This window comes from Streptomyces sp. NPDC048270 (genome assembly GCF_040652335.1).
Taxonomy (GTDB): domain Bacteria; phylum Actinomycetota; class Actinomycetes; order Streptomycetales; family Streptomycetaceae; genus Streptomyces.
Map to the genome: position 1 here is coordinate 1 of NZ_JBEZLV010000036.1, position 44,319 is coordinate 44,319.

The 44,319-nt window shown below is 69.4% G+C and carries 43 protein-coding genes and 5 pseudogenes; 26 read left to right on the forward strand and 22 right to left on the reverse strand.

Annotation, left to right across the window (positions count from 1 at the left end; translation table 11 throughout):
- Positions 1–727: 727 nt before the first annotated feature.
- Positions 728–1,072: a hypothetical protein gene (locus AB0D66_RS26545; RefSeq protein WP_362308432.1), complete on the forward strand. Its 345-nt coding sequence runs from the start codon at positions 728–730 to the stop codon at positions 1,070–1,072.
- Positions 1,073–1,526: 454 nt separating this feature from the next.
- On the opposite strand, the gene AB0D66_RS26550 is transcribed toward AB0D66_RS26545, so the two are convergent.
- Positions 1,527–1,754 (reverse strand): hypothetical protein, encoded by a 228-nt coding sequence (locus tag AB0D66_RS26550; protein WP_362308435.1) that lies wholly within the window; start codon positions 1,752–1,754, stop codon positions 1,527–1,529.
- Between the two features lie 663 nt (positions 1,755–2,417).
- On the opposite strand from AB0D66_RS26550, the gene AB0D66_RS26555 reads away from it, so the two are divergent.
- Positions 2,418–2,579: a hypothetical protein gene (locus tag AB0D66_RS26555; protein WP_037792689.1), complete on the forward strand. Its 162-nt coding sequence runs from the start codon at positions 2,418–2,420 to the stop codon at positions 2,577–2,579.
- A 324-nt stretch (positions 2,580–2,903) separates the two neighbouring features.
- Here AB0D66_RS26555 and AB0D66_RS26560 read toward each other — a convergent pair whose 3' ends face one another.
- The gene (locus AB0D66_RS26560) at positions 2,904–4,091 is read right to left on the reverse strand and encodes a right-handed parallel beta-helix repeat-containing protein (RefSeq protein ID WP_362308437.1); all 1,188 of its coding nucleotides are present in this window, start codon (positions 4,089–4,091) and stop codon (positions 2,904–2,906) included.
- A gap of 274 nt (positions 4,092–4,365) precedes the next feature.
- Positions 4,366–5,178, reverse strand: coding sequence for a DUF4253 domain-containing protein (locus AB0D66_RS26565; protein ID WP_362308440.1), 813 nt, complete (start codon positions 5,176–5,178; stop codon positions 4,366–4,368).
- A gap of 323 nt (positions 5,179–5,501) precedes the next feature.
- Here AB0D66_RS26565 and AB0D66_RS26570 point away from each other — a divergent pair, with 323 nt between their 5' ends.
- From AB0D66_RS26570 to AB0D66_RS26600, 7 genes are all read left to right on the forward strand, one after another.
- Positions 5,502–8,276: a BTAD domain-containing putative transcriptional regulator gene (locus AB0D66_RS26570; RefSeq protein WP_362308442.1), complete on the forward strand. Its 2,775-nt coding sequence runs from the start codon at positions 5,502–5,504 to the stop codon at positions 8,274–8,276.
- A 421-nt stretch (positions 8,277–8,697) separates the two neighbouring features.
- Positions 8,698–10,011, forward strand: a complete 1,314-nt coding sequence (locus AB0D66_RS26575) for a trypsin-like serine protease (RefSeq protein ID WP_362308445.1) — start codon at positions 8,698–8,700, stop codon at positions 10,009–10,011.
- A gap of 110 nt (positions 10,012–10,121) precedes the next feature.
- The gene (locus AB0D66_RS26580; protein WP_362308448.1) at positions 10,122–10,538 is read left to right on the forward strand and encodes a hypothetical protein; all 417 of its coding nucleotides are present in this window, start codon (positions 10,122–10,124) and stop codon (positions 10,536–10,538) included.
- 172 nt (positions 10,539–10,710) lie between these two features.
- A complete protein-coding gene (locus AB0D66_RS26585) occupies positions 10,711–10,959 on the forward strand; it encodes a hypothetical protein (RefSeq protein WP_362308451.1) in 249 nt (82 codons plus the stop codon).
- Between the two features lie 242 nt (positions 10,960–11,201).
- On the forward strand, positions 11,202–11,705 hold the full coding sequence (locus tag AB0D66_RS26590) for an N-acetyltransferase (RefSeq protein ID WP_362308454.1): 504 nt from the start codon (positions 11,202–11,204) through the stop codon (positions 11,703–11,705).
- 931 nt (positions 11,706–12,636) lie between these two features.
- The gene (locus AB0D66_RS26595; RefSeq protein WP_362308457.1) at positions 12,637–13,506 is read left to right on the forward strand and encodes an AraC family transcriptional regulator; all 870 of its coding nucleotides are present in this window, start codon (positions 12,637–12,639) and stop codon (positions 13,504–13,506) included.
- 348 nt (positions 13,507–13,854) lie between these two features.
- Entirely contained in the window at positions 13,855–14,289 is a 435-nt protein-coding gene (locus AB0D66_RS26600; protein WP_362308460.1) for a hypothetical protein, read from the forward strand.
- Between the two features lie 101 nt (positions 14,290–14,390).
- Here AB0D66_RS26600 and glpK read toward each other — a convergent pair whose 3' ends face one another.
- Entirely contained in the window at positions 14,391–15,908 is a 1,518-nt protein-coding gene (gene glpK, locus AB0D66_RS26605) for a glycerol kinase GlpK (RefSeq protein ID WP_362308463.1), read from the reverse strand.
- Positions 15,909–16,012: 104 nt separating this feature from the next.
- Positions 16,013–16,861, reverse strand: a complete 849-nt coding sequence (locus tag AB0D66_RS26610; RefSeq protein WP_362308466.1) for an MIP/aquaporin family protein — start codon at positions 16,859–16,861, stop codon at positions 16,013–16,015.
- A 252-nt stretch (positions 16,862–17,113) separates the two neighbouring features.
- Between AB0D66_RS26610 and dhaK the strand changes: the two genes are divergently transcribed.
- The 6 genes and pseudogenes from dhaK to AB0D66_RS26640 all read left to right on the forward strand — a co-directional run.
- A complete protein-coding gene (dhaK, locus tag AB0D66_RS26615; protein WP_362308469.1) occupies positions 17,114–18,118 on the forward strand; it encodes a dihydroxyacetone kinase subunit DhaK in 1,005 nt (334 codons plus the stop codon).
- Between the two features lie 335 nt (positions 18,119–18,453).
- Positions 18,454–19,254 carry an MEDS domain-containing protein gene (locus tag AB0D66_RS26620; RefSeq protein WP_362308472.1) on the forward strand — a complete coding sequence of 267 codons (801 nt, stop codon included), beginning with the start codon at positions 18,454–18,456 and terminating at the stop codon, positions 19,252–19,254.
- Positions 19,251–20,222: a sensor histidine kinase gene (locus AB0D66_RS26625; RefSeq protein WP_362308474.1), complete on the forward strand. Its 972-nt coding sequence runs from the start codon at positions 19,251–19,253 to the stop codon at positions 20,220–20,222. Before AB0D66_RS26620 ends, AB0D66_RS26625 begins: the two co-directional genes overlap by 4 nt.
- 177 nt (positions 20,223–20,399) lie before the next feature.
- Positions 20,400–20,618 carry a GlsB/YeaQ/YmgE family stress response membrane protein gene (locus AB0D66_RS26630; protein WP_362308620.1) on the forward strand — a complete coding sequence of 73 codons (219 nt, stop codon included), beginning with the start codon at positions 20,400–20,402 and terminating at the stop codon, positions 20,616–20,618.
- Between the two features lie 220 nt (positions 20,619–20,838).
- Positions 20,839–22,155 (forward strand): protein kinase, encoded by a 1,317-nt coding sequence (locus tag AB0D66_RS26635; RefSeq protein WP_362308477.1) that lies wholly within the window; start codon positions 20,839–20,841, stop codon positions 22,153–22,155.
- A gap of 232 nt (positions 22,156–22,387) precedes the next feature.
- A pseudogene (locus tag AB0D66_RS26640) lies at positions 22,388–22,694 on the forward strand (DUF721 domain-containing protein); the annotation flags it as partial.
- Between the two features lie 115 nt (positions 22,695–22,809).
- Here the strand turns inward: AB0D66_RS26640 and AB0D66_RS26645 are convergent.
- A complete protein-coding gene (locus AB0D66_RS26645) occupies positions 22,810–23,469 on the reverse strand; it encodes an HSP18 transcriptional regulator (protein WP_362308479.1) in 660 nt (219 codons plus the stop codon).
- A gap of 129 nt (positions 23,470–23,598) precedes the next feature.
- Between AB0D66_RS26645 and AB0D66_RS26650 the strand changes: the two genes are divergently transcribed.
- The 4 genes from AB0D66_RS26650 (at position 23,599) to AB0D66_RS26665 (ending at position 26,164) form a co-directional block, all read left to right on the forward strand.
- Positions 23,599–24,033, forward strand: coding sequence for an Hsp20/alpha crystallin family protein (locus AB0D66_RS26650; RefSeq protein ID WP_362308482.1), 435 nt, complete (start codon positions 23,599–23,601; stop codon positions 24,031–24,033).
- A gap of 110 nt (positions 24,034–24,143) precedes the next feature.
- Positions 24,144–24,539 carry a DUF2267 domain-containing protein gene (locus AB0D66_RS26655; protein WP_362308485.1) on the forward strand — a complete coding sequence of 132 codons (396 nt, stop codon included), beginning with the start codon at positions 24,144–24,146 and terminating at the stop codon, positions 24,537–24,539.
- A 73-nt stretch (positions 24,540–24,612) separates the two neighbouring features.
- A complete protein-coding gene (locus AB0D66_RS26660) occupies positions 24,613–25,065 on the forward strand; it encodes a DUF2267 domain-containing protein (protein WP_362308488.1) in 453 nt (150 codons plus the stop codon).
- A gap of 178 nt (positions 25,066–25,243) precedes the next feature.
- Positions 25,244–26,164 carry a SigB/SigF/SigG family RNA polymerase sigma factor gene (locus AB0D66_RS26665; RefSeq protein WP_362308491.1) on the forward strand — a complete coding sequence of 307 codons (921 nt, stop codon included), beginning with the start codon at positions 25,244–25,246 and terminating at the stop codon, positions 26,162–26,164.
- 237 nt (positions 26,165–26,401) lie between these two features.
- Here AB0D66_RS26665 and AB0D66_RS26670 read toward each other — a convergent pair whose 3' ends face one another.
- Together AB0D66_RS26670 and AB0D66_RS26675 are read right to left on the reverse strand one after the other, a co-directional pair.
- Positions 26,402–26,575 (reverse strand): CsbD family protein, encoded by a 174-nt coding sequence (locus AB0D66_RS26670; RefSeq protein WP_362308494.1) that lies wholly within the window; start codon positions 26,573–26,575, stop codon positions 26,402–26,404.
- A gap of 122 nt (positions 26,576–26,697) precedes the next feature.
- A complete protein-coding gene (locus tag AB0D66_RS26675) occupies positions 26,698–27,087 on the reverse strand; it encodes an ATP-binding protein (RefSeq protein WP_362308497.1) in 390 nt (129 codons plus the stop codon).
- A gap of 900 nt (positions 27,088–27,987) precedes the next feature.
- Here AB0D66_RS26675 and AB0D66_RS26680 point away from each other — a divergent pair.
- Both AB0D66_RS26680 and AB0D66_RS26685 read left to right on the forward strand, forming a co-directional pair.
- Positions 27,988–28,326 (forward strand): MerR family transcriptional regulator, encoded by a 339-nt coding sequence (locus AB0D66_RS26680; protein WP_362308500.1) that lies wholly within the window; start codon positions 27,988–27,990, stop codon positions 28,324–28,326.
- A 249-nt stretch (positions 28,327–28,575) separates the two neighbouring features.
- Positions 28,576–28,779 (forward strand): cold-shock protein, encoded by a 204-nt coding sequence (locus AB0D66_RS26685; protein WP_362308503.1) that lies wholly within the window; start codon positions 28,576–28,578, stop codon positions 28,777–28,779.
- 266 nt (positions 28,780–29,045) lie between these two features.
- Here the strand turns inward: AB0D66_RS26685 and AB0D66_RS26690 are convergent, their stop codons facing one another.
- The 6 genes and pseudogenes from AB0D66_RS26690 to AB0D66_RS26715 all read right to left on the reverse strand — a co-directional run.
- Positions 29,046–29,396, reverse strand: a complete 351-nt coding sequence (locus AB0D66_RS26690) for a PRC-barrel domain-containing protein (protein ID WP_362308506.1) — start codon at positions 29,394–29,396, stop codon at positions 29,046–29,048.
- Positions 29,397–29,439: 43 nt separating this feature from the next.
- Positions 29,440–29,715 carry an isoamylase early set domain-containing protein gene (locus AB0D66_RS26695; protein WP_362308509.1) on the reverse strand — a complete coding sequence of 92 codons (276 nt, stop codon included), beginning with the start codon at positions 29,713–29,715 and terminating at the stop codon, positions 29,440–29,442.
- Positions 29,716–30,032: 317 nt separating this feature from the next.
- Positions 30,033–31,082 carry a hypothetical protein gene (locus AB0D66_RS26700; protein ID WP_362308512.1) on the reverse strand — a complete coding sequence of 350 codons (1,050 nt, stop codon included), beginning with the start codon at positions 31,080–31,082 and terminating at the stop codon, positions 30,033–30,035.
- Between the two features lie 81 nt (positions 31,083–31,163).
- The gene (locus AB0D66_RS26705; protein WP_362308623.1) at positions 31,164–31,760 is read right to left on the reverse strand and encodes a hypothetical protein; all 597 of its coding nucleotides are present in this window, start codon (positions 31,758–31,760) and stop codon (positions 31,164–31,166) included.
- A 72-nt stretch (positions 31,761–31,832) separates the two neighbouring features.
- Positions 31,833–32,189 (reverse strand): annotated as a pseudogene (locus AB0D66_RS26710) (ATP-binding protein); the annotation flags it as partial.
- A gap of 201 nt (positions 32,190–32,390) precedes the next feature.
- Positions 32,391–32,533 (reverse strand): annotated as a pseudogene (locus AB0D66_RS26715) (ABC transporter substrate-binding protein); the annotation flags it as partial.
- Between the two features lie 302 nt (positions 32,534–32,835).
- Between AB0D66_RS26715 and AB0D66_RS26720 the strand changes: the two are divergent.
- Together AB0D66_RS26720 and AB0D66_RS26725 are read left to right on the forward strand one after the other, a co-directional pair.
- Positions 32,836–34,527, forward strand: a complete 1,692-nt coding sequence (locus AB0D66_RS26720; protein ID WP_362308515.1) for a hypothetical protein — start codon at positions 32,836–32,838, stop codon at positions 34,525–34,527.
- Positions 34,528–34,652: 125 nt separating this feature from the next.
- A complete protein-coding gene (locus tag AB0D66_RS26725; RefSeq protein ID WP_362308518.1) occupies positions 34,653–34,928 on the forward strand; it encodes a hypothetical protein in 276 nt (91 codons plus the stop codon).
- 35 nt (positions 34,929–34,963) lie between these two features.
- Here the strand turns inward: AB0D66_RS26725 and AB0D66_RS26730 are convergent, their stop codons facing one another.
- The 3 genes from AB0D66_RS26730 to AB0D66_RS26740 all read right to left on the reverse strand — a co-directional run bounded on the left by AB0D66_RS26730 (position 34,964) and on the right by AB0D66_RS26740 (position 37,202).
- On the reverse strand, positions 34,964–35,284 hold the full coding sequence (locus tag AB0D66_RS26730; protein ID WP_362308521.1) for a DUF3052 family protein: 321 nt from the start codon (positions 35,282–35,284) through the stop codon (positions 34,964–34,966).
- A 27-nt stretch (positions 35,285–35,311) separates the two neighbouring features.
- Complete coding sequence (locus tag AB0D66_RS26735) at positions 35,312–36,082, reverse strand: VOC family protein (protein WP_362308524.1); 771 nt, start codon at positions 36,080–36,082, stop codon at positions 35,312–35,314.
- 709 nt (positions 36,083–36,791) lie between these two features.
- Positions 36,792–37,202: a hypothetical protein gene (locus AB0D66_RS26740; RefSeq protein ID WP_362308527.1), complete on the reverse strand. Its 411-nt coding sequence runs from the start codon at positions 37,200–37,202 to the stop codon at positions 36,792–36,794.
- 893 nt (positions 37,203–38,095) lie between these two features.
- Between AB0D66_RS26740 and AB0D66_RS26745 the strand changes: the two genes are divergently transcribed.
- Positions 38,096–39,640, forward strand: a complete 1,545-nt coding sequence (locus AB0D66_RS26745; RefSeq protein ID WP_362308530.1) for an FAD-dependent oxidoreductase — start codon at positions 38,096–38,098, stop codon at positions 39,638–39,640.
- Positions 39,641–39,704: 64 nt separating this feature from the next.
- Here AB0D66_RS26745 and AB0D66_RS26750 read toward each other — a convergent pair.
- A pseudogene (locus AB0D66_RS26750) lies at positions 39,705–40,349 on the reverse strand (prolyl oligopeptidase family serine peptidase); the annotation flags it as partial.
- A gap of 57 nt (positions 40,350–40,406) precedes the next feature.
- Here AB0D66_RS26750 and AB0D66_RS26755 point away from each other — a divergent pair.
- Positions 40,407–40,763: a hypothetical protein gene (locus tag AB0D66_RS26755; RefSeq protein ID WP_362308533.1), complete on the forward strand. Its 357-nt coding sequence runs from the start codon at positions 40,407–40,409 to the stop codon at positions 40,761–40,763.
- A 766-nt stretch (positions 40,764–41,529) separates the two neighbouring features.
- Here AB0D66_RS26755 and AB0D66_RS26760 read toward each other — a convergent pair.
- From AB0D66_RS26760 to AB0D66_RS26775, 4 genes and pseudogenes are all read right to left on the reverse strand, one after another.
- Positions 41,530–41,715, reverse strand: coding sequence for a hypothetical protein (locus AB0D66_RS26760; RefSeq protein ID WP_362308536.1), 186 nt, complete (start codon positions 41,713–41,715; stop codon positions 41,530–41,532).
- A 34-nt stretch (positions 41,716–41,749) separates the two neighbouring features.
- On the reverse strand, positions 41,750–42,064 hold the full coding sequence (locus tag AB0D66_RS26765; RefSeq protein ID WP_362308632.1) for a hypothetical protein: 315 nt from the start codon (positions 42,062–42,064) through the stop codon (positions 41,750–41,752).
- On the reverse strand, positions 41,988–42,314 hold the full coding sequence (locus tag AB0D66_RS26770) for a GNAT family N-acetyltransferase (protein ID WP_362308539.1): 327 nt from the start codon (positions 42,312–42,314) through the stop codon (positions 41,988–41,990). The genes AB0D66_RS26765 and AB0D66_RS26770 overlap by 77 nt, the downstream gene beginning before the upstream one ends.
- A gap of 69 nt (positions 42,315–42,383) precedes the next feature.
- Positions 42,384–42,597: pseudogene (locus AB0D66_RS26775) on the reverse strand (IS5/IS1182 family transposase); the annotation flags it as partial.
- A gap of 630 nt (positions 42,598–43,227) precedes the next feature.
- Here AB0D66_RS26775 and AB0D66_RS26780 point away from each other — a divergent pair.
- Positions 43,228–44,319 (forward strand): CAP domain-containing protein (locus AB0D66_RS26780; RefSeq protein WP_362308542.1); only part of this gene is annotated, 1,092 nt, incomplete at its 3' end.

Genomic DNA, 44,319 nt, shown 5'->3' on the forward strand with positions numbered 1-44,319 from the left:
GCACCCACTCCGCATTCGTCAGATCACCCCGCCCCATGCCGGACCTAACGACCGGACAAGCAGACAGTCACAAGATCCGCCGGACAGGACCTAGCCCTTCGGGCTTCGCCCGCTCTGCAGGCACCCACCTGTCCAAGGCTTGCAACGCGCCCTTGTGCACCTGCGCACCCGTCTGCACATCACGCTGCTCGCAATGACGGGCGTGTGATGAGCCGGTCGTCCTAGTGGTGGCGCGCCTGCCGCAAACCGCCTTATGCCACGAGTTCCCTCGCGGTTCCGGCCGGCTGGGACGGGGAGATCGACCCTCAGCAGCCCGGCGACTGCGCCAGCGCAGACCTGATGCCCCTGACCGGCGCTGTCACCGTCCCTGAAGACCTGCCCAACTCAGCCCGTGTGCTGCGTGTCTTCGGATCCTGAGATCGGCCGAGTCCGTGCAGAAGGAAGCTCGGTTGCCGTGGGCGGGTCGGGTGCCGCCCGCCTCGTGCCCTGCAGGCTGCGCACCACTCGGGACCGATGTCGGCCGACGCCGGGGGCTCCCGCATCTGCGCCCGGCGCGCTGCGCAGCGCACCAGGCCGACTCCGGCCTGGGGGTGTGCGCGTGCGCCGGACTGTGCTTCCGACCGGACGTAATGTCATAGGGGCAATGGGGGTTCGGGGGAGAGCGATGAACACACCGGGCGAGGGATCCGATTTACTCGACGTCTATTTGGAGTAGGCCCGCGAGCGGTTGGGGCCGGATGCCTGCGAGGCCGTCATCCGCGCCGCGGACGCCACCTGCGTCCTGCTGGCCGGCGACCAGCAGGCGATACTGGCCGGCCCCGAGGGTGCCGCTTTCGGCCCGCACCTACAATGGGAGTACCTGAGCCTACGGGCCGTCCTCATCACCGGCCGCACCAACCACCAGGTCGTTCCCCTGCCCACATCCGACGGCACGCCCGGCCGGGCAGTCGTCGAAGGCCACATCCACCGCGACCCGGACACCCGGCAGGACCTGCGCACTCGCATCGTCGCCCACGCCCACAACAACGCCGGGACCGCAGCAGCTCTGGAACACCTGAGGCGCCACAGCTGAGCTCTCCCCCGGACGGCTGGCCGGCCCCACGGCAAGCCGCGTCGGTGCTCCTTGTGCACGGGTGCGTGGTCGTCGGGTGTGGACCGTCCTTGCATCCGGTCTTCCGGTCTTCCCTGGCTTGCACCTCCAGCCACCACGCGCGCGAAAGGCCAAGACCCGGTGCCGGACCCAGAACGCCGGCCACCACCACAGAGACGATCAGGCAACGCCCTGGTCACCCCTGCCTGCCGCCCCTTTTGCCGCTCTGCCTCCGGGTGCCCCGAGCGCCGGAGGCAGCGGCTCAGACGGGCATCCAGCGGGTCGTCCTCGTCCGCGGGCTCGATACCCAGAATCTGCCCGCACGGCCGCTGCTGCACCCCGGTGAGCCGTACCACCTCTGCTGGACGGGTGGAGAGGGCGATGAAGGTGAGGCAAGTCCGTGGGCGGTCCGCGAGGTCCTGCTGTGCGGACGTGCCTACTGGAAGGCGCTGTTGTTCTTGTGCCCGTCGGCGCGGGTGTTGGCGTTCCTGACTTCGCTGGTGGTCGGGTCGCTGTTGATGTTCGTGGTCAGCGCCGAGATGTGGTCGAGGACGTTGAGGTTGTTGTCGCTGCCATCGGTGATGTCCGCATGTGCGGGAACGGCGGCGAGGATGGCCGCGCCGATGGTGAGGACGGTGGTCGTGAGGATGTGTCGCTTCTTCATGGGCTGATCAACGGGTGCCGTGGTCGAAGGTCACCTAGGCCAGCCGATCCGTCCACCCTAATGCCGCGCCTCAGCACCGGATAACGGGCGGGTAGGACAGTCGGAGTTCGGCGGTGCGCTTCTCCTCCGCGATCCGCTGCCGGTCCCGGATGAGCGCGCCCTCGAGGGCCCTGGGGATACGGGCTCGTAAGGCCTTGCCGGAGAAGTTCCGGAAGGTCTCCAGGCGTTCGCCACACGGTTCGCGTCGGGCCCCGCGCCCTCACGGGCCACCGCAGCCGACATCGCCCCTGAGGAGAGGTCCTATCTGGCGGGCTTGAAGCAGATCGCGGACCCCGAGTGCGACGAGGCCGTGACCGAGGCCACCGCGGACGGCATGCCCCGACCCTGGCAGTGGCGCGCAAGCGCGCGGCGGCCGTAGACGCCCTCCACGCGCGGGTGACGCCGCAGTCCGCCGTTCCCCTGCCCTGTCCGTGGATGCCACCCGCAGTCTCCTGGCCCGCCGCGGAGGCCCGCCCCTTGACATTGCCTGACCCCATCACCAGGCCAGCCTCTTGGCAGGATGTGGCTTGTACTGCTGCCCGCCTGCGCGAATAAGAAACCCGTAAATATCGCGCGCATGATCGAGAAGGGTCGGGGCAACCGCTGTTTCGGAGGTTGATAACTATGGTTCCCCTGCTTCTCGTTCTTCTGCTCGCTCTGATCCTTTTCGGCGCCGGCTTCGCGGTGAAGATCCTTTGGTGGGTCGCGATCGCGGTGCTGGTGCTGTGGCTGATCGGGTTCGTCGCCCGCCCGAAGGGCGGCAGCGGACGCTGGTACCGCTGGTAGCGGCACGCGAAAAGTGACACGACACAGGCGCTGCGGCGCTGGACAGCCCGTGGGGGCAGTCCAGCGCCGCAGACGTGTGCGGAGTCAGCCCGACGCGATGAGCTGACGCACATGAGGTGAAGGCGCACGCCGGGGGTATGCGGGACACAACCGGGTCGGCCGTCGTGATGCAGCAGGGGACCTGCTCACCTCCAAGGATCGACGGCCGTCCCGGCCCGATGACCAGGTCGACTCCTGCCCGTACCGGCCCACGATTGCCGACGGCGGCGGAGCTCTCCGCCGGCGGTTGAGCCGCCCCTGGGGACCGGCCCAGACGGTCGGGTCTCACTTCATCGCCGCGCCGATGGCTTCGGTCCCGGTGGTGAGGAAGGTGGTCGCCGGAAGGGATCCGTCGGCCTTGCGCGGGCCGTACGCCGTCGTCGCGTCGATGCTGCGCAGGAAGGAGCGCCCGTCCGGGGAGGGGCCGCCCTCGCCCTTGGCGTCCCAGCTGTTCGCGGCGCTCACGGCGCGGTGCCCCAGCTTGGCCGTGCCCCCGGTGTTCTGCGCGGCGAGGTTCCGGGACAGGCGCGAGGGCGAGGAGACGAAGAAGAACCCGTCCGCGTGGTTGGCGTACGCCGTGTTGCGGTGCAGGATCAGGGCCCCCGGGTTGCTGTTCTCGGTGAAGCCGTGGAGCCGGTTGTTCCAGGCGGCGTTGCCGGTGACGACGTGCGCGGCGCTCGCGCCGCCCCCGCCCAGCTTGAAGCCGTTGCCGTTGCCTTCGAAGGCGGGGTCGTTCCAGCGGTTCTCCCCGTTGCCGTACGCCCAGCTGCCTTCGATCCGTACCGGGCTGGCCCACTCCCACAGGTCGACGCCGTCGTCGGCGTTGTTCCACAGCCGGGCGCCGACGACCTTGTTGTTCGTGCCCGACCCGAACTTGATGGCCAGGCCGTCCGCGTTCTGACCGTGGGTCCTGGGGTCGTAGTTGTCGTAGGAGTCCAGGTTCTGGATGAGGTTGTCGTTGGTGCCGTCACCGCGCAGGGTGAATCCTGAGTCGCCGTTGCCGTGGGTCCTCAGGTTCCTGAAGACCCCGCCGACGGAGGAGGTCAGTACCACCCCGTGCGAGGGTGAGTTCCGGAACGTCAGGTTCGACACCGTCCAGTAGTCGCCGCCTATCGCCGCCAGCCACTCTCCCGCGGGGAGCTTGGAGCCGTCGACCGTCGCCTTCTCCGTGCCGTGGGAGGTGACGGTGATCCGCCGCGTCGGGGTCCCGTCGGCCTGGCTCTTGAGCGTGCGCGTGGGGAGGTACGTGCCTCCGCGCAGCTGGATCGTGGTCCCGGGGCCCGCCTCGGCGAAGGCCCGTTCCAGGGCTGCGGTCGTGGAGACGACCACCGGCCGCGCGCTCCCGGCCGCGGCGGCCTCTGCCCCACCGGGCGCGACGGCGAGGTACGCCCCGCCGGCACCGGCCGTCAGGGCGAGAACTGCCGCGACCGGGAGGGGACGCGTCCTGCGGTGGCGTCCTGCACTGGTAGTCATCGTGAGGGATCCTCTGCACGTGTCGGAAAGGTCGGCGCCCCTCAAAGGGGCCGCTTGCCCGTGCAGTTGCCGCTGGGGACCGAAAGGTTGCCGTCCCGGCGGACTTCTTTGCGTCGCTTCCCCGTCCTGCAGGCAGTGGCTCGGGAGTGGCGGGAGTCGTGGACCGACGTGTCAGTCCCGGCCGCCGAGCTTGGAGCAGTGGCTCACCGACGGCTTCGGCGCGTCTGTCCGCCGCCCGGGGCCCTTGTCATCGTTTCCGAGGTGTGGGACGGGGTCAGTCCCACCAGAAGTCCCAGCAGTGGGCGCCGGTGATCTGCTCGGCGTACGCGGCCAGTGTGTACGGTCGGCTGCCCTGCCAGATGTTGTCCGGGCACAGGGCGAAGTGCTCGGCCGCGACCAGGAGGGCGTCCCGCTCACTCACCGGCGGCGCTGCGACGCTGAGGTGCAGCGTGTCGAACCCCGCTGCGACGACACGGGCACCGAAGCGATGCTCCCAGTCTCGGAGGACCGCACAGATCTTCGCGGTGTCGTTGTCGTGGTTGCAGGGCCCGGACCAGCCCACCACCGTCAAAGCCTCGGCACCCGACGCCGCGGCGATCAGCCCCATACGTGTCCGGGGGCGGTCGACGAGGAACGCCTGGACGAACTCGGAGGCGAGTTCATCCGCGTCGGCAACCGCTCCCGGGCCGGGTGCGAGGCCGGGCCAGGTCTGTCCGAAGGGGGCGGTGACGGCGCGGCGCCTTTTGATGTCGAGCATGTCGTCGTCTTCATCGTCGGCGGTGCAGGACGCCCACCAATGCGCGAGGACGTCGGCGGGGTCGTGGTCCGCCGGGGAGGACATCCGCTTTGGGAACATCTCCCTGGATGCCCAGGGGCGGAACTCGCCGTCGTTCGGATCCAGGGCGTCGAGCAGCAGCGGCCACAACCCTGAGCGGGTGTGCTCGGCGTGCGCCTGCGCCCACAGCTCGGCCGTGGCCGGCCCGTCGCTGAGCCACAAGCGCTGCGAGTCTGCGTCACCTTCGTCGGACATGGCCATCCGGCCTGGCGGGAGCAGGTTCTCGAGGCTCGATCGGGCTTCAGGGTGCATGGGGAGGATGCTAGTGCTGCGGTCTGGGGGCTTCGCTGGGAGGGTCCGACCACGCAGTTGACGCGTGCACCTGGTTCGAAGAACCGGCGTCCAGCCACCCGCCATGACGTGGGACGCGTCCTCGCGACCGGCCAGGCACGCCGCCGCCCCGCCCATCACAAGGTGTGAGCAGCTGACCTCAGGCGACTCACCGGCCAGGAGCCGCAGCAGTTCCGCCCCTGCGCTCCGAAGCCGCAGGAGCGGGCGCCCTTGCGAGGCTGGCAGGTACGCAAGGGCAGGAACCGTGCAGTTATCCTGAGTTCTTTGCTGGGAGGCATGGGCAGATGGAGTTCCGGTTGCTCGGAGCGGTGTCAGTCGTCACCGAGACCGGCGGACTGCCAGTTGGTCCCGTGAAACGTCGCAGCCTGCTGGCCGCCTTGCTGTTGCGCCCCAACTGTCCAGTGCCGGTCGACCAGCTCCTGGCTGCCTTGTGGGAAGAGGAACCGCCGGCGCGCGCCCGCGGTGTCATCCAGGGGCATGTGTCGCAGCTGCGGGCCTCGTTGACGGGTGCCGACGCCGAGGCACACGGCGTTGAGCTGGTCACCCGGGGCGGGGCGTATCTCCTTCGGACCCCGAAGGCCCTGTTGGACGTGCACCGCTTCGAGGATCTGGTGGCTCTGGCCCGTGAGCAGTGTGACCCTGCTCGGGCGGTGACGATGTATCGGGAAGCCTTGTCGCTGTGGCAGGGGCCCGCACTGGCGGACGTCTGCCCGAGCCCGTCGCTGCAGGCCGCCGCGCAGTCCTTGGAGGAGCTGCGGCTGGCCGCGGTGGAGCAGCTGGCGGCGGGTTATGCGCGGTTGGGCGAGCATGCCGAGGCCGTCACGGTCCTGCGCGCAGAGGCGGTTGCCCGTCCGCTGCGAGAATCGCTGTCGGCCGCGCTCATGCGGGCGCTGGGGAGGGCGGGCCGACGCTCGGAGGCACTCGACTGGTTCCATCGCACCCGGCGGTTGCTTGCCGACGAGCTGGGCGTGGACCCGGGCCAGGAACTGGCGGACGCCTACGCCTCGGCCTTGCGCGGCGCGGAAGGCGGCGTGGCGCAGACCGCCGCTGGAGACATGGCCAAGGCCGCGGTTGCGGTTCCTGGCCCGGGAACCCCGACGGACATTCGGCTCCCTGTCGCGGTACCGGATGCCGTCGTGCAGCCCGGTGCGCCCGATCTGCTACCGCGTGCGCCGCGCGGCTTTCATGGACGGGCGGCGGAGCTCCGTGGCCTGTCCCGGGCCGCCGTGGGCGAGGCGCCGGTCTGTCTGGTCATCGGACCCGCCGGGGTGGGGAAGACGGCTCTGGTGCTGCACTGGGCACATCAGATCCGTGCCGGTTTCCCCGACGGGCGGCTCTACGCCGACCTGCGAGGTTTCGGCGACACGGGCGAGCCGGCTCTCGTAGAGGTGTTGCGCGAGTTCCTGCTGGCGCTCGGTGTCGCCAGTCACCGGATTCCGGAGTCGGCCAACGGCGCGGCCGCGTTGTTCCGGTCGCTGGTTGCCGACCGGGAGCTACTGGTGGTGCTCGACAATGCGCGTGACTCGGAACAGGTCAGGCCGCTGCTGCCGGGCGGTCGACGCTGCGTCACTGTGGTCACCAGCCGGCACCGGCTGACGGGGCTGATCGTCACGGACACCGCCCGGCCCGTGGCCGTGGACGTGCTCGGGCCGCAGGACGGCACGATGCTCCTGGCAGGAGTACTCGGAACGGAACGGGTGCGCGCAGAGCCGGTGGCGGCGCGAGTGCTGGCGGAGCTGTGCGGCGGGCTGCCCCTCGCGCTACGAGTAGCCGCCGCCAGGATGGCGCAACGGCCCGGCTTGTCGCTGGAAGCGATGGCCGCCGAGCTGTCCGACGAGACGCGCCGGCTCAGCCTGCTGGATGTGGAGGACACCGGCGTGCGGGCGGCGCTGCACCTGACGCTGCAACAACTGCCGTCACACGTCTCCCGCCAGTTCGCCCATCTCGGCCAGCATCCCGGCACGCACGTCGACCGGTATGCGGCGGCGGCCCTGGCGGGCACGGATCCGGCAGCCGCCGAACTTTGCCTGGAGCAGCTGGCCGTCGCGCATCTCGTCACGGAGGCGGCGCCCGGCCACTGGACGCTGCACGATCTCGTGCGGCTCTACGCGCGGAGCCTGGATGCCGGGCCCAACGCGCTCAAGCGCGTGCTCGACCACTACATCGCCACGGCCCTCGCTGCCATGGCGGCGGCCGAGCCCGGCAACGAGGAGGACATCTCGCTGCCGGCGGACCATCTGCCACCCGCCGCCGTGCGGGAGTTCGCAGACCGGTCCGCCGCCGTGGCCTGGTACGCGGCCGAGAGGGACGACCTCACGCTGGCGGCCGCCGCGGCCCACACTGCCGGGCTGCACGCCCGGACCTGGCGGATCGTCCTCACACTGTGGCCGCTGATCGTGTGGCGTGTGCGGGACGGCTGGGTCCCGCTCTTGGAGACCGCGCTCGCCGCGGCGCGGGCCGACGCCGATCGGCACGGCGAGTCGCGGGTGCTGAACGTGCTCGGATGGGTGCTGATCGAGGAAGGCCGCATCGCAGAGGCGGTGACCCGCCTGGAGGCCGCCTCCGCACTCGCCTCCCGAACGGGCGATGTGGTCGCCGAGGCGAACGCGCTGATCGTCCTGGCCATGGCGCAAGCCGAGCTCGGGGACCCGACGGACGCTGCGCGGGGATGCGAACGGGCCGTGGAGCTGGCGCGCAAGGTGGGGAACCAAACCACCGAGAGACTGGCCATGCAGCACCTCGCCCGGCACCGGGTCGACGCAGGGGAGTGGCGTGCAGCCCTTGACGCGGCGACCGAGGCCCTGGCCTTCGGCGACAGGTCGGGCACGGCCGATGTGCCCCGGATCCTGCTCCTCATGGTGACGGGAGAGGCGCTGCTGGGTCTCGGGGACGCCGCCGAGGGCATCCGGCAGCTTGACCTGGCGGCCCGGGAGGCGGAGTTGTCCGGCTACGAGGACGGCGCGGTGCGGGCGCTCGGAGTACTCCTGCGCGTATCGGCGGATCCGAGCCTCCAGGCGCGGTACGACGCGGCGGTTGCGCGACTCACGACGAGGACCTGAGGGCAGCGGTCGTCATGGCTGCTGTGGTGGCGGGTATGTCAGGGCTGGGCATCGGCCGGGGATTCCAGAGGCCTTCCAGATGTGATCTTGTCCCTGTTCCCCTCGAAGGCCATGGCGGCGGTGGACGTCGCCCCCGGTCGCTGCTGCGCCCGCCGCGGTCCAGCTGGATCTACTGACCGCAGGTCCAGTCGGCAACGCCGGAGCGCGGCGGGCCGGTCTCTGTGCGTGAGCGGAACGTAAGCGAATCGTGAGCGCCGCATGGAAGTCTGCTGGTTCCGCGCTGGAACGCCAGTTTCGCACCGGTGTCTGGCAGCCATGCGCAATTGGTCGGCGGGGGATTGCGGGAGGTGATCGTAAATCGATTTCCGTCTGCTTTCCTGGGTCGATCCGTAGCGCAGTTCACATATCAGAGAGTGTAAACGTGAATTCGAAATCTTTCAGGCGGAATACCATCCTCGGGATATCGCTTGCCGTTTCCGGCTCCCTGCTCGTATTGCACAATCAGATCCGCCCTGGGGCGACCGAGTCCGAGCCGAATGTTTCCTTCGCTGCAGTAGCTGCCGACAGGGCGGCCATGGTTGCTCAAGCATCCATATCCGAGGCGACCACTGAGATATATCAAGCCGTGCAGAATGACCCGGGATCCGGGTATGCCGGCGTCGTCATGTCCACCGAGGAAAAGGGATACAAACTCAGCTGGAAAGGAGAGATTCCCCCGACAGTTGCCAGTTTGATCGAAGCCCATCGCGGAAAGGGAATCAACGTCTCCGTCGCAGCTTCCCGATACACATTCAAGGAGTTGGACGAACGGGCGCGAGCGATCGTCACGTCAGGCGTGCGGGTAGGAGGAGCAGCGGTCACGAGTGCGGGGGCCAGTAGCGATGGAAACTCGCTGAACATCGGGGTCGACCCTTCCACCCTGCCCTCCGGCGCGAATGTAAGCAACGACCGAGCGACCCTCGATACGATTCCCAGATCGGTTACCGGCGGGCTTCCCGTAAACCTACGGGAGGAGGGATCCGCAACCGACCTCAGCGGGCAACACGGCCGATATCGTGACCGTAGCCCATACTTTGGAGGATCCCTCATCCTTACCAGCGGCGGTGTTTGTACTTCCGGTTTCAGCGCCTTTTCCCCGCAAACCCGGCGCAAGTACCTGCTCACGGCTGAGCACTGCTTCAAGGGTGACGCAGCTGATGTCAAGAATGGGGAGCGTACACGCATCGGTGCGGTTATTGACCGTCAGAAGGATTACGACTCGGCCCTGATCGAGCTCCCCGATGACGGCAGCACCACGATGCCGTTTATTTTTAGGGGCTACAGGGTCCTGATGCGAAGTACGGTGGGCGAGGTATGGGGGCAGGGCCGCGCTGTGGTGGGCGAGAAGCTGTGTGTCAGCGGATCTCTTCTCGGGGAGGCGTGCGGTGGGAAAGTCACCCACGTTGCGCAATGGGTCAAGGGCCCCGACGGGGTAGTGCGCCATGTCGACAGGCTGGAGCAAGTGGCTGGCCGGTACCTCGGTGGTAAGGGAGACAGTGGCGGCCCCGTCTTCGCGAACACAGTCGGTGGGATTTCCGCCCGCGGCGTACTGTCGATGGGAACACACACCGAGGCGTGCAAGAACCCGCTTGGGGGAAAGCGGCAGTGTTCCGAGGTCGTCTGGGTCACGAACATCTACGAAGCCCTCTCCTCACATCATGGCAAGGCTGGTTCGTTGCGCGTAGAGAATTTTTAGTCCTCACCGTGTCCGCCGATCCTTCCCTCGCCGCAGATGCGCTACGAAATACGTGTCAAGCATCCAGCGGACTCGGAACGGATCAAGCCCCCCCCAGGAAGGATCTAGTCATGACCACTAGGGTCAAGAGAATCAAAGTCCTCGGTATCGCATCCGCAGTCTTGGCAGGGCTGGCCGTGAGCTCGGCACCGGCCCAAGCGCGCAATTGTGAGGCCCCTTCCGGCGGTCTGTACGACTGCGATTACGGGATAACGCTGAGGGGACTTGGTTCCACCGAGTACGAGGAGTTCGTGGTCGGTGCCGATAAAGCGGTCTGGACGCGCCATAGCGCAGAAGGCCACTGGGGTGGATGGACCTCCCTGGGCGGCGCCGCCACGAGTGAAGTTTTTGTTGAAGCCGATGGAAACAGCAATGAATACCGCACCACGCTCATCGTGCTCGGAACCGACGGCAAGCCTTGGGCGAAAGTCCGGCCAGGCATGGGCCAGGGCTGGACTGATTGGGCTCGGGCGCCGCGCCCCGAATGACGCGATTCATCCGACGACGCCGGAGGCCTGCCCAGAGGCCGGGGCGCGGCGAACGCACCACCGGCAGGTGAACGGCCGCTGCCCGAGTCCGCCCCGCAGCTCGTCGGGGTAGTTCCCACACCGCTCGGCAAGTTGAACCGGTACACGCTGCGCTGCTGTCGAGTTGACACGCATGGGCCGGAACGACCAGGCCCAGCCTGCCTCCTTGGTCGGGGTGACGGCCGCTCGAACCGCAGCAAGTCTGACCAGGATCCGGGCGCAGTGGCTGCCGCCGTCGGCGTACGCGTTGTGCCGGTTCGGCGCGGAGTGTACGGCGACGAAGCTGCGCTGGGGTCTGGTCGACGAGGCTGAGCAGGACCAGCTGTACGAGATCGCGGCCGGCTGCCGTGATAGCGAGGTGGAGTTCACGCCTGCCCCGTAGGCGGGGCGTCCGAGGGGCCGCCACCTCCTGAGGTGACGGCCCGTTGGTCTGCCTGGGGTGAGGGGGCAGGTTCTGTCCCTGCCGGCTTCGAAGCCGTTGCCATATCGATCATGGAGTCTGTCGATCGAACGGGCGTCTCGATCGGGTGATCGCGGGTACTACCCGGCATGTGAGCAGGGCCTGGCGGTGTACGGGGAAAACCCAGGGGAGCGGACGGCCGCGCGCTGCTACGGTCGGGCGTTATGAGCTGGCTCCCCGATAACTTCGTCCATCCCGTTCTGGTACCGCTGCCGGGCAGCGGTCATCACTTGCGGCCGATCCGGGAGGCGGACACCCCGCTCGACTATCCGGCTGTGATGGGTTCGCGCGAGCGGCTGTGGACCATATTCGGCCCAGCCTGGGGCTGGCCCGCGGCCACCATGACCTACGAGGCCGACCAGGCCGACCTGCTGCGACACGAGAAGGAGATCGCCGCACACCAGTCTTTCAACTACGCGCTGTTCGACGCGGCGGAGACAGCTCTGCTCGGCTGCGTCTACATCGACCCACCGACGAAGGCCGGCGCGGACGGCGAGATCTCCTGGTGGGTGGTGGACGAGCTGGTGGACAGCAAGGTCGAGCAGGCACTCGACGAGCTGGTGCCGCGGTGGATCGCCGCCGACTGGCCGTTCGAGCAGCCGCGCTTCCTCGGCCGAGAGATCTCCTGGTCGGACTGGCTCACCCTCCCGGAGCACCCCGACACGTAAGTAGCTCTTGTCGTAATGCTCTGGGGGCTTGATGCTCGAACTGCCGTCTCGATTGGGTGGACGTCGGGTGCTCGGCGCATGCGAGTAGGGCCTCCTGAACAGCTCGCTGGTGTCGAATCACCGAGCATCAGGAGGCCCTGATGTCGCAGTCTTGCGTGCCGATGGCCGTGCAGTCCGCCGCGGATACCCGGGAGTGTGACTGTCTGGCTCACCGGTTCGGACTGTCGGAGAATGCCGCGTCGCGAAAGGACACCATGCCGCTGCTGAACGCGGCATGGGTGAAGGACACACCGTCCCGCTGGAGAGCGCAACGGCGTCGAAGAACACCTGGCCGCCGAACACCCCGCCGCCCCGCCCGCCACCGTGGCTGAGGACATGCGTAAGGAGTGACGGGAGCGAGAGCAGTCCACGACGCCGAACACCTGGACCGCCCGCAGCCTCCGCACCCCGCCAGATCGCCGCGAAGCTACGGGATCTCCTCGTGTCCGCGCCGGCCAACGGGAGAGGCGGGCCCCTGGCGGGCATGCTCGCCGCCCTCGGCGAGGACGACCGCCAGGGGGCGTCCTCGCCTGGGAGCCGGCCGCCGCGGCCTCCGCCGGGGGGCCTCCCCGGCCCTCTACGCCCTGACGGCGGCGGCCCTGCTGTTCGGCGCCGCGCCCGCTCGGCGGGAGCAGGCGGAGGCGATCAGCAGCGGTGGGCCGTGTGCGCTGCGGGTCACCGTTGTCCGAGCGGCCCTCCCGACCACCCGAGACGCACACAAGCTTGGTGGGGGGTTTGTCCCGGCGGCGGGTGTCCGGGCAGGGCCCCTCCGCCGGGAAGCCGTCGTGGCTTGCGGGGAATCGGCCGACGACAGCCACCTGATCGGATCGGACCGCAGCGATCGGGTACGGCCGGGCTTCTTCCGGCAGGGTTGAGAGCGAAAGGAGGCCTCGTGATCTCGGTACTCAACCGGCTCGTCGTCCTCGTCGAGGAGCACCTCGCCGAGGAGCTCGACGTCAGCGGACTGGCCAGGGACCTCGGCACGACCGAATACCACCTGCGCCGGATGTTCTCGTCGCTGGCCGGCATGCCGCTGTCGGAGTACGTGCGCCGGCGCCGCATGACGGTCGCCGCTGCCGACGTCGTCCGCGGCGAGGACGATCTGCTGGGCATCGCCGTCCGGCACGGATACGGCTCGACCGAGGCGTTCGGACGCGCGTTCCGCGCGGTCCACGGCGCCGGCCCGCGTGACGTGCGCCGCGACGGAGGCCCTTTGCGCACACAACCACGGCTCAGGATCCGCCTGACCGTCGAAGGGAGCATCCCCATGGACACCCGCCTCGTCGACCGCCCCGCGTTCCGGCTGGTCGGACACGCCGCCCGGGTCCCGCTCATCCACCAGGGCGTCAACCCGCACATCCAGCAGCACATCACCGCACTTCCCCCGGAGGAGCACCTCCGGCTGAAGGCCCTCGCCGACACCGAGCCGGGGGGCCTGCTGCAAGTCTGCGACGACCTCGACCCCGACGGGGCGGAGGGCAGCGAACTGACCTACCTGCACGGGGTCGCCGTCGGCGGGGACACCTCGGCCCCCGACAACCTCGAGGCCATCGAGGTACCGGCCGGCCGGTGGGCGGTCTTCCGCACAGCCGGACCGCATCCGCAGGCCCTGCAGACGACCTGGGCCGCGACCGCGACCGAGTGGTTCCCCTCCAACCCCTGGCGGCTGCGGCCAGGTCCGTCGATCGTCGCGGTCCTGGAGCGCGCGGCGGACTTCAGCACCGCGACCTGCGAACTGTGGCTGCCCGTCGAACCGGCGTGACGGCCTGAGCTCACTGAATCGACCCGGACGGGCGCTGCGGTCCCCCAGAGCCTGCCTCGTTGACCGGTGAGTGCCTCGTGGTGGTGGGGTGGGGAGGGGGGAGGACGTGGGCAGGGGCCTGCCTCGGCGCCGAGGGGTCGAGGGAGGACGTGGGCAGGGGCCTGCCCCGGCGCCGAGGGGTCGACTTCGTCACCGGCCTGACCGACGCCGACCTCGCGGTAGAGGACTACACGGCCAATCGCGACGCCGATGTCCGCGTACTCGCAGCCGAGGGCATGGTCGGCGCTGCACGTGGCCGACGGCCGGGGCCCCGCCCCTCGTGTACGACCTCCGTGGTAGTCATCTCTCATGAGTCAGTTCCGCGATTTCAACCTCAAGCTGCTCGTCATCGAGGAGCTCATGTACGGCCCCGAGCCGCTCCTCCCGGTCTACGACCTGCCCGCCCGGCTGGCCGAACAGGGGATCGGCGACCCCGCGTCCCACGTCCTGGAGAACGGCCTCCACGCGGAGGTGCTGCCCGAGCCCCGGGCCCATTTCGAGGCCCTGGAGATTCCGGCCGAGCTGCTCGCCGGCGTCGAAGAACTGAGCTTCGACGCCGGGGCGGACGTCTTCCGGCACTGCGCCCCCGCCTGGGACGGCGAGGACGACCTGTTCGACGTTCGCTCGCTCGACGACCTCGCCCTGCTGCCCAACCTACGGGAGGTCACCTTCGTGGAGGACGGTGTCCTGGCCGTGCCGGACGCGGCGGAGATCTTCGCCGCGCGCGGCATCGACACAGACTGAGCACAGTCACTAGGCGGCGCTGAACGAGGCCGGGCGAGGACCCGCCCGCGTGCCCTTGCGAGAGGGCCACGGGATGTGCCGACCACGGCCACGGCTGCGCCCTATTCGACCTTGGCCCAGTCGAGGGTGCGTTCCACCGCCTTCTTCCAGCCCGCGTACCCTTCCGCGCGTCGCTCCTCGGGCCATTGGGGTTGCCAGCGCTTGGACTCCTGCCAGTGGGTGCGCAGTTCGTCGGTGTCCCGCCAGAATCCCGTGGCGAGCCCGGCGGCGTACGCGGCGCCGAGCGCGGTAGTCTCCGCCACGACGGGGCGGCTGACCGGCACACCGAGTACGTCCGCCTGGATCTGCATGCACAGGTCGTTGGCGGTCACGCCGCCGTCGACCTTCAGCACGTCGAGGTGCACGCCGGAGTCCTGCTCCATCGCCTCCACGACGTCGCGGCTCTGGTAGCAGATGGCCTCCAGCGCGGCCCGCGCCAGGTGCCCGTTGTCGTGGTAGCGGGCGAGGCCGACGATCGCACCGCGTGCGTCGGAGCGCCAGTACGGCGCGAACAGGCCGGAGAAGGCCGGGACGAAGTAGATGCCGCCGCTGTCCTCGACGGTGCCGGCCAGGCGTTCGCTCTCGGCGGCGTTACCGATGATCTTCAGTTGGTCGCGAAGCCACTGGATCGCGGAGCCGGTGACGGCGATGGAGCCCTCCAGCGCGTAGATCGCTGGGCTGCCCTCGAACTGGTAAGCCACGGTGGTGAGCAGGCCGTGCTGCGAGCGGACCAGCTCGGTGCCGGTGTTGAGCACCAGGAAGTTGCCGGTCCCGTAGGTGTTCTTGGCCTCGCCGGGGGAGTAGCAGACCTGCCCGACGGTGGCCGCCTGCTGGTCGCCGAGTACGCCGGTGATGGGGATGGCCTCGCGCAGCGGACGGGAGGTCCGGGTCCGGCCGAACGCCTCCGGGTGGGAGGACGGATAGATGGTCGGCAGCATCGACCGGGGCACGCCGAAGAAGCCGAGCAGCTCGTCGTCCCAGTCGAGGGTCTCGAGGTCCATCAGCATGGTGCGGCTGGCGTTGGTCACGTCGGTGGCGTGGATGCCGCCGTCGGGGCCGCCGGTCAGATTCCACAGGACCCAGCAGTCGGTGTTCCCGAAGAGGGCGTGGCCCTGTTCGGCCGCTGCGCGAACACCGTCGACGTTCTCCAGGATCCACTGGATCTTGCCACCGGAGAAATAGGTGGCCGGCGGTAGTCCTGCCTTGCGGCGGATGACGTCGCCGCGGCCCGAGCGCTCCAGCGCGGCCGCGATGGAGTCGGTGCGCGTGTCCTGCCAGACGATGGCGTTGTAATAGGGGCGGCCGGTACGGGGATCCCAGACGACGGTCGTCTCGCGCTGGTTGGTGATGCCGATGGCAGCGAGGTCGGAGGCGGACAGATTCCCGTGCCGGAGCGCATTTTGCATCACCGAGTTGGTGCGCTCCCATATCTCGACCGGGTCGTGTTCGACCCATCCTGAGCGGGGGAGGACCTGCTCGTGCTCCAGCTGGTGTTTGGCCACCTCGTTGCCTGCGTGGTCGAAGATCATGAAACGGGTGCTGGTGGTCCCCTGGTCCACCGCGCCGACGAAGTCAGCCATGGGATGCCGCCTCTCTTGGGGCTTCTCCTGCGACGGGACGGGACGGGACGGGACGGGACGGGTCGGGGCGGGTCGGGACCGCAGAGCCCGCCCCGAAGTCCCGGTCAGCTCTCGTCCGGGGCCGGGACCCGCCCGGGGGGCTCCGGCTCGGCGGTGGGCAGGAACCTGCCGATGAAGAACTTGTAGAGACCGGCACCCAGGAGGCCGCCGATCAGCGGCCCGACGATCGGCACCCAGAAGTAGAGGTGCCCGTACTGATCTCGCCACGCTCCCCCGTAGCCGGTGAAGAAGCTCGCCAGCCGGGGGCCGAAGTCGCGTGCCGGGTTGATCGCGTAGCCCGCGTTCGTGCCCCAGGCCATGCCGATCGCGACCACGATCAGGCCGACGATGAACGGTGCCAGGTTGGCGCCGGGGGGTGTGTTGAGCAGGTCGGTGACCGCCAGGATCAGCAGAAGCAGGATCGCGGTGCCGATGATCTGGTCGCGCAGGGCTCCCCATTCCGTGACCGGGAGGTTCGTGTTGCCGTTGGCGGGGAGGGTGGAGAAGACGCCCTGTGTCTTGATCGTGTGGCCGGGGTCGGCTTTGGCCAGTGCCTCCGTGTAGTTCCACCGGACGATCAGTGCCGCCACGAACGCCCCGGCGGTCTGGGCGATCGCGTACGGGGCCACCTTGCTCCAGGGAAACCCCTTGAATGTCGCCAAGGCGACGGTCACCGCGGGGTTGAGGTGGGCCCCGCTCAGTCTCGCCGCGACGTACACGCCGAGCGTGACGGCAAGACCCCATGCCCAGGCGATGCTGTCGTGATTGCCGAGGCCCCCTGCGGGATCCGTGAGAGCGCCGCCGGCGACGACCTGGGCCACGACTCCGCAACCGAAGAGGATGAGGATCATGGTGCCGGCGAATTCAGCGGACAGTTCGCCGATCAGCCCCGACCTTTTGAGCCGTTCCGTCATGGGTGCCCGCTTCCCGCCGACCCTCAAGATCGGCCGTCGAAAGCCCCGAGTCCTCCGGCAGCAGTTTAATCCCGGCCGTTCAGCCGGGCGAGCGCGCGCCATCGCGCGCCACCGGACGATCACTGTCGCGGGAATCCGGGCTCTGGCAGCACACTGGGAGAGGGCGGGCGCCGCGGCACTCGCCCGCGACCCGCGCCCGCGCGAGCGAAGCGGGCGCACGGCGGCAGGCTCGGCCCACCTGGGAGGTACCCGATGAGGATGCTGATCAACAGTGCGGACACCGTGGTCGCCGACGCCTTGCGGGGCATGGCGGCCGCTCATCCCGAGCTCGACGTGGACGTGGAGCGGCGGGTCGTCGTACGGCGGGACGTGCGGGGCGGCGGGCGGGTCGGACTGGTGTCCGGGGGCGGCTCCGGGCACGAGCCGCTGCACGCCGGGTTCGTGGGGTACGGGATGCTGTCCGCCGCGTGCCCCGGGGAGGTGTTCACCTCGCCGGTGCCCGACCAGATGCTGCGGGCGGCCGCGGCCGTGGACGCGGGCCAGGGGGTGCTGTTCGTCGTCAAGAACTACACCGGCGACGTGCTGAACTTCGAGATGGCCGCCGAGCTCGCCGAGGAGGACGGGCTGCGGGTGCAGAGCGTGCTCGTCAACGACGACGTCGCCGTGACCGACAGCCTGTACACGGCCGGGCGGCGCGGCACCGGGGCCACGCTCTTCGTGGAGAAGATCGCCGGGGCGGCGGCCGAGGACGGCGCGCCGCTGGAGCAGGTCGCGGCGATCGCCCGGCAGGTCAACGAGTGCTCGCGCAGCTTCGGCGTGGCGCTGAGCGCCTGCACCACGCCCGCCAAGGGCAGCCCCACCTTCGACCTGCCCGACGGTGAGCTCGAACTGGGCATCGGGATCCACGGGGAGCCGGGCCGCGAGCGGCGGCCGATGATGTCCGCCCGGGAGATCGCCGAGGTCGCGGTGGACGCCGTACTGCGGGACCTGGCGGAGGCGGGTCCGGCCGACGGGCCGGTGCTGGCGCTGGTCAACGGCATGGGGGCGACGCCGCTGCTGGAGCTGTACGGGTTCCACGCCGAGGTGGCGCGGATGCTGGACGCCCGCGGGGTACCGGTGGCCCGCACGCTCGTCGGGAACTACGTCACCTCGCTGGACATGGCCGGCTGCTCGGTGACCCTGTGCCGGGCCGACGAGGACCTGCTGCGCCTGTGGGACGCCCCCGTACAGACGGCCGCGCTGCGCTGGGGCCGCTGACCGTAAGGTGACGGCGAGGTCCGCGGGCGGAGAGCGTGCGTCCGGGCCATCGGCGTCACGCAGGGAGCGTCCCCGACGCCCCCACTCGGTGCGCTCGGCCGCGGCAAGATCCGCGCCCCGTCCGCCGCCAGCGAGCTCCGCAGCACGACAGCCGATGGGATCGCTGAGCCCGGCACGACCGTCGGCCAGGTTGGTGTGCTCTCCCGCGGGCAGAGGCGAAGTGCGTCTGCTGCGGCGCCCGTGCCGTGATGAAGGCTCTTCCCTGTCCGCCGGGCAGTAACATTTTGTGTCCGTGATGTGGTGGGAAGGGGACCGGGGTGAGAGCGGCGCGACAGTTGGCGACGTTCGATGAGGTCGAGCTCGGTGATCACGTCTGCTGGCACCTGGGGCCGACCGCCCTGGCCGTGCCCGAGGGAGCGCGGGCCTACCTCGCCGATGGTGTCCTGTACGGGGACAAGGTCGTGATCGTGGACACGATCGGTTCGACATCCGGTGTGCTCCCCCTCGACGACTCCTTTCTGCCCTCGACAGCGGTGGTCCTCGACTGTTCGCAGCCGAGGGACTCCGGCACGGTCCTGGCCGCGGTGCGCCGCGAGGCGCGGACCGCGGCGCGCGAAGGTTTCCGGGCGGTACGCGTTCTCACCGAGCGGGTGCATCGGACGTCACTCGAGGCGGCCGAGGAACTGCTCACACAAGAGCTCGGGCTGGACGAGTTCGCGGCCGAGAGCGGCGCCATGGTGGTGTGCGCGTTCAGGCCGCTCCAGTGGGACCCGGCTACGCTGGACAACGTGGTGAGTGTGCATCCGCATGAGATGGGCACACGTGCAGCGCGTCCGTCCTTCCGGATGTATTGCACGGGTACTGACATGTGGAGTGTGGACGGCGTGATCGACTCTCAGTGTGCCCCGGCGTTCAGCGCCGCCGCCCAAGCGGCGATACGCAAGACGCCGACGGTGACGCTGCGGTTCGACCGGCTCGAGATGATCGACGCCGCGGGCATGCAAGCGCTCGTCGACGCCGCCCGTCACCTGCCGGGCAGCCGTGTCCTCGTGGAGGGCGCCAACGAGACCGTGCGCCTGTGCTGGCAATTGGCCGGTTACAGCGGTGCCGATCTGCCGGTGGTGATGGCCGTATGAGCGCGAACGCGTCCGCGCCCGCGACGCCGCCCGACCGGCAGAGTGCCGGGTTCCGGCACGAGATGTTTCCCTATCGAGGCGAGGAGCAGTTCCTCACCGGGACACTGGGCTTCATCCGTGAAGCCCTGGAAGCCGATGAGGCGGTGGTCGTCGCCGTCCCCGCGGAGAAGACGTCACTCCTGCAGCACGAACTGGGAGGCGAGGGGGCCGTCACCTTCGTGGACATGACGACCGCCGGCAGTAACCCAGGACGTCACATTGCCGCGTGGGCGACCTGGATGGGGGAGCACGGCGAGGGAGGCAGGCGCGTCAGGGGAGTCGGTGAGACAGCCTGGCACACCGTGCGCAGCGCCGCGCACCTCTCGGAGCTGCGCAACCACGAGTGGCTGTTGAACCGGGCCTTCGCCGACAGCCCGGCCTGGTCGATGCTGTGCCCCTACGACGCCACCGACGAGGACCAGGGCGCTTTGGAGTCGTTGTCACGCTGCCATCCTTTGATCCGCCAGGAGGGCTACACCTCCTCGCGCAACGACGGCTACCTCAGCGGCGAGCTGTACCCCTTCGAAGCCCTACCCGGCCCGTGCGACGGGTACCAGGAGGTCAGCTACACCACTGGTGACCTGGCCGTGGTCCGCTCCAAGGTCGCCCAGTGCGCCACGGATGCCGGCGTTCCGCGGGAAGCGTTGTCGAAGCTGGCCGTCGCCGTCACCGAGATCGCCACCAACAGCATCCGCCACGGCGGGGGTGGCGGCACCCTGCGCACCTGGACTCAGGAGTCGGTGTTCATCTGTGAATTCCGGGACACCGGCTACATGGCGGACGTGATGCTGGGCCGCATCCGCCCGACCGCGGAACAGATCGGCGGCCGCGGCCTCTGGCTCGCCCACCAGCTCTGCGACCTGGTCGAAATCCGCTCCAGCCACGACCAGGGCACCACTGTCCGCCTCCACACCGACATCCCGCAGTAAAACGTCACGCCCCAGCCGGCGTCCCGTTACGACACCCGTACGCCTCCGTCGGCGGCAGGCTTGGTTGCCGTCGAGGGGAGGTCTGCGGTCGGCGGACGACGGTGGCCGCTGACGAGGGCGCACGCCAACGGAGGCTGGTTGATCGGCTTGCTCGCGGGCTTCATCGCGAAGGCGCTGATGCCGGGCAGGGACCCGGGCGGGGTCATCATCACGATGCTGATCGGCATCGCGGGGGATCTCCTCGGCGGCTGGCTCGGCAAGGTCACCTTCGGCGTCGATTCCATCGACGGCTTCTTCGACGTCTCCACCTGGATCGCCGCGATCTTCGGCTCCGTCACCCTCCTCGTGATCTACCGACTGGTCACCGGCAACAAACGCGATCACCGCCACGCCTGAGCGACCGGTCCCACCTGCCGGACGCCAACGGCTCCCCCCCCTTTGGAGGGCGGAGGCGTTTCGCTGCCGGGATCCAAGCAAGCCCTCCGCCCGAGTCCCAAGGTGAACTGCCGGCCGGCGCTTTGCCCCGCGTACCGGGTAGGGGCTCCCGGAGCCCGGTGCGTAGCGCGACGTGCGTGGGGTATGCGCGCGCCACCAGCCCGGGAGTAGAGGAGGACCCATGTCGGCCCGGTCCGCCCCAGATTACGGAGTACCGCCTGAATGCGACACCGTTGTGGGCGGCCGCTACCGGCTTCAGGCCCCCATAGGTTCGGGCGGTACGGCGGACGTGTTCCGCGGCGTCGACGAGGTGCTGGGCCGTGAGGTGGCCGTCAAGGTGTTCCGCGCAGGCGCGGACACGGTCACGGCCGACCGCTTCTGCGACGAGGCGCGCACACTGGCCCGTCTTTCCCATCCCGCCCTGGTCACCGTCTATGACGCGGGACGACACGGCCAGGGCGCTTTCATGGTCACGGAGTTGATCCACGGCGTCACCTTGCGCACCCGAATGGACGCGGGCCCCCTGGGCCCCGTCCAGGCCGTGCGGATCGGCGCCGACATCTCCTCAGCCCTCGACCACGTGCACGCCCACGGCGTCATCCATCACGACGTGAAACCCTCCAACATCCTCCTCGGTGAGCAGGGCTCGCCCCACCTGGCCGACTTCGGGCTCTCACGGACCGTCCACGAGCACTCCCACAGCGCGCCCGACACCCTCGTCGGCACCCTCGCCTACATGGCCCCGGAACAGTTCCTGGGCGAAGGCGCGAGTACGGCCAGCGACATCTACGCCCTGGGCGTGACCCTCCTGGAGGCTCTCACCGGCCGGCGCGAATACCAGGGAACTCCGATGGAGATCGGAACCGCCCACCTCCTGCGCCGGCCCCGTATACCCGAAGGACTACCCAAGGACCTCGCCCGCCTGCTTGCAACAATGACCGACCAGGACCCTGCGTCCCGCCCCGACGCCGCTGCCGTCCACCGGCGCCTGCAGGACATGGCGAATGCACCGCGACCCCGCACCCCGGCCAGCGCCGCACTCGACCGCACCACGCGCTCCCTGTCCCTGCCCCCTGCCGCTCGGGCCGCCCGAACGCCCGAGCCGTCACGGACCGGGGCTGCCCGACAGCGCCGTCCGCTCAGGTGGGGCCTTGCGGCGGCGAGCGTCGCGGGCACCTGCGCGCTGGTGATGGGCGGCATCCCAGCAGGCAAGAACCCATCCGTCACCGCTCCCACACATGAGCAGCCATCGGCATCGAAGAACACCGAGGTGGCAGCTCCGGCAGGGCCATCGGCAGTGCCCGCGCCGTCGCTCCCCGCCGCCTCGGTGCCTGCCTCGCAGCCGCCGGCTTCAGGACCCTCCACTCCCCAAGTCCTCCAGGCGCCCGCCTCTTCCTCCGCGCGACCGGTCGCAGAACGCCCGCCGAAGGTTCCCAGGCAGGCGAAGACGAAGGAGACCCCCGGGACGGCCAAGGGAAAGAAGGACAGGGAGCGGTGATCGACGCCATCCCAGCAGCGGCCGCCAAGCCACTCTGCACCGTGCAGGACGGGAGGCGGTCCTGCGAGTGGCTCAGTTCGCGACGGCGCTGTCTTGAGGCTGGGTAAGTCGGGGCCGGTGGGGCCTAGTTGTGTGTTGCGGCTGGGACCGTGCCATTCCAGGCACAGGAGGGTGGCGTCGTCGGCGAGGCGTCCGTCGTGGTGGTCGCGTACGGCCCGCATGAGGTCCGCCGGACGGCTTCCGCCGCGCGATCGAGGCACACCGCCAGGCCGCGCCCCGTCCCGGGTGGATCCGGCCATCGCGCAGGCGGTGGAGCGACAGACCGCCGTGATGCGGGAGTTGTCTCGCCGGGCGTTCCCCGAGACCGGCGACGTTGTCCCGGCCGATGCGTCGGCCCCGATCGAGCAGGCCCGCGTTGAGCGGCGCCGCCAGGCCGCCGTGGCCGGGCCGCCGCGCTGCGCCGGGTCGGCGCCGAACGAGCCGGGGCAACCGTCGCCGGAGCACCTCGCAGTCGGCAGACGGCTGGGGAGGTGGCATGAATCGACGTTCTGATGCCGCGGCCGCCACTACCGTGAACAGCGAATTCCTGAAGGTCGGCCGACCTCGCGCTGCGCGTCCCTCACCGCCTGGGAGCGGTCCCGGGGCGGGTGCTGCTCAGGTGCTGCGCTGGCCGTGAGCGGTCTGGCGGAGTTGTTCGGTGTGCCGGGTCAGAGTGTCGATGCGTTCGGCGAGCTCGGCGTCCTCGGGCCCCAAATGGGCCCGGGCGCCGGTCAGGGGGCGTACGAGGCGGGCGGCATCGTCGTGTCCGAGGGCCAGGTGCAGGGCGCCGACCGCGTCGGCGGGCAGGTCGGTGAGGGCGGTGATCTGTGCGGCCAGGCGCCGGAGGTCGGCTGCGTTGTCGCGGGCCCAGGCGTTCACGGTGCGGTCGGCGGCGCGTGTGTCGCGGGTGGCCTGCACACGTTCTTCGCCGGTGGAGCCTGGGGTGCCGGGGCGCAGGCGGAGGTAGCGGCGTTCGGCGGCCTGGCGGCTGGCGACTCCGAGGGGGCCGGCGAGCTCGGCCCAGCTCGCACCCGCGCCGCGGGCGGTTTCGATCAGCCCGCTCTCCCAGCCGGCGAGTTCTTCGCGGACCTCGCGCAGCATCAGCAGTGCGGCCAGGGCCGGGTGCGGGCCGGAGCCGGACCCGGGCGGCGCAGTCGTCTTCGGCGTTCCCCCAGGGGATCGCTGTGCGTCCTTTACGGACTGGTTGATGGCCTCCAGGGCCGCCGCGGCGGCAAGGAAGGGAACGGGTGTGGCCGACGGGGCGGGTTCGCTCATGGGGCCCTCCGCTGTCTCGTCATCCTACTGATGACTCCTTGCTTGTCATCGTTTCGATGACATGTTACAACGGAAGCACGTTGAAGCGCATTGGCAGTTTCTGCCTGAACCAACTGGAGGTGTTTCGCGATGTTGATGCGCACTGACCCGTTCCGCGAGATGGACCGGATCGTCCAGCAGCTGTCGGGTACGTCGGGCACGTGGTCGAAGCCGTCGGTCATGCCGATGGACGCCTACCGCGAGGGCGACGAGTACGTGATCGCCTTCGACCTTCCCGGCGTGCGCCCGGAGGCGATCGACATCGACGTCGAGCGGAACATGCTGAAGGTCAAGGCCGAGCGCCGGCCCACGGAGCGGCCCGAGGCTGTGCAGATGGACCTCTCCGAGCGGCCCCTCGGTGTCTTCTCCCGCCAGGTCATGCTGGCCGACACCCTCGACACCGAGCGCATCCAGGCCGACTACGACGCGGGTGTCCTGACCCTGCGCATCCCGATCGCCGAGCGCGCCAAGCCCCGCAAGATCAGCATCGGCAGCGCCGACGGCCGCACGCAGATCTCCGGCTGAGTCCTCCAGCATCAGCCGGCCACGGAGGGCGGGGGAGAGCCGCATCCCCCCGGCGGGCGCCCCGCCCTCCTCACCTCCTTTCCCTCCTTGCCTGCTCCGGAGGTGACGCGATGTCGATGCGCAGGGAGTCGTTCCTGGCCCACGTCCAGGAACGCGGAGAGTACGAAACCCCGCAAGAGGCCGAGCGCGTTGCCCGCGTCGTCCTGGCCCTGCTGGGCGCACACCTGGTCGGCAGCGTGCGGGCGCAGCTCGCCGCGCGGCTTCCCGAGACGTATGCCCTGATCCTCCTCAATCCGCTCCAGGCCGCGGAGCCGCTCTCGCCGGAGCGGTTCGTCCGTGCGACCGCGGCCTGGATCGAGGGCGCCACCGAGACGACCGCGCTGTGGGACATCGGTGCCGTGCTCTCCACCGTGGCGGCCGCCGCGGGCGACGTCCTCACCCGCGAGGTCCTGCTCCAGCTCCCGCACGGCTACGACCTCCTCTTCGGCCACCCCCAGCCCACCTGACCGTCGACCCGCCTGCCCCCAGACCTCCACCGCCCGGAGGCCGGATCCTTCGCAGAGAAAGGCAACCGCAGCCATGTACGACCAGCCTCGACCGAACCGGGCCACCCCCGCCATGACGTTCGACCAGATGCTGGAACGCGTGCGCTACGAAGGCGCCTACCCCACCCGCGAACGTGCCGAGGAAGCCGTCCGTACGGTCTTGGCCGCCCTCGGCCGCCGGCTCACCGGCGACGAGCGCGTCGACCTCGCCCAGTGCCTGCCCGTCGAGGCCGCCCTTACCCTGACCTCCCAGATCCCCGACACCGAACACCTCACCGGCTGGGGCTTCGTCAAAGACCTCGCGGAACGCACCGGCGCCACCCCGGCCACCGCCCGCTGGGACACCGGCGCGGTATTCGCCGCCGTCACCCACCTCGCCGGCCCCGACCTCCTCGCCCGCATCCTGCACCAGCTCCCGGGCGGCTACGCCCTCCTCTTCGGCCAGGCAGAACTGCGCCAGCCCCAGCTGCGGGCCGCAGCCGCCTGAGGGCACAGCCCCCTGACGCACCCGCGCGGCCGGGCCGCCGTACGGCCCGGCCACCGCTTGAAGCACTCGGGCCCGTGATGCTGAGATCGGACCCAGGACTAGAGGTCCGTCTGATTGGGATTCCGCTTGTGTGGGCACACGCCCGCGCAAGCCATTCGTGCAGGGGAGGAAAGCTTTCATGTCTCACGTCGCCACAGCCGCCAATCCCGCCCGGGAGACCGCCCCGGACGCCTTCACCCGCGCCGAACCCGCAGCCGCCACCGGGCAGCCCGCGGGGCCCCTGCCGCAGATCGACAACGCCCGCGAGGTGGCGCCCGCGGACGCGCGGGAGCTGTCGCGTCTGTTCCTGGCTCGGCTGAGGGAACTGGAAGAGGGGACGCGCGAGTACCAGTACGCGCGCAACACCCTGATCGAGATGAACATCTCCCTCGTCCGCTTCGCCGCCCGCCGGTTCACCGCCCGCATCAACGCCGGCATCGAGCTCGACGACGTCATCCAGGTCGGCACGATCGGCCTGATCAAGGCCATCGACCGTTTCGACCCCGAGCGTGAGGTCGAGTTCTCCACCCTCGCCCTGCCGTACATCACCGGTGAGATCAAGCGGTACTTCCGCGACACCACCTGGGCCGTGCACGTCCCCCGCCGCCTGCAGGAACTCCGCGTCGAACTCGCCAAAGCGCAGGAGACGCTCACCGAGGTTCTCGGGCGCGCACCGAGCGTCAAGGAGCTGGCCGAGCACCTCGAACTCTCCGAAGAGGACGTCATCGAGGGACTGGTGGCCGCCAACGGCTACAGCAGCGCCTCCATCGACTCGGCCGCCGGCGCCACGGAGCGTACGGCCGCGAGCAGTGAGGGCCGGTCCCTGAGCGACTCGGTCGGTGACGTCGACCCGGCCATGGTCCTCTTCGAGGACTTGCACACCCTCGCACCCCTCCTGCGCGCACTCGGCGAGCGCGAGCGCAAAATTCTCCGGATGCGCTTCGCCCAGGAGATGACCCAGGCCGAGATCGGTGCCGAGCTCGGCATCTCACAGATGCAGGTGTCCCGCCTGCTCACCCGCATCCTGGCCCGCCTGCGCAGCGGCATGCTCACCGCCTAGACAGGCCGTGCCCCGCGGACGCACGGCCGGCTCGGCGGCGACGTCCACGGCGTCCCATCGACGCCAAGCGCTTGGGATCTTCCTTGGGGACGTGCGGCAGGGGCCCCATGCCGCCGCGATCACCTAGGTCAGGCGGCGGGCACGGGCCGGACGGCACGCGGGGTGCGGTCAAGTAGGCGGAGGGGACACACGGCAGGGCCGGGACCATCCTGCGGTCCCGGCCCTGAGGCATGACGATCAGTGCTTGAAGACGTCCTTGACCTTCTCCTTGGCCTGGCGGGCGTCGCCCGTGGCCTGCTCCGTGCGGCCCTCGGCGGTCAGCCGCTCGTTTCCCGTCAGGCGGCCGGCGGTCTCCTTGAGCCTGCCCTTGGCCTCCTCGCCCTTCGCCTCGGCCTTCTGCTCACCAGACACAGCTGATCACTCCCTCTTCGGTGTAAACGCCTTACGCAATCCCGTCTGGCCGCTGGGAGCTCTCGCAAACGGGGTGGGCTCACAGGGCCCGGCTCACGAGGGCCGCGGTACGGTCCGGCGCGCTACCGGGGGAGGAGGGCGCGGACGGTCTTGCCGCCTTCGGGCCCGGGCGTGACGACGGTGGCGAGGGAGAGGTCGTTGACCATGTGCCAGCCGAATCCGCCCGTCCCGTCGACGAGGTCGGGGGTCCGCATCCGTGGCATCCGCGGGCTGGGATCCTCGACAGCGACCTCGATGCAACTGGGGTGCGCGGTCAGGCGGAGTGTGTAGCCGCCACCACCGTGGCGCAGGGCGTTCGTCACCAGTTCCGAGACGACCAGGACGACCGTGTCGGCCTGCTCCCGACCGATGGCCGGCTGCCCGAGCGCTTCGAGGAACGCCCGGGCGGCTTGGCGTGCCTCGGCGGCGGACTGAGAACGAAGGGCTGTGCGCTCGGCGCTCATCGTGGTCATCGCGCGCTCCGGGGTGCTGTTGTAGGTGTCCGGCCCTGTCTGCCTGGTCGTTGTGCCCCCGCCCGCAGCCGTTCAACCCGACAACACCCGATTACCTCAGTGACACACACACGAAAATCTATGTCAGCCGGAGTAGACATTGAGTGGTGGGGTCGTTATGGTTTCTCTCGTAGCCCAGAGAGACCGTAGGGCCTGGCAGAGACGAACTGCCGGGCAGCAGTACCAGCAGTACCCGCAGTACATGCAGTTGCAGTTCGTTGGACGGTGCGGTGACGGAGTGTCGAAGCCAGGGTTGTTGCAGGACGGCGACGGGACTGGTGACCGGACCGGGCGGCCCGCAGTGTTCAGGGGCCGCCGTGAGCAGTACCGCAGTTAACGCAGTGGCAGTACCCGTGGTAAGTGCAGTTGGCAGTACCCAGCAGTGAAGTCAGTGAGTGGTACCTCGGTGAAGGCGCCGGCTGCGGGCGCGCGCATCGGGAGGTTCGGCAGTGGGGTTCTAAGCCAGAGCAGATGCAGGATGGGCGACGGGGCTGGCTGCCGAAGTGGCGCTAGGTGAGGCCACCAGCAGTACGCAACACCAGCAGTACAAGCAGTTCGCAGTAACAGCAGTACGCAGTTCCCGTTTGGTAAGTGATTGATCCAGAGGGAAGAACGGAGGAGCCGAGCGCCATCAGGATCGGCCGGGCGAGCAGTACGAAGCCCGGGTACCGCAGGACATCGATAGTGAGGTGGTCTCCGGTCACGCATCCGCGATCCCCGCACCCCCGACAGAGCTCAGGTCGGGTTGGCGGACACAGAAGGCCGGCGCAGGACTAGGGCCGGCAGATGGTGTAGCAGTTCCTTCGGGGCCCGGGAGCCACACGCTCCCGGGCCCCTCCACGCGTTCCACAGAGAGGTGCAATGACAGCAGACGACTCGTACGGCCGTCTCGATGACGACGACTACCCCGCCTACACGATGGGCCGGGCCGCCGAGATGCTCGGCACCACCCAGGGCTTCCTCCGCGCCATCGGCGAACACCGCCTCATCACCCCGCTGCGCTCCGCCGGCGGTCACCGCCGCTACTCCCGCTACCAGCTGCGGATCGCAGCCCGGGCCCGGGGACTCGTCGACCAGGGCACCCCGATCGAGGCGGCCTGCCGCATCGTCATCCTCGAGGACCAGCTCGAGGAAGCCCAGCGCATCAACGCCGAATACCGCCGTGCAGCCGAATCGGCGAATCCGACGGCCGCGGCCTGACGCCAGGGAAGCCTGCCGGGTACCGGCGGGCCCTCGCCCACACCTGTCCGAGGCGGGACGCGCAGGTCGTCTCCTGTGGTGACAGGGTGTGCGGGCGAGGAGCGTCTGCGTAAGCTGTCGTGGTTCGGAAGTTCCCTTTGCCCACGCTTTCGGCGTGGGCGTTTTGCTGTGCAGTGCCGCAGTAACCAGGGCGATCACCTCCGCCTTCCGCACGTCGCGGGAGGCATCATCGACTGGAAGGCATGGGACATGGCTACGGGAACTGTGAAGCGGTTCAACGCGGAGAAGGGCTTCGGCTTCATCGCCCAGAACGGCGGCGGCCCGGACGTCATCGCCCACTACTCCGCGATCAACTCCTCGGGTTTCCGCGAGCTCCAGGAGGGCCAGGCCGTCACGTTCGACGTCACCCAGGGCCAGAAGGGCCCCCAGGCCGAGAACATCAACCCGGCCTGATCTTCCGCACCGTCCTGCGGACCGCGGGACGGTGGGACAGCACACGGCGCATGCGGACCGCCACGTGCAGCCCGACCCGAACAGCGGGTCACCGGACTTGTCCGGCGACATCGACCGGACCTCAGGCACACGCGGTCAGGGCGCCGCAGCTGCCGCACGGCCCTGACCCGGCTCTGCTGCGGGAGGGAGTTCGGCCCGATCGCGCCATCCTCTGCCGGGCTGCGGCTCCCGTGCGTGGTGGGGAGCCGCAGCCCGGCGGGCCGGGCTCAGCCGCGGTCGCGGCCGTAGTACTGGCCGAGCTGGTCGCGGTAGGCGGCGTCACCGCGGTGCTTGTCCTTGTCGTACTCGGGGGAGTCCTTGATCTGGTCCTTGGTGAGGTTCACGTTGATCGTCTTCTCCTCCACGTCGACGCGGACGACGGTGCCGGCAGGAATGAGGACTTCCTTGCCGAAGATCCACGGGCCGGTGTCGACGACGATGTAGGAAGCGCCGACCTCGTCGGTGTCCTCGTCGACCTTGCCGATACTCCCGTCGCTGGCTTCGACCTTGAAGCCGACCAGGCTGGTGCCGGGCGTGTAGTGCGACGCGGGGTTGTAGCTCCACATGTCGTCAGTCACAGGTGTTCTCCTTCTGGGTCAGAGTCCGTGGCCGTGCAGATGGTCAGGTGTGCAGGAGGCAGTTGCGGCCGTCGTGGCCGTCCGCCCCTTCTTCGTCGAGCCAGTGGCCGCCATCGGCGAGGTAGCGGAACCCGTGGTGCTGGTCCACCGGGAAGGTGACCGTGACCGCGCGGCTTCCGTCCGGGCGCTCGATCATGGGATGGGAGCCGGGCCGCCAGTCGTTGAAGTCGCCGACCACGCTGACCTCACCGGCCGGATGGCCGGCGGGCAGGACGAACGTGATCTCGGTCCGCTTCTTGCTCCGAGTGCGCTCCAACATCGACGGTCAGCTCCTCACAGGCGGGGGAATGGCTTCGCCATCACTGCCCGCTGCGCCCGTCTCGGTAGCGGTTCGCTACGCCACCCGGTACAGCTGTCCCCCGCTCGGCCGCATAGGGCCGGCCGCCCCAGGCCGAGTACGCGGAGCGCGCTGAGCAGGCCCGCGCCGAGCTCGCCGCTCGCGCGAATAGGCGGTGTTCACGAGAACGGGAGACGGTCCCCCGGGCTCTGTTCAGCGGCCGTGGTCATCGCGTGAAGCAGCTCCGGTTCTCGGGCTGCAGCGGGGCGCACCGCCCCTTGGCGTGATGATCGGCTTCGTCACCTGATGATCTGGTCCCCGTCAGGCACGTCCTCGACGGTGACAAGGGCGCGGGGCAGCCCAAGTCCCCGCGACACCGCCTGGGCAATCCCGTTGAAGTCACGGCCTTCCGGGATCGGCACCTGCTCCCCCTCGCCGTAGCTCTCCAGCGCTTTCACGAAGTAGCTCGGATGCCAGGCTCCGACGGCCCCCCTGACCTCGATCGCGGCCACAGGGCGCCCGCCGACGAGTTGCTTGAGCGCGCCCAGAATCTCATCGGATCGCAGTTCACCCGGTACCTGAAACAGGCTGGCGTGAGCACCGACGAGGCCGCCGCCCCTCAACCGCACAGTCACGGTGAGGCAGCTGGTGACGCTCGGATAGGTAATCAGGCCGCCAGGTGCGACCTCTTTGACCTGCCCTTCCGTGACCGTCGCGCTGGCGGGTGCCCCCGGGCTGCTCACCACGCGCGGCCCTGCGTGGGTGGGCTCATACGGGGCGGTACCCGCAGCTGCACTGGGCGAGGTGAGGGTCGCGGCGCCGACAAGGGCAATTGCGAGGGTCGCGATGACGCGCTTGAGTTCGATCACAACCGTCGCAACGATCACGAGGTGCGGCAGGTGCCCGCGGATCGCGGCCAACCGTCGCTCCACTTCGGCGGCGCGACAGCCCTGAGACAAACCGCGGGACGTGTCCGACCGCCATGAGTGACTCCCGAACCCATCGACATTGATCATGGTGGCGGCACCCGAAGCCACTCCCGAAGTCGTCAACAAACGACTGCAACACCCTTTAGCCGGCACCATCCCGATCATGCTCACCAGAATCCGGGAAGATGGCGGTGCCCCAGGAGCGGGCGTCGATGCCTTCTTCGAAACGCCCCCTTCATGGAGGGCGGCCGCGAGCGAGATCACGGCTTGAGTGCGGGTGTCGACCGCCTCCGCCAACCGCCCCGCACCCTGCAGGGCTGTGCCCAGGCAGTCCGAGGCGATGCCTTCACTGTGCTGGTCGCCGATCTCCCGGCAATTGGATACATCCTGCTGATGGACATCGATCGCTCCCTCGAACATCGACAGCTGTAGGCGTACGCCTGTGATTGCTCCACCAGTACGGGGATATGGCACCAGCAGGGAGGCTGTGAGCCGGTCACGTCATCCCGCGGGCATGGCGGTGGCAGGGTGATGAACCTCCAGGATGACTGCGGTGCCGGCCACGGTTCGGTCCTCGTGCATGGCGATCTGCTGGCCGGGCTGGAGGTGCGTCCAGTGGGAGGGAGTGAAGGGCACGAGTCGAACCGTGGCTCGCCCGCCGGGCTCCAGATACGGCATGCCCTCAACCCAGAGTGCGGCGATGCTGACCGCACGCCCACCCGTGGGAGAGCAATGTCCGATGTCCCACATAGGTCGCAGAACACCGGCGCCGGAGATTGCCGTGGTGCGTCGCGCCTCAGCGGCAGGGCGGAGCGTCAGTTCCGCCCGGATCACGCCGTGCCGAATCTCGGAGCACCGCCAACGGCACCAGGCCGCGCTCCGCTCAAGCCGGAGCTGCTCAGCCGCGTCGGCGAGCTTCTCCCAGAACGCCAGCGGGAGCGGGCGACCGTCCCCCAGTTCCTCCAGCAGGCCCAGGGCGATCTCCCACTCGTCACGGACGAGGTAGTCCCAGATGTCTCGCACCGTGATGTCGTTCTCGGTGGCGGTCTCTTCCGGAACAAGCAGAGAAGCTGACTTGAGCAGCTCAGGGACGTCCATGCGCCCATTGTCGACCACCTGAACTATGTGGCGGCGCTTTCCTGGTCTCCCCCCAAGGGCAGCGAGCCGGTTCTTGAGCCGGTAGCTGGGCCCGTTGGTGGAGATCACGTCGCAGTGGTGCAGGAGCCGGTCGAGGAGGGCGGTGGCCAGGACCTCGTCGCCGAACACCTGTCCCCGCTCGCTGAAGGTCTTGTTCGAAGTAGGGATGATCGAGCCCTTTTCGTAGCTTTGAGATGGCTTGAAAGACCAGGTTGGCCTCCGCGCGCTCGAGGGGGGCTGGTAGCCGACCTCGTCGACCACGAGAACAGCAGGCCGCAGCTGGCTGCCCGCACTGCCGGATACGGATGCGCCGCTGGACGCTTCACCGGCAGAGTCTCGCGGGTTGAGCGCGCTACATGGCTGATGGGGCCGACTGAAGCGCTCAGTCACAGGCCTGGTGGTCGGCCCGTGCCATCTGGGTTTCCATCAGTGTCAGCGAACCCTTAGCGGCTCCGGGGGCGGGTGGCCCCTCCGTGGGAGGGGCCACCGCGCAGTTGCGGTATCTCTGGGGCGGGCAGGCTTCCAGGTCCACCGGGATGCCCGAGCTTGTGCGTCAGAAGACGCCCCACTTGGAAACATCTCGACGCAGCCGCCGTTCTGGACGATCGCGTCGAGGGCTGCCTTGAGCGCGTCACTGCGCTGCGTGTTCCTCGTGGCGGCCGCCATGCCGTACGGCGCTGCGGCGACTTGCCACCGGCTAGCCGGAAGTGGTGGCCGCCGCCCGAAGTTTTCACCCCCGTCCTCCTCGACCGGCACGTGCCCCTCGGCCCGGACCAAGCCGCAGTGCGCCGCGGCGCAAGTGGGATCCGGTGGGTTCGCTGGTCGGTGATGGCCGCGTGCTGATGTGTTGAGCAAGCGTTCGGTGACGCTCGGAGGTCGCTCGGACGTCGCTCGGTGGTGTGAGGTCGTAGCCAGGTACGGCCTTGACGCCGAATGGCCAACGCCGGGCGACCGGGTGGGTGTGCTCCGGATCCCGCGTGAAGCCATTCGCCCCGCGCGTGCTGGGTTGATGCCTAAGACTGTCCTGGTGCCTGGTGTGAAGGAGACCAACGTCCGGCTGCCGGCGTGTGCCCACGAGGCTTTGGCCGTTGTCGCGGCCCGCGAGGGGACGTCGCGGGACGAGACGGTCCGGCGGCTACTGGCGGCCCACGTTCAGGCGCAGGAAAGCCTGGATCCCGACGACCGGCTGACGCGCATCGGCACGGTCCTGCGCTATCCGAGGCCGCCGCGATATCGCAGGGATCCGAGAAGCGATGTTCCCCTGAGGGTGCGGGCGTCGGCGGAGTTGCTGACGAGGGCGCGCGGTGTCTCGTTGCGGCTGCCAGGGCAGTACGAGCGCAGTCATCGGGACTACCAGGGCCGGCTGGTGACCGACGGGGTCATGACGGCCATCGCGGTCGCGGAGTCCTTCACGGACGGCTTCCTGGAGGGTCTGCTGCCGGTGTTGCGCCACGGGTCGGCTCTCGGGCTGTGGCGGCTGGCTGCGGCGGCGACCAGTACGGGCCCGGAGAGGGAACTCCTGGCGGCGGCCGAGGACGATCGGTCGGCCGCCGCGGTGCCCGACCGCAGACTGCTGCTGGTCGCCGAGGCCTTGGAGAACGACGTGGCCTGGCACTCTCCAGCCCGTTTCACCGTCGTAGAGAACCTTGCCCGTGACCTCCTGACCGGCCCCGATGCCCAGGCTCACGAAGAACTCCTCTTTGCTCAGGCCGGGCAGGACTGGGAGCTGCTCTACCAGGACACCCTGCATGCCGCGGACGACCGCAGGACTCGCCTGCTGGCAGGGACGACGGCCTACGACTACACGGGCCGGGGTGGCAGCGCGGTGTGGCGGGCTCGCCGCCGGGTGGGCCTGCAGGACTTCGAGGACTGGCTGGTCAAGCGCCCCCACAGCTCGCCGCTCGAAGGTGCGATGAATCCGCCGGGCTGGTTGGTGCGTCTGCCCGAATGCTGGCACGCGCATGCTCCGGCGCTGCGAGAGGGTGCCCTGCCCGACCCGTATGCCCGCTGGGCTGGGGAGGGGAAGCTGGTCGTCTTTCCGTTCCGCGGCAGGCAAGCGGTCTGGCCGCTCCGCGACCGCGCCGACGGCTCGGGCCCGGAACCCGTGCCCGGCATCGAGCCGCTTCTCGCGCCGACGGCCGCGCTGAAAGTGGAACAGGTCAGCGGCTTCATCGAGGCGCTGCTCGTCGTCTGGAACCACGAGCGCGAGCAGGAGTGGGGCACCTGCCCCTTTCCTGACGTGAACGGTCGTCCGACACTGATCGGGGGCCAGGGGCGGGAGGAGGAGCCGGACAGGATTGACCCATTGGCGCTGCCGGCGGACAAAGCACGTGCCCTCGGACTGATCACCGCAGACCAGCAGCGCGAGGCCATGGCAAGAGCGCGAGCGGAGACCCTCGCAGCCATGGAGGCAGTCATCGAGGACTTTGAGCTGGACGATGCCCAGGACACCGAACGGCTCGACCTCCTGAGGGAAGCGATGGGAAACGCACGCTGGTTCGCGCAGTTGGCCATACGCCTGGACCGGCGCATCGGGTCGAGGTTCCAGGTGGTCAAGGCTACGTGGGTATGGCCGGGAGCCTCGGTGGTCGAGTCCTTGGGCGACCCTCGCCCCGGCCTGGTCGAGTACCTCGCCGCCTGGTCCCACAGGACCGCGGCTCTGGTTCTGGAGCAGTCGATGCAAACGGCTTGGCACCGGGCGTTCACCCAGTACGCACGCCGGATGTGACACCCACCGTTTAATCAGGTCGCCCCGGATTCGGTTAGGTAGAGGAAACGGGCCGCGACAGGGCGGCACGGGGGTGCCGTGTCAGCGCCCCGGCCAGGTGCGTCCAGCGAACGAGGAAATCCAATATGTACAAGAATCAACCGTTAGTGATGTCAGTTGCCATCGGGGTCGCCATCGTGGTGGCGGCTGTGGCTGCTGTCGTCGGCGCGCCGTGGTGGCTGTATGTGCTCGTGCTCCTGTGCCTCTTGGCAGCCATTGCCGTGGTGGCCGTCCAAGCCGTGTTCCCGCAGGAATCCGAGCACCGGCTGGGCTGGTGGAAGGACTCACGACGCTATCGGCTGCGCCGACTGGCAGTACGCCAGGGCGCAGCCGGCACAGGGCGGGCCCGCGGCGACGAGTGAGCGTGCGGACGTTCCTGGTGCCGAAGAAGTCCAGGTCATTTCGCTACCGCTTGGCTTGGGGTGGCCAGGCCAAGGCCGTTCCAGCCCGTACCTGCGCCGACGGAACCGACTTGCTGGAGGCCGGCCGTCACTGCGGCCTCCTGCATGTCGCAGGGCTCGACATACCCCTCGCGTCCAGGCTTCGGCGTGAACAGCCAGATCAGGGCGCCGTCCTCGACCAGTGTCGTTGAGTCGACCGGCATGTCGGCAAGATCGCCGTCATCGTCCCGGAACCAGACGACCACGGCGTCCACGACATCGTCGTACTCCTCATTGACCAGGTCGGTGCCCGTCAGCTCTTCGATGGCCCGTGTCAAGTACGCGTCTTTGTTGTTGCGAGGGTTCTACACATGCTGGGCGCCCAGAGTCGTGGGAGCGGGGCGACCCGCCGTCGGGTCGAGGGTGAACAGGCCGCCGTCCGGGTCCCGCACGGTGACGTGCCCCGTTCCGCCAGGCCGCAGGTCGTCGGAGACGATGCTCCCACCGTATTCGAGTACCGTGGCTCGGGCGGTGGCAAGGTCGGGGACCTTGAAGTGGACCCGCCAGCGGGGCCTCAGCTGGGGCCTGGGGGAGCTGGTCTCGACGGGGCCGCTGTTCAGGCGGGCCACCGCTTGGCCGCCATGGCGCAATACCACCTGGTCCTGCTCGTAGAAGACCTCGCAGCCACCGGCGTCATCGTCGGTCCACTCGAGGACCCGGCCGTAGAAGAGAGCGGCATCGAAGGCGTTCTTGGTGTGCAGTTCCAGCCATGCCGGGGCTTCGCCGTCGCCGACCCTCCAGTCGGACAGGACCCGCCCCTCCCACACGCCGAAGGACGCACCCTCGAGATCGGTTGCGAGGGCCGCGCGGCCGCCGGGCGGAAAGGACACGGGACCGATCCCGACCGTGCCGCCGAAGTCGCGGATCCGCGCCACCGCCGCGTCCGCGTCGTCGACAGCGAAGTACGTCGTCCACGCGACAGGTACCGCGAAGTCGTTCGCCACCGCGCCGACGCCCGCGACCGGCACGCCGTTCAGTTCGGCGACCGCGATTCCGCGTCCGAGACTGGCATACCGGAAGGTCCAGCCCAGCACCGCCCCGTAGAAGTCCTGCGCGGCCGGTAGGTCACGAGCCATGAGGCTGAGCCAGCAGGGCGCGCCCACGACACCCCTCGTCATCTGCTCCACGATCGGTCTCCAGCTGTTCGCGAAGCGCCGCCAGAACCTGGGACCGGGGGCGCACAGGGGGAGCCGCGCAGGGGCGCGGCCCCCCAGACACCTTCCCTGTCCCGGTCTGTGCATTCATGCCCGCTTCTGATATCTGCTGACCGGAATGGTGTGCAGGTCCTCAGGGCAGGCAGGGGTCGGGCGCAAGTCGTCTGCCCACGGGTCGCGCTTCGCCGTGAACCCCGCTCGCGCGCCTCGGCCGGTTCGTTCCCCACACCCAGCCCTGGAGCAGCAGTGCCCCGCCCACGCCCGCTCCGTCCCACCGCAGGCCCTCATGAGCAGTACCGACCGCGACCTCGGCCACGAGCCCGCCTGCCCCGAGCCGCCCGCCTCCCCATCGACGACCTCCCCTGTCCGAAGGCCGACCGGCAACCAAGCCGCTTCACCGAACGTCCAGTGGCAACCGGAAGCCCGCGAGCATCTCTAGGGCCAGGCCGTGGGCGATGAGGTGGCCGGCCGCCGTAGGGAGTTCGGCGCCGTCGCGGCTGAGCCGTTTCATCTCATACCGCGTGAAGGCGACCTGGCAGTGCAGGGCACGAGCCTTGCCCCCCCGGCGCGGTCCCGCGTTCCCAGGGGCTAGCGAGGAGGAGGGACGAGGCGGGATCCGCTGTGCCGTCCGCTATGCCAGAAGGAGGGTCAGGAGTTCAGGAAGTTCCGGCAGGCCGGGGGCGCATCGGGCATGCACGCCGACGAAGCTGATCATGTCGACGCGGTTGGTCTCCTTGAGACTGCCACGGATGCTCCAGTCGCCCTTCTTGAGCGAGACGAGGGCGAGTTCCCCCCGCTCGCTGCGACTCTCGCGCTGCCATCCCCGCTTCTCCAGTGCCTCGACGGCAGCCGCGTACGGTCCGGCCCCGGTTCCCTGGCCGACCGGGGCGTCGGGATGGCCGGACCACAGTGTCGTGCACGGAGCCAGCTGAATACCGGACGGCCCCTTGGCGTCCGGGCCCGCCGACGGCGACAGCCCGATCATCCCCGCCTCAGCCGTGGCCTCCTCGACCTCGCGGTCGACCTCGTCCCGGTCCGCCACAGCGGGAGCGGCGGACGAATCCGGAGCGGGGGCGGCGGACGAATCCGGACGGCCTGCCGCCCGCGGGTCCTCAGAGTCCCCGCCGCCGCAGCCGGTCACGCCCGCCATGACGACGGCCGTCGCGGCCACAGTTCTGACTACTGCTTTCCACACAGGTGCTCTCCCGCCCCTTGATCGTTCACCAGGCGGGTGCCCGCACGTTCGTCCGTAAAGTATGCCATGGCGACGGACGCACCGGTTTGTTCGCCCGCACCCCTGCAGACCAGGCACCTTACTGCGGCAGGCAGTACTCCGGCTCGCTCCCTTCCCCGCCGGCGTCAGGCGCGACCTCCAGCGCGAGCTCACCTACGACCGACCGGGGCCCGGTTGATCCACGGCGCCGGGCCAGCCGTCGAGGTCCACGCAGGGGCCGGGGGTACCGGTGCGCGGGCCAGGCAGCGCCCGGCCCGGAGTATCGCGCCGGGCCCCGCACAGCGCGGTGGCTGTGACCGGGCACTTCACCTCCCTGCGCAGCCCGCCGAGTCACGGTGGCCGAGAGCTTTGGACGGACCCACTGCGGGAGCCGGACGCGTACGAGGTGGTAGCGCAGCTGGGGGCCGGCGGTGTTCCCGGCGAGAGGTTCGCCGACGTGGGGTCGGCGGCGGCGAGGACCAGGGCGCGGTGAGAGCGTGGACCGCCCGCCCTCGCTGGTGAGGGCCATGGGGTCGTGCTCGCGGTTGCCACTGCCCCGTAGTTGTCCGTCTCGCGTCCTTGCGCTCGTCACGATGCGCGTGCCCTGGGCGTACTGATCAACCAGATTCGTCAGGATGACATACCGGTGTGTCCGCTCAGCACGGTGCGTCACAGAAGAAGCATCCGCGCATCAGCCCCTTTCCAGTGGGCAGTCGCCGGACATGAACCGATCATCGAACGACGGCCTCTCGTACTGGATGCAGACGGCGGATCTGCCGTCCTTCGCTCCTCTCACAGGGTCGGCGCAGGCGGATGCGGCGGTGATCGGCAGCGGCATCGTCGGGCTCAGCACGGCATGGGAGCTCGCCCGTGCGGGTTTGCGGGTCGTCGTACTGGAAGCGGACCGGCTCGCGGGGGGCGTCACTGGGCATACGACGGGAAAACTCACCGCCCTGCACACAGCCGTGTACGACACGCTCCGAACGGAGCACAGCGAGGACGTTGCACGCCGGTACGCCGCCTCCCAAAGCGCCTCACTGCGTCACGTCTTCGACGTGGCCGCGGAACTCGGCATCGACTGCGAGCTGGAGGAACGCCCCGCCTATACGTACGGCCGCGATCCCGACGGTGTGGCGGCCTTGCGCGCCGAGGCCGGGGCGGCCCGGGCAGCCGGTCTCAACGCTTCGTTCGTCACCGCGACCGGCCTGCCGTTCCCGGTGGCCGGAGCCGTGAAGGTGGAGGACCAGGCGCAGTTCCATCCACTCAAGTACCTGCGCGGCCTGGCCGCCAGCATCGTCGCGTTCGGCGGCAGCATCCACGAGCACACCCGAGTGACCACCCTCGACCACGGTGATCCGTGCCGTCTCACCACCGACTCGGGTGCCGCCGTCTCCGCCCGGCACATCGTGGTGGCCACCCACCACCCCGTCTTCGACCACGCCCTGCTGGCCGCCCGGCTGACCCAGCACCGCGACCTCGTGATCGCGGGCCCCCTGCCCGCCGGTCTGGATCCCCAGGGCGTGTACATCACCGAGGAGGGCGGCAAGCGGTCGGTCCGCACGGCGCCGCTCGACGACGGCGGCCGTCTCCTGATCGTTACGGGAGAGGCGTTCGCCCCCGGCGAGGGGGAGGACACCGAGGCCGGGTACGCACGCCTGCAGGCCTGGACCGAGCAGCATTTCCCCGGCTTCACCGTCACCCACCGGTGGGCAGCCCAGGACAACAGCGTCACGGACACCCTGCCGCTCATCGGCCGCTTGCCCGGCGGCGGCAAGAACGTTTACGTCGCCACGGGCTTCGCCGGCTGGGGCATGACGGGCGGGGTCCTCGCCGGGACGATCCTCGCGTCCCTCGTCAGCGGCGAAGAAGACCCGTGGGGCGGCCTCTACGACCCCGCCCGCCTCGGGTCCGCCCTGCGCTCCGCCCCGGAGCTCCTCAAGGCCCAGTGGGACACCGGGAAACACTTCGTCAAGGACCGCCTCGATGCGCTCGGCGACGGCACCGACGGCCCCGTAGGGAGCCTGCGGCCGGGCGAGGGGACGGTGGTCAGGCTTGGCGGCAAGCCCTGCGCCGTGCACCGCGACGATCGGGGCGGGCTGCACGCCGTGTCCGCCGTCTGCACTCACCTGGGATGCCTCGTCGCCTTCAACAACGCCGAACGCACCTGGGAATGCCCCTGCCACGGCTCCCGCTTCGGCATCGACGGCGGCATCCTCCAGGGCCCGGCGCTGGAGCCCCTGGAACAACTGGACCCCGGAGAGCTCTGACCCTTACCGGGCCCCCGGGCCGGCTGACCCTTGCCGGGCCCCCGAACCGGCCCCGGGCCCGTAGTCAGCCGAGGTGCTGTTCCAGCCAGTCCGCCGCGGCACGCCGGTACAGGCGCCGGTTGTCGGCCCGCAGGAACCCGTGGCCCTTGCCCTTTAACGTCAGCAGCCGAGCCGGTACACCCCGGTCGCGCGAGGCGCGGACGAACTGCTCGGATCCATCAGCGGCACGTTGGTGTCGTGCTCTCCGTGAACGGCCAATACGGGGACGCGCAGCTGGTCGATCCGGCTCATCGGGGACAGTGCACGCAGGAGTTCCCGGTGCTGGGGGTGGCCGTACGTGGCCGTGGCGGACTGCGCGATCCACAGCTCAGTACCGGCGAAGAACGACTCGAAGTCTGACATCCCGCAGACGACGACCCCGGTGCGTAAGAGTTCCGGGTGCCACATCAGGCAGGCCATGGTCAGATACCCGCCGTACGAGCGGCCCATCACCCCGAGCCAGAGGGGGCGGCGTATCCGAGCGCGACCACGTGGGCCGCGCAGTCGGCAATGTAGGCGATCGCCGCGAACCGGCCGGCGCCGAGGTCTGCGTCCACGAAGGAACGTCCCCAGCCGGACGAGCCGCGGACATCGGGCACGAACACCCCCTGCCGAGGAGCTCGTGCTAGAGCGGGATGAACACCGGCCGCTCCTGTTCCCTGCGGCCTCCCCTACCCAGGGCTCAAAGACCCCGGGCCAGGACCGGCCTGGTCGACCAAGAACGCCCGTGTTCTTCCAGCAGCGCTCATGGAGGGCTGATAGCGATGAGCTCAGCCCGAGAGAACACCCCACGCAGAATTTGTTGGCGAGTCTCTTCTTCCTCGCCGTCGGCGCGGCGATCCTTTTCGTCGGATTCAAGATCAACGAGTCACCCGCCGACTGCGGCGGCGAAACGATGTCAGCAGGCGACACCTGCGTCAGCTACTCAGGCAGCAACCAGACCGGGAGTAACGACCTGGACGAGCAGAAGTCTGAAAATTCGACCAGCGCAAACGGGGCGTTCGTCGTCGGAGGACTCGTGGTACTCGCCAGCGCCTGGGGAAGCGTCGCAGCTCTGCGAGACATGAGCGGTGCATCCCACTGACCATCCACTTCGTCGCTCTTGCGACCGGCATCGGTACGAAACAAGTGGAGGCCACCGCGCGCCGGGCAGGTCAGCTGCCTCGACGCAGCCAGATCGGCGGGCGGTCAGCACTTCGGGCATGTCGGCAACCGCTTGGGACGGGCCCTGGGGGAACAGCCACGACGTCCCCTCGGCCCGGTTCGGGGGGCCGCACCCCTCCACGACGTGAGGTCCAGGCCGCAACGTCCCCTGACAGACGTGGAAGCCCGCGCGGCTGCGACTCCCCCGGGGAGATTCCTGGGGAGGTCTGCCGACCGGTGTGGAGGGATGCCACGGGCTCGGCGTGACCGGAGGCGGCGGCGGTATGCGCCGGGCAGGAGCTCCGAGTGCCGTGGCATTGGCGGTCATCAATACTCAGCCGGTACCGCGGCTGGATGTGTGTGCCATGGCGGGCAACCAGCGTGACGGGTGCGAGGCATGTTATTTCGGGGCCGTGGAGGTCTGTCCGGGAACCTTGTCCGCGACGTGCCGTGCATCTTGATCGATCGTTTGCAGCAGGGCAACGCAGGCGTCGGTCGCGGCTGCGCTCGCGCGGGCCACACCATCGGAGCCCTGGCCGTCCCCACGGCCCGCCCGCATCCCCGCACGCTGGAATGCGCCGGGATGCCTTCTGGCCCGACAGCGTGGCTGCTGAACGGCCGAGCAGGGTGCCCGGCTCGTGGGGCGCCCTGCTCATGGCGTGAGTGGATCACGCGCGTGCCTTGGGGGCGGTCAGGTCAGGTGGCTGCTACCACTGGCCGGTGATGGGCTGGTCGCCGGGGTTGCCGAAGCGGGCGCTGTAGATGACTTGGTTGGAGTCTTTGGCCGCGCCGTAGAAGTCGGAGTCGGCGGGCCGGTAGACGCCGACCTTGTCGGTGGCGTCGCCGTTCCAGTCGCCCTTGATCGGAATATCGCCGGGGTTGCCGAACTTCACGTTGTGGTCGATGTGGCGGACGTGTTGGAATCGATCAGGTAGAAGGACGTGTCCGGCCCGCGGTAGACGCCGATGGTGTCCTTGCCGTCGCCGTTCCAGTCACCGACCAGATGAATGCGCCTTGCACGGACGGATCGTAGGCGGCCAGGGTACGGATCTGGAACAGGTGCTCCCAAGCCGGTTCCTCGCCGACGATGTCGAAGTCGGTGCTCGGGCGGAAGCCGAACCGGCCGTAGAAGTCGGGATCGCCGAGAACAGCGACCATGGGAGCATCAAGGGCGTCCGCCGCGGCGAGCGGCGCCGACCAGAGCCGTTCCGAAGCCGCGGCGGCGATGGTCGCTGTGAACACCAACCAGGCTGAGGTCGGGGACTCGGACGGAACCGATACGACCCCACCTGCACAGAGCATGGCCGACGATCACGCCATCCTCGCCCTCGGCCACCAGCGAGAGCGCTGGGATCCAGTGTCCACCCTTCTGCAATGCGTCCTGCAGAAGCACCTCCACAGGCTCCTCCTCATGCGGTTTGCCGGAGGAGGCGAGGTTTACCGCACGGACGGACAGCGGCCAGGTCGGCGGGGGTTCTCGTCTGATCAGCACCTGTGCAGTCTGACCCTCCGCCGACCTGGCATGTGGGCGGAGGCCGTCGACGGGCAGTTGAGGGATCTCTCATCTCGCGGACCAGAGGCAGGTGCCGGCGATGTGAAGTCCGTCGAGGTGGAGGGCGGCGGTCTTCTCGTAGCGCGTGGCGATGCCCGCCACGGCTTCAAGCGGTTGATGCACCGTTCGACGGTGTTGCGTTGCCTGCAAATCTCACAGTCGAAGCCCAGAGGCCTACCTCCCGGCTGCCTCGGCGCAGGCGGTGGCCCCGCTGGTCCGCCGGGATGGAGATCACCGCCGGAACGCCGCGCTCGCACAGGTGGTCGCGGAATAGGGTGTCCGGGCGTGGGTCGTATTGCCTTGGATTGGCGTCCCCCCTTGGAGCCCGCAGACCGCGCGACCTCGGCCGTGCTCGACCAGCTGGCAGCGGATGCCGACCCGTACGTTCGCGACCAGGCAGCCGAGGCCCGTCAGCTCAAGCCACCGCGTAGCTAATGATCACAGCACAGCGGCGGGCCCCGAGGGCGGGCCAGGCCGGCGTCGCAGACTGGCTCACAGGAATGCCGCGACGGGCGGCGGCCTCACGCGGGAGTCCGAGGCGCAACCGCGATCAGAGCCAACCCTTCTGAGCAGCTTTGATGCCGGCTTCGAAGCGGCTGCTGGCGCCCAGCCGGTCCATTGCGCATTTCACCCCGATGGCGTAGCGGTCGATCGCTGGGCGGGCGGGTGCCCTGCGAACGGGTGACGCTGACAGTCAGCCGTCGCTTCTGCGACGCCGGACCGTCGCGCCCGTGCCGCCGCCCAGACCGGCCCCGGCACCCGCGCAGGTCACCGCGATGCCACACAAACGGGGTATCCGATGAAACTGAAGACACTTGTAGCATCAGCCGCCGTGCTGTGCGGCCTGGGCGCGATGGGGCCGATACAAGCCGCCTCCGCGCACGAGCCCGCTGCGCCAGCGCCGGCCTCCCAGGCGAAGGGACCCAGATGCGCCGCGTCCGTCCCCCCGCCGGGCACCGGCTCACAGATCAGCGCCACCGATGCCGACGCCTTCGTACGAGCCCACAACGACGCGCGCCAGGCTGCCCTCCGGAAGTACAACCCCTCCTTCCCCCTGGTGTCCGTGAGGTGGGATCCCCAGCTCGCCTGCGACGCGCAGGCCTGGGCCGACGACCCCGCCTCCAGCAAGGACGGCAAGCTCGTCCACAGCGGAAGGGACACGAACGGCAACGAGGGCGAGAACCTGCTCCACGCTTCCCCCGGCCCGGCGAAGCCGCTGATGGCCATGGACCCGGGGGTGGGCTTCAGCTGGATGGCCGAGAAGGCCGCGTTCGACGCGGACAACAACGCGCCGGTCGACAGCAAGGCTCCCAGCGGCAATTACCACGTGTGGGGCCACTACTCGCAGATCGTGTGGATGTCCCCCCAGTCGTCCACGACGGCGATCGGCTGCGGCGTGAAGGAAGGCGTGTCCGTAAACGGCAACAAGGGATGGATCCTCGTGTGCCGGTACGCCGCCGCGGGCAACATCGGCGGGCAGCGCGCCATTCCCCTCGGCGAGAACCCGGTCCCACCGCCGCCGAAACCGCCGTTCGCGACGGGGGCGCCGGTGGCGATGGCGAAGCAGAACGACAACCTGCTGACGGCGCTGGCCGTGGACAAGGACGGCTTCCTGAACGTGGCGTGGGTGGTCGGTACGCAACCGTGGCACGATCCGGTGCGGTTCGGCCCGGCGGTGTTCCCGCCGGGGGCGCCCGTGGCGATGGCCAAGCAGGCTAACGATCTGCTGACGGCGCTGGCGGTGGACAAGCAGGGTGCCTTGAACGTGGCGTGGGTGGTCGGTACCCAGCCGTGGCACGATCCGGTGCGGTTCGGCCCGGCCGTCTTCCCGGCCGGGGCTCCCGTCGCCATGGCGAAGCAGAACGACAACCTGCTGACGGCGCTGGCCGTGGACAAGGACGGCTTCCTGAACGTGGCGTGGGTGGTCGGTACGCAACCGTGGCAG

Bases quoted from the DNA above. Each gene is read 5' to 3' on its own strand.
- AB0D66_RS26550 (WP_362308435.1), bottom strand. From the start codon at position 1,754: ATGAAGAAGCGACACATCCTCACGACCACCGTCCTCACCATCGGCGCG.
- AB0D66_RS26555 (WP_037792689.1), top strand. From the start codon at position 2,418: ATGGTTCCCCTGCTTCTCGTTCTTCTGCTCGCTCTGATCCTTTTCGGC.
- AB0D66_RS26560 (WP_362308437.1), bottom strand. From the start codon at position 4,091: ATGACTACCAGTGCAGGACGCCACCGCAGGACGCGTCCCCTCCCGGTC.
- AB0D66_RS26565 (WP_362308440.1), bottom strand. From the start codon at position 5,178: ATGCACCCTGAAGCCCGATCGAGCCTCGAGAACCTGCTCCCGCCAGGC.
- AB0D66_RS26570 (WP_362308442.1), top strand. From the start codon at position 5,502: ATGGAGTTCCGGTTGCTCGGAGCGGTGTCAGTCGTCACCGAGACCGGC.
- AB0D66_RS26580 (WP_362308448.1), top strand. From the start codon at position 10,122: ATGACCACTAGGGTCAAGAGAATCAAAGTCCTCGGTATCGCATCCGCA.
- AB0D66_RS26585 (WP_362308451.1), top strand. From the start codon at position 10,711: ATGGGCCGGAACGACCAGGCCCAGCCTGCCTCCTTGGTCGGGGTGACG.
- AB0D66_RS26590 (WP_362308454.1), top strand. From the start codon at position 11,202: ATGAGCTGGCTCCCCGATAACTTCGTCCATCCCGTTCTGGTACCGCTG.
- AB0D66_RS26600 (WP_362308460.1), top strand. From the start codon at position 13,855: ATGAGTCAGTTCCGCGATTTCAACCTCAAGCTGCTCGTCATCGAGGAG.
- glpK (WP_362308463.1), bottom strand. From the start codon at position 15,908: ATGGCTGACTTCGTCGGCGCGGTGGACCAGGGGACCACCAGCACCCGT.
- AB0D66_RS26610 (WP_362308466.1), bottom strand. From the start codon at position 16,861: ATGACGGAACGGCTCAAAAGGTCGGGGCTGATCGGCGAACTGTCCGCT.
- dhaK (WP_362308469.1), top strand. From the start codon at position 17,114: ATGAGGATGCTGATCAACAGTGCGGACACCGTGGTCGCCGACGCCTTG.
- AB0D66_RS26625 (WP_362308474.1), top strand. From the start codon at position 19,251: ATGAGCGCGAACGCGTCCGCGCCCGCGACGCCGCCCGACCGGCAGAGT.
- AB0D66_RS26630 (WP_362308620.1), top strand. From the start codon at position 20,400: ATGCCGGGCAGGGACCCGGGCGGGGTCATCATCACGATGCTGATCGGC.
- AB0D66_RS26635 (WP_362308477.1), top strand. From the start codon at position 20,839: ATGTCGGCCCGGTCCGCCCCAGATTACGGAGTACCGCCTGAATGCGAC.
- AB0D66_RS26645 (WP_362308479.1), bottom strand. From the start codon at position 23,469: ATGAGCGAACCCGCCCCGTCGGCCACACCCGTTCCCTTCCTTGCCGCC.
- AB0D66_RS26650 (WP_362308482.1), top strand. From the start codon at position 23,599: ATGTTGATGCGCACTGACCCGTTCCGCGAGATGGACCGGATCGTCCAG.
- AB0D66_RS26655 (WP_362308485.1), top strand. From the start codon at position 24,144: ATGTCGATGCGCAGGGAGTCGTTCCTGGCCCACGTCCAGGAACGCGGA.
- AB0D66_RS26660 (WP_362308488.1), top strand. From the start codon at position 24,613: ATGTACGACCAGCCTCGACCGAACCGGGCCACCCCCGCCATGACGTTC.
- AB0D66_RS26665 (WP_362308491.1), top strand. From the start codon at position 25,244: ATGTCTCACGTCGCCACAGCCGCCAATCCCGCCCGGGAGACCGCCCCG.
- AB0D66_RS26675 (WP_362308497.1), bottom strand. From the start codon at position 27,087: ATGACCACGATGAGCGCCGAGCGCACAGCCCTTCGTTCTCAGTCCGCC.
- AB0D66_RS26680 (WP_362308500.1), top strand. From the start codon at position 27,988: ATGACAGCAGACGACTCGTACGGCCGTCTCGATGACGACGACTACCCC.
- AB0D66_RS26685 (WP_362308503.1), top strand. From the start codon at position 28,576: ATGGCTACGGGAACTGTGAAGCGGTTCAACGCGGAGAAGGGCTTCGGC.
- AB0D66_RS26695 (WP_362308509.1), bottom strand. From the start codon at position 29,715: ATGTTGGAGCGCACTCGGAGCAAGAAGCGGACCGAGATCACGTTCGTC.
- AB0D66_RS26700 (WP_362308512.1), bottom strand. From the start codon at position 31,082: ATGTTCGAGGGAGCGATCGATGTCCATCAGCAGGATGTATCCAATTGC.
- AB0D66_RS26705 (WP_362308623.1), bottom strand. From the start codon at position 31,760: ATGGACGTCCCTGAGCTGCTCAAGTCAGCTTCTCTGCTTGTTCCGGAA.
- AB0D66_RS26725 (WP_362308518.1), top strand. From the start codon at position 34,653: ATGTACAAGAATCAACCGTTAGTGATGTCAGTTGCCATCGGGGTCGCC.
- AB0D66_RS26735 (WP_362308524.1), bottom strand. From the start codon at position 36,082: ATGGCTCGTGACCTACCGGCCGCGCAGGACTTCTACGGGGCGGTGCTG.
- AB0D66_RS26745 (WP_362308530.1), top strand. From the start codon at position 38,096: ATGAACCGATCATCGAACGACGGCCTCTCGTACTGGATGCAGACGGCG.